Source organism: Phytohabitans sp. LJ34 (genome assembly GCF_052068095.1).
Lineage (GTDB): Bacteria > Actinomycetota > Actinomycetes > Mycobacteriales > Micromonosporaceae > Phytohabitans.
The window spans coordinates 54,730-112,400 of sequence record NZ_JBQHDG010000028.1 but is presented as its reverse complement, the minus strand read 5'-3'; the positions used below and the strand labels follow the sequence as shown (position 1 = coordinate 112,400).

The window sequence follows — 57,671 nt, the reverse complement described above, 5'->3', positions numbered from 1 at the left end:
AGTGGTCGCCGGCACCGTGCCCGCGCCGGACCGGCTCGACATCGAGGCGATGACAGCAGCCTGCGGCGCGCCGGTCGAGGCCGAGCGGTGCTACCGCGCGCTGGCCGAAAGCGGTCTGCTGTACGGGCCGGCGCTCCGCGTCCTCGAACATGTGCGGCCGGGCCAGAGCCGGGTACTGGCGCGCTTCCGGCTCTCCGAGAAGTCCGGCAGCGCCCCGTACGACGTGCATCCGGCGTTGCTGGACGGCGCGTTCCAGGCCCTCGTCGGCTTCAGCCTGGACGGACCGGCGCCCGCACGCGTCCCGTTCGTCATCGAGGAGGTGGCCACCACCGCCACCAGGCTGCCCACTACCGGCTGGATTCTGGCGACCGCGCGCTCCACCGGCGGACAAGCCGACGTGTTCGACCTCGCACTCGCCGACGACAGTGGCACGGTGGCCGTCCGTGTCACCGGACTCGCCGTACGGCCCGTGGCTGCCGGTCAGCCGGACAACCCACGCCACGACACCGTGGTGCTGCGGCCCGTCTGGCGACCTACGCCACTGCCGGACGAGACACCGACCACCATGGACGGTGGGACCGTGCTCGTGTTCGACCACGCGAACCTGGGCGACCAGATCCGCCGGGACCGGCCCGGCATCCACGTCGTGACGGTCCAGCCCGGAGACGGCTGGGAACGGGTGGACGGCGACACGTACCGGATCGACCTTGCCGACCACGGGCACTACCGGCGCCTGCTCGACGAGGCGGCACCGGGCCAGCTGCGCGGCATCGTCCACGCCTGGTCGTACGCCGCACCGGTAGCGGACGCCGCGGCCACCGAGGAGCACATGGCGCTCGGCTTCGGCTCCCTGCTCGCGCTCTGCACCGCCCTGGCAAACCACTCGTCGACCGCGGAGATCCGGCTCGTGTGCGCGCATCCGGCCGGTGTGCCGGCGTACGCGGCGCTGGGCTCCTTCCACCGGGTCGTGGCCACCGAGCACCCCACGTACCGGGTCAGCACCGTGGAGTCGTCCATCGAGGACCGGCCGCGCCGGGTGCTCGCGGAGCTGACCGTCACGGCCGCCGGCGCGGAGCAGGTGCGCTACGACGACGGCGTCCGGGAGGTGCTCGGACTGACCGAGCACACCCTAACGGCCGGCCCGCAGCCGCGCGAAGGCGGCGTGTACCTGGTCACCGGCGCCCTCGGCGGGTTGGGCCGGATCGTCGCCCGCCACCTCGCCGAGCGGCGGCACGCCCGGCTGGTGCTGACCGGCCGCTCAGCCCTGGACGAGGACGGCGCCGCCTTCCTCCAGGATCTGGAGCGCGCTGGCGGCAACGCCGTGTACCTGGCCGCCGACTGCGCCACGGGTGCGGGCGCGCGCTCGCTCGTCGACGAGGCGATGTCCCGTTTCGGCCGGCTCGACGGCGTCGTGCACCTGGCCGGGGTGCTGCGCGACGGGCTGCTGATCGGCAAGCGGCGCGCCGACGCGGCCGCGGTGCTCGCCCCCAAGGTCTGGGGCACGTACCACCTCGACGACGCCACACGTGACCTGCCGCTGGAGTTCTTCGCCCTCTACTCCTCGGCCACGTCGGTCATGGGCGTGACCGGGCAGAGTGACTACGCGTACGCCAACGGTTTCCTGAACTGGTTCGCGGACTGGCGCGAGCAGCGGCGCCAGGCTGGGCAGCGCTCCGGTGCGACTGTGGCGGTGGCCTGGCCGCTGTGGCGCTCCGGCGGGATGGACGTCGACGACGCCAGCAAGACCTGGATCGAGGAGAACCTCGGATGGGTGCCGCTGCCACCCGAGCACGGCACCACGCTGTTCGAGGCGTCGTTGCGTCAGGACACGACCCAGCTGACCGTGTTCCACGGTCACCGCGAGCGGATCCTGCGCGCGGTCGACGCGGCGGCGCCGCCCTCAGCCGAGGCGACCACGCCTCCGCCCGGCGCCGATCTCGACCTCGACACGCCCGCCGGACGGGCGCTGCTCGCGCACCTGCGGCAGATCGTGTCCGAGCAGTTGCAGCTTCCCGTGGACCGGTTGGACCCGCGTGCCCGCTTCGAGCGGCTCGGCCTGGAATCCGTGATGGTCATGAACGTCACCAACCGGCTCAGCGAGGTCTTCGGTGACCTGCCCAAGACGCTGTTCTTCGAGTACCAGACGCTGGCCGACCTCGCCGCACACCTGCTGCACCGGTACCCGGCCGCGGCACAAACCCGGTTCGGTACGGCCGGACCGGTCCGCCCAGACCCTGCCCCGGCGGCTCCCCGCGCGGACGTGCGACCGGTGGGACGGGAGTCCAGCCCGGCCCGCGACACGGACGAGCCCATCGCGGTCGTCGGGCTCAGCGGCCGTTACCCGATGGCCGCCACGCTGGAGGAGTTCTGGGAGAACCTGAGGCGGGGGCGGGACTGCGTCACCGAGGTGCCCTCCGACCGCTGGGACCACGACCGCTTCTTCACGCCGGGTCCTGGCGACGCCGGAAAGGCCTACTCCAAATGGGGTGGTTTCCTCGACGGGGTCGACGAGTTCGACCCGCTGTTCTTCGGCATCTCACCGCGCGAGGCCCGGCTGATGGACCCCCAGGAGCGGCTGTTCCTCCAGACCGCTTGGCACACGCTGGAGGACGCCGGGTACGCCCGCGCGGGCCTGTCCCACAGCCGGGTCGGCGTGTTCGTCGGCGTGATGTACAACCAGTACCAGCTCTACGGCGCCGGTGAGGCGATGCAGGCACGCGGGTTCGTGCCCAGCTCGCTGGCCGCCTCGGTGGCCAACCGGGTCTCGTACGTGCTCGGCCTGACCGGGCCCAGCCTGGCGCTGGACACGATGTGCTCCTCGTCGCTGACCGCGCTGCACCTGGCCTGTGCCAGCATCCGGGCCGGCGACTGCGACCAGGCACTGGCCGGCGGCGTGAACGCGATCCTGCATCCCAACCGGTACCTGCAACTGAGCCAGGCCCGGTTCGCCTCGACCGACGGCCGCTGCCGCAGCTTCGGGCTGGGCGGCGACGGCTACGTGCCCGGCGAGGGCGTCGGCGCGGTGCTGCTGAAGCCGCTGTCGCGTGCCGAGGCCGACGGCGACCACATCTACGGCTTGATCCGCGGCTCAGCGCTCAACCACGGTGGGCGCAGCAACGGCTACACGGTACCCACGCCGGTCGCGCAGGCCCAAGTGGTCGCCGAGGCGCTGGCCCGGTCGGGTGTCCACCCCGACGACCTCGACTACGTCGAGGCGCACGGCACCGGCACCGTTCTGGGCGACCCGATCGAGGTCGACGGTCTCGCCAAGGCGTTCGCGGCGGCCGGGTCGCGCCGCTCGGCGCCGTGCCCGATCGGCTCGGTCAAGTCGAACATCGGGCACCTGGAAAGCGCCGCCGGCATCGCCGGGATCACCAAGGTGCTACTCCAATTCCGGCACGGCGAATTGGTGCCGTCACTGCACGCCGACCGGCTCAACCCGAACATCCAGTTCGCCGACGCCCCGCTGCGGGTACAGCGGGCCGGCCAGTCGTGGCCAGCCCGGACCGCGCAGGGGCGGCCGTTGCCCCGGATCGCCTCGGTCAGCTCATTCGGCGCGGGCGGCGCCAACGCCCACGTCGTCCTGGAGGAGTATCCAGCCGCCACGGCGGCGCCCGGTCCGTCCGGTGCCCGGGAACTCGTCGTGCTGTCCGCACGCACCGCGGAACAGTTGCGCGAGCTGGCGCGCGACCTCGCCGACCGGCTCGACGCACCACCGGCCGCCGGCACGCCATCCACTGTGGACGCCGCGCTGCTGGACCTGGTGCGCGGCGCGGCCGCCCAGATCCTCAACGTGCCGCCGGCCGATATCGACCTCGACGAAGATTTCGAGAGCCTCGGCCTCGACGGCCTGGCACGGCTGGAGCTCGCCGAGCGGGTGCGGCAGGGGCATCAGTCAGCCGACCTGGAAGGCTGCGCCAACCTCCGCGGGATCGCCTCCCGGCTGACGCCGTCCGCGGTGGACGGTGGGACGGGCGGGGCGACCGGCGCGCCGACGCCGTCGCTGCGCGACATCGCGTACACGCTGGCCGTCGGCCGTGAGCCGCAGCGCGAGCGCCTTGGCGTCGTGGCCGGCGACGCCACCGATCTGGCAGCGAGGCTGCGCGCCTTCTGCGCGGGGCAAGCCACCGACGGGGTGTACACCGGGCAGGCGTCCGCGCCGGCCGGCCCGCTCGACACGCTGTTCGACGGCGCCGCGGGGGAGTCGTTCCTGGCCGCCCTGCGCGCCACCGGCGACCTCGACAAGTTGGCCCAGCTCTGGGCCTCCGGCACCGACCGGGCCGCCGCACCCACGGCCGGCGACCGCCCGGCCCGCCGGTTGTCGTTGCCCACCTACCCGTTCGCCCGCGAACGGTACTGGTTGCCCGAACCCGGTGCGGCGGACGAAGCCGCTGTGCCGGCACGGCCGGAGGTGCCACCCGCCCCGGCCGCCGACCGGCCCGCGGAGCGATCCTCCCGGACCGACGAGGTCCCTGTGGAGCGATCCTTCCGGGCCGACGAAGAACTGCCGGCCATGGCGTCGACGCCCCCGCTCGACTGGAACCGCGCGCATCGGGCGGTCGTCGATGCCATGGCCGCGGTGCTGGAGATATCGGCCGAGGAGTTCGAGCTCGACGTCCCGCACACCGACCTCGGTGTCGACTCGGTGCTCGCGGTGTCCATCGTGGACCGGGTCAACGAGGATCTGGGCACCGACCTGAAGCCCACCGACTTCTTCAACTACGCCACCCTGCGCAAGCTCGCCGACCACCTCGCGCAGTCCGTGCCGGCACCGCCCACCGTGCAGCGGCCCGTCTCCCCGCCGGTGCCCGCGCAACCGGTGGTCGGCGCCCAGGACATCGCCGTCATCGGTATGTCCGGCCGGTTTCCCAGGGCACGCAACCTCGACGAGCTCTGGGCAAACCTGCTCGCCGGCACCGACGCGGTAGGGGAGATCCCGGCCGCGCGTTGGGACGTCGCCCGGCATTGGGACCCGGATCCGGCGGCGCCCGGCAAGACGTACAGCAAATGGGGCTCGGTGCTGGAGGACATCGACAAGTTCGACCCGGACTTCTTCGGCATCTCACCGCGCGAGGCCCGGCTGATGGACCCGCAGCAGCGGCTGTATCTGATGGAGGCGTGGCGTGCGCTGGAGGACGCCGGCTACCCAGACCGGGCGCTGGACGGCATCGAGTGCCACGCCTTCGTCGGCACGTCGGCCGGCGACTACCAGCAGCTGCTGCACGCGGCAGGCACACCGGTCGAGGGGTACACATTCATGGGTTCCCACCCGGCGGTGCTGGCCTCCCGGCTCTCGTACCACCTGAACCTGCGCGGCCCCAGCCTCGCCGTGGACACCTCCTGCTCGTCCTCGCTTATGGCCGTTCACCTTGCCTGCGAGGCGCTGCGCGACGGGCGCGCCGACCTCGCGGTGGCCGGGGGAGTGGCCGCACTGAACACACCGGAGCTGCACATCCTCGCCAGCAAGGCGGGCATGCTCTCACCCCGTGGCCGGTGCCAGGCCTTCGACGACGGCGCCGACGGCTTCGTGCCGGGCGAGGGTGTGGGCGCCGTGGTGCTCAAGCGCCTGGCCGACGCGATCCGCGACGGCGACCCCATCCATGGCGTCATCGCCGCGTCCGGCGCCAACCAGGACGGCCGGAGCAACGGCCTCACCGCGCCCAGCGCGCCGTCGCAGGCGGCGTTGCTGCGGTCGGTGTACGGACGGTTCGACATCGACCCGGGGCAGATCGGATACGTCGAGTGCCACGGCACCGGAACCCGGCTCGGCGACCCGATCGAGGTGGAGGCGCTCACCCAGACCTTCCGCCGGTACACCGAACGGCGCGGTTACTGCGCCATCGGATCGATCAAGTCCAACCTCGGCCACACGCTGACCGTCGCGGGCATCGCGGGCCTGCTGAAGACCCTGCTGTGCATCAAGCACGGCATGCTCGTGCCGTCGCTGCACTTCGCCGTGCCCAACCGGCACATCCCGTTCACCGACAGCCCGTTCTACGTCAACACCGAGGCGCGGGCGTGGGAGCCGGACGGTGGCGTGGCGCGGCTGGGTGCGGTCAGCTCGTTCGGGTTCAGCGGCACCAACGTGCACGCGGTCGTGCGTGAGGCGCCGAGTCCGGCCGCCCGGTCCGCGGAGCAATCGGGCCGGGAGCGGCTGTGCCCGGTGTCCGCCAAGACCCCGGCGGCGCTCGCCGAGCGGCTCGACGAGCTGGCCGGGTGGCTGGAAAGGCACGGCCGGCGGCACGAATGGCGGGACGTCGCGCACACATTGGGCGCCGGCCGCTCCCACTTCCCGGTCCGCGCCGCGTTCGTGGCCACCGACGCGGGCGACCTGCGCGACCAGATCCGGGCCTGGCGGGCCGGCGAGACCGGCGGACCGCCGGTGACCGGAGCCGGTGACCTCGGCGACGCGGCCCGCCGGTACGTTTCCGGCGGCGACGTCGGGTGGGAGGCGCTGTACGGCGACGAACCGGCGCGGCGGATCCATCTGCCTACCTACCCGTTCGCCCAGGAGAGCTACTGGATTCCCGGTGCCGCCGCGCCCGCCGCGGATACCGCCGACAGCGAGTGGGTGTTTCCGCACCGCCTGCGGCCCGACCTGCCGCTCGTCCGCGACCACGTCGTGGACCGGCGGCCGCTGCTGCCCGCGGCCGGGCACCTGGAGCTGCTGCACGACGGGCTGCGTGCGGTGCTCGGCGCGGAACCGTTGACGCTCACCCGCCTGGTCTGGCTGCGGCCGGTCTTCGTCACCGACGAGCGCACTGTCGAGGTCGTGATCCGGTCCGCCCAGCCGGGGCGGTACGCGTTCGAGGTGCGTAGCACCGGCCCGGACGGTACCGCGCAGGTGCACAGCCGGGGCGAGGTGCGAACCGGTACGGACCGGAACGAGACGATCGACCTGCCAGCCCTCGGCAACCGCTGTCCCCAGTGGACGGATGCGGATCGGCACTACGCGCGGTTCACCCGGATAGGCGTGCTGTACGGGCCACACTTCACCACGGTCGAGGAGATCCGCCACAGCGAAGCCGAGGCACTGGCCACGCTGGTCCGGCGCGGCACAGGCGGCCCACTACCCGCCGGCGTGCTCGACGGCGCGATCCAGTCGGTCGCGGCCCTGCAACCCGACGCCGACGGGCAACGGCCGTACGTGCCGTTCGCCATGGACGAGATCCACCTCGCACGGCCGATACCCGAGCGGAGCCTCGCGTACGTGCGCCAGGTCAAGCCGGGAGAGTGCGACGTGTCCATCATGGACACCGACGGTCGGGTGTGCGTGGCGATCCGGGGACTGTCCTACCGGGAGCTGAAAGAGCCGGTACGCACCCGTCTGTACACGCCACGGTGGCGGGAGCTCGATCCGCCCGCGCAGGCCGCCATGACCGAGCCGGACAGCGTCCTGGTCGTCGCCCCGGCCAACGACTACGGCCTGGCCGAGCGGCTGGTGGCCCGGCACCGCCCGGGCACCGCCGACATCATCCGGCTGCGCGCCGGCGAGGCACCCGACGCCCTCAGCGGCCGGTTGCGCCAGATACCGCCGCCGGCGCGGGTGTACTTTCTAGGCGGCCTGGACGACGGGTTCGACGGTGCCGGCTGGGACTCGCTCGGCGCGGCCGAGCGCGCGCAAGAGTCCGGCGTGCTGTCGTTGTTCCGCGTGGTGACGTCGATACTCGCCGCCGGCGGGAGTCCGCGGCCGGTCGAGCTGATCTCCGTCACCGCCGACGCGCACAGCCTCGACGGCCGTGGGCCGCGCCGCCCGTTCGGCGCGGCCATCTTCGGCCTGACCCGATCGCTGGCCAAGGAGCAGACCTCGTGGCAGGTCGGCTGTGTCGACGTGGCCACCGGCGACCTCACGGGGGACGGCGCCGGCGCGGTGGCAACCGCGCTCGCCGCCGAACCCGGTCACCCGGACGGCAACGAGGTCGTGCTGCGCGACGGGCGCCGGTGGACGCTGGTGCTGAGCGAGGCCGAGCGGGTGGCGGTGCCCGCCGAGCCACCGTTCCGGCGCGGCGGCACGTACCTGATCCTCGGCGGCGCCGGCGGCATCGGTGCGGAACTCGCCGTGCACCTGGGGCGCCGGGCCGCCGCGAACGTCGCTCTGCTGGGCCGCAGGCCGTTGAACCCGGAGATCCAACGCCAGCTCGACCGGGTCGCCGCCGCGGGCGGCACCCCCGCCTACTTCGCGGTCGACGCGGGCGACGACGCCGGCATGACGGCCGCGGTGGCCGCGGTGCGGGAGCGCTTCGGGCCGGTACACGGCGCGTTCCACTCGGCGCTGGTGCTGCGCGACGCGCGCCTCGACGCCATGGACGAGGCCAATTTTGCGGCGGTGCTGGCGCCGAAGGTGAAGGGCGCGGTCGTGCTCGCGCGGGCACTGCGCGAGGAGCCGCTGGACTTCCTCACGTTCTTCTCCTCGGCACAGTCGTTCAGCGGCAACGCCGGACAAGCCAACTACGCGGCCGCGTGTACCTTCAAGGACGCGTTCGCCGCGCACCTGCGCGGCACCGGAGTGCCGGTGCACGTCGTCAACTGGGGGTACTGGGGCGAGGTCGGCATCGTGGCCAAGGCCGGCTACCGCCAGCGGATGGCGTCGGTCGGCGTGCACTCGATCGACACCGCGGACGGTATGCGGGCGATCGAGGCCGTCCTGGCCAACCGGCTGCCGCAGGTCATGGTGCTCAAGGCCGAACAGCGGGTGCTGGAACGTTTCGGCGTGCAGGACGGCCCGGCGGCGCACCAGGCGCCGGGCGTGCCCGATCCGGACCGCGGCGCCGGATGGGATCCGCTGGCCGGCCGGGCGCCGGGCGCCGCACTCGACGGTGACCGGCTGCTGGCCGCACACCGCCGGCTCGACGACCTGGGCGCCGCGCGGCTGCTCACCGCGCTACAGGAGATGGGCGCGTTCACCAACCCCCAGGAGCGGCGGTCCGCGTCCACCCTTGCGGCCGAACTTGCCGTCGCACCGAAACACGCACGGCTGTTCCTGACACTGCTCGACATCCTCGTCACGGCCGGGTACCTGACCCGCGACGGAGAATGGCTCACCGCGACCGCGGCGGTCGCCGGCCTAGCCGCCAGGGACCTGGCCGCCGAGAGTAGGCGGCTCGGCGGGCGGAGCCCCGAGGTGGCCGCACACGTCGACCTGCTGACCGCCTGCCTCGACAAGTACCCGGACCTGCTGCGCGGCGAGGTGGAGGCCACCACGGTGATGTTCCCGGGCGCGTCGGCGAGCAAGGTGGAGGGCGTCTACCGGGGTGACCCGCTGTCCGACCGGCTCAACGCGCTGGCCGCGCAGGCAGTCCTCGCGTACGTCGACGGCCACGGCGACACCGCCCCGGTGCGGGTCCTGGAGATCGGCGCGGGTACCGGCGGTACCAGCGCGAGCGTGCTCGCCGCGCTCCGAGACCGGGGCGACCGGGTCCGGTACGTGTACACCGATGTATCGCTGGGTTTCTTGCGGCACGGGCGCCGGGAGTTCGGCGCCGACCATCCCTTCATGGAGTTCCGCCGGCTCGACATCGAAAGCGACCCAGCCGACCAAGGGTTCCCGTCCGGCGACTTCGACGTGGTGGTCGCGGCCAACGTGCTGCACGCGACCCGCGACCTGCGCGAGACCCTGGACCACGTCCGGCACCTGCTGAAGGACGGCGGCCGGCTGGTGCTCAGCGAGACGACCGCGTTCAGCCCGTTCGCCACGCTCACCTTCGGACTGCTCGACGGCTGGTGGCGGGCCACCGACGGCGAGGTGCGGGTGCCGGGCTCACCACTGGCCGACGTGCCGACCTGGACCCGGCTGCTGCACGGCGCCGGACTCGGCCGCACCACCGCCCTGGCGCCGGCCGAGGTAACGCACGGCGAGATGGGCCAGCACGTTCTCGTCGCCGAGCGCGAGCCGGCCGCGGCGGTGGAATCGCCGACGAGCCTCGATCTGGCGGAGACCCGGCGGATCGTGTCGTCCACCGTCGCCGAGGTGCTCGGACGGGACAGCGACGACCTCGACGTGGACCGGCCGTTCACCGAGTACGGGGTGGACTCCATCATCCTCGTCGAGCTGGTGAACACGCTCAACGCGCGGCTGGGCACCAACCTCAAGCCGACCGCCCTGTTCGACCACCCGACGCTGGCCGAGCTCACCGAACACGTGTGCGCGGACCGTCCCGGCGCGGACGGCGGGCGTCGCGGCAAGGCCAACGGAAAGAGCAACGGACACGGCCACGGGCCAGCCGAGACGGTACCCGCCGACGTGGAGCTGTTGCAACGGCTCGCCGCCGGTGAGCTGAGTCTCGACGACGCATTGGCGAAGCTGGGGGGCGAGCATGAACGGTGACCTGAAGCGCGTGCTGGAACTCGTGCGGTCAGGGGAGATCTCCCCGACGGAGGGCAAGCGGCGGCTCGCCGCGCTGCGCGCCGGCGATCCCGCGTCCCCGGCGACCGGCCGCCGCGTCGCCGTGGTGGGCATGTCCTGCCGGTTCAGCGGCGGAGCGTCGCCGGAGGAGTTCTGGGAGTCGCTGGTTTCCGGCCGTGATTCGGTGCGCGAGGTGCCACGCGAGCGCTGGGACATCGACCGCTACTACGATCCCGATCCGCACGTGCCGGGCCGGACCAACTCCCGGTGGGGCGGCTTCCTCGACGGCGTGGACGGGTTCGATCCGCTGTTTTTCAACCTCTCCGGCCGCGAGGCGCAGAGCATGGATCCGCAGCAGCGGCTGTTCCTGGAGAGCTGCTGGACGGCGCTGGAGGACGCGGGATACGCCAGCGACGCGGTGTCGGCGACGAGCTGCGGGGTGTTCGCCGGCGCACCCGCCAGCGACTACGCCAGCGAATCCGAGCGGAACGGAGTGGATGCCGACGCCCGCGTCATGATGGGCAACGACACGGCGATCCTGGCCGCCCGCATCTCGTACCTGCTCAACCTGCGCGGGCCGAGCGTCGCGCTGAATACCGCCTGCTCGTCCTCGCTGGTCGCCGTCCACCTGGCCTGCCAAGCCATCGAGTCGGGCCAGTGCGAGATGGCGCTGGCCGGTGGTGTGTGCCTGTTCGTCGGGCCCGGCTTCTACCTCTCGGCGAGCAAGGCGGGCATGCTCTCGCCGACCGGTCGGTGCCGCGCCTTCGACAGCCGCGCGGACGGCTTCGTACCCGGCGAGGGCGTCGGCGTGGTGGTCCTCAAAGACCTCGAGGCGGCGCTGCGCGACGGCGACCGGATCCGCGGCGTGGTGCTCGGCGTGGGTACCAACCAGGACGGCAAGACCAACGGCTTGACCGCGCCGAGCTCCCGGTCGCAGACCGCGCTCCAGCTGTCGGTGTACGACCGGGCCGGCATCAGCCCGGAGACCATCTCGCTCGTCGAGGCGCACGGCACCGGCACCACACTCGGCGACCCCATCGAGGTCGAGGCACTGACCCGGTCGTTCCGCACATACACCGACCGGACCGGGTTCTGCGCCATCGGATCGGTGAAGAGCAACATCGGCCACACCGGCCAGGCAGCCGGTGTGGCCGGCCTCATCAAGTGCCTGCTCGCCCTGGAGCACCGGATGCTCCCGCCGACCCTGCACCTGGAGCAGGAGAACGAGCGGATCGGCTTCGCCACTACCCCGTTCTACCCGGTTACCGAGGCCATCCCGTGGTCGACAGTGGACGGTGCGCCGCGTCGGGCCGCGATCAGCTCCTACGGTTACAGCGGCACCAACGCCCATCTGGTCGTGGAGGAGCCGCCGGAGCGCCCGTTGCCCGCCGCGAACCCCCAGCCGCAGCTCATACTGGTCTCGGCGCGGACCGACGAGGCACTGGCCAGGCGCCTCGACGACCTGGAGTCCTGGTTGGACAGCGACGCCGGGCGGCAGCCGCTGGAGGCGGTGGCCTACACGCTGCACGCCGGGCGGCTGCACTTCGAGAAGCGGGCCGCGTTCGTGGCCGGCGGCGCCGCCGAGCTGAGTGCTGCGATCGCCGCCCGCCGCGCCGGCACGGCCGGCGGTGGCGCCCCCGTGGGCGAGCGGCAGTGGGTGGCCGAGGAGCTGCGCCGCGAGCTCCCGGAAGCGGCGCGGGGAGCCGAGCGGCGAGCGGCGCTCGAGCGGGCCGCGTCGGCCTACGAGCACGGCGTGCCGGTACCCGTGGACGCGCTTCACCCGTCCGGTGGACGGCGGACCGGCCTGCCCACGTACCCGTTCGCCCGCGACCGCTACTGGCACGAGACACGCGACGAACCGGCGCCCCCCGCCGCCGGGCTCGTGTTGGACCGCCTGCCGGACGGCGACGGACCGAGATTCCGTTACCGCCCGGCGGGCACCGACTTCGTGGTCGCCGACCACCTGGTCGGCGGGAAACCGGTGCTCGCCGCGACCGCATCACTCGAACTGGCCAGGGCGGCCGGGCAACTCGCCGGCTTCGAGGTGCGGTCGGTCGAGGACGTCACCTGGCACCGCCGCCTGCCGGCGGTGAGCGAGCAGGGGTTGGAGATCCGCCTCACCCCCGGCGACGGCGGCGTGTCCTTCCAGATCGGCCACGGGACTGGACCGCGGCCGGGTGTCGCCGGCTGGCTCAACCCCGTGGTCGCCGAGAGTGTCGCGCCCACGGTGGATCTGGCGGCGATACGGCGGCAGTGCGGCCGGACGCTGTCCGGCGCCGAGTGCTACCAGCGGTTCCGTGAACTCGGCCTGACCCACGGCTCAGGCTTCCAGGTGGTCCGGGAGGTGCGCACCGATGGCGAACAGGCGCTCGCCGAGCTGAGCCTGCCGCCCGAGCTGAGCGCCGGACTGCCCGGCTTCGGGCTGCATCCCGCGCTGCTGGACGGCGCACTACAGGCGGTGGTCGCACTGGCGCCGGACGCCGGCGCGGGCGGCCTGCGGGTGCCGTACGCGCTGGAGCGCCTGACCATGCACGCGCCGCTGCGCGCCTCCTGCTACGCGCACGTGGTGCCGCGCGGCGAGACGATCCTGGACATCGCGGTGACCGACGAGTCCGGCAAGGTGCTCGTGTCGCTGCACGGCCTGACCGTCGCCGAGGTGGAGGCTCCCGGCGGCCTGGATATCGTGACGCCGTTCGAGGCGGTATGGCGGGAGGCGGCCGTCGCCGGGACCGGGCGTGCGGAAGACGGCGTCATCCTGGTGTGCGACCTCGGCTCCGGACACGTGGATCGGCTGCGTGCCGAGCACCCGGGCCAGACGGTTGTCCACGCCGTGCCCGGCGCCGCCTTCCGCGCGATCGGGGAGCACAGCTTCGAGCTGCGGCCCGACTCGGCCGAGGACTTCGGGCGGCTCGTAGCCGCGTTCGAACCCGACCGGGTACTCGTTCTTTGGTCGCTGCACGACCGGCAGAACCTCGACGGACCACCCGACCTGAGCCTGAGCTTCCACACCACGCTCGCGCTGTGCCAGGCGCTCAGCGGCCGTCCCGGCGGGCCGGTCGCGATCCGCGTGGCCCACCCGCTCGACGGGGACGTGGCGGCGCCGCACCTGGCCGCGCTCGGCGCGCTGGCCCGGACGCTCCGGCTGGAAGACCCCGAGCTGCGGGTGCAGTGCGTGGGCGTGCCGTGCGAGCCGGACGGTTCGGCCCGGCTGGATTTGGCCTGGGACCTGCTGCTGCGCCGCGGCGACCCGGCGGACGAGCCCGAGCTCCAGGTGCGCCCGGACGGCGCGGTGCTCCGGCGCGAGCTGCGCGAACTGCCGCCGCTCGACCGCACCGCACCGTCGCCGGCCGGTAGCGGGGCCACCTGCCTGATCACGGGCGGAGCCGGCTTCATCGGTCGAAACCTGGCGCGGCGACTGGCAAGCGCCGGCGCCAACGTCGTGCTGCTCGGCCGTTCGGCGCTCACCGAGTCCGAAGTGGATGGGCTCGGCGCGGGCGGCGGCCGGGTGGTCTACCGCAGGGCCGACGTCGCGGACGCCAGTGCGATGGCGGCGGTGCTCGACGAGGTGCGGCGCGAGCTCGGGCCGCTCACCGGCGTCATCCACGCCGCCGGTGTGGTGCGCGACAGCCTGTTCGTCCACAAGACACCCGACACGGTACGCGACGTGCTCCGATCCAAAGTAGACGGCGCGCTGGTGCTCGACCGGCTGACCCGCGCCGACCCGCTGGAGTTCATGGTGCTCTTCTCGTCCCTGGTGCCGGCCCTGGGCAACACCGGGCAGACCGACTACGCGTACGCCAACGCGTTCCTGGACGAGTTCGCCGTGGCGCGCGAGCGGCTGCGCGGCGAAGGCAGCCGGCAAGGGCGGACGGTGTCGGTGGCCTGGCCGGCGTGGGCTGGCGGCGGCATGGGCGCCGCCGTCGCGCACGCGATCCCGGACATGCCCACAATGGACGTCGCGGAAGGACTCTCGGCGCTGTCCAGCGTGCTGCGCGCGGCCTCACCGTACGTCGCACTGGTCAAGGGTGACCCGGTCGAGATCCGGACGGCCCTACAGCGCCCGTCCGCCCCGGTTGCGGCGGCCACGCCAAACACCGCGGTCGCTTCGGGCGACCTGCGCGCGGCCGCCGAGTCACTGCTCGCCGAGGTGCTCGCCGACGAACTGCGGGTGCCGGCCGGGCGCATCGATCCGGAGGCGGCGTTCGAGCAGTTCGGCATCGACTCGATCATGGTCATGCGACTGTCCCAGCGCCTGGAAAGCGAGTTCGGGCCGCTGCCCAAGACGTTGTTCTTCCGGTACGGCACGCTGCGCGAGCTCGCCGGGTACTTCGCCGAGCGGCACCGCACGACCATCGAGAGTCGGCTCGCCATCCGACCGGGCGAAGTCCTCGACGCGGTGCGCGAGGCACCCGCGGTCGCCGTGGAGCCGAGCCCGCCCGTGCCCGCCGGCGACATCGCGGTCGTCGGGGTCAGCGGCCGCTACCCGATGGCCGAGCACCTGGACGACTTCTGGAGCAACCTGCTGGCCGGCCGCGACTGCGTCACCGAAATCCCGCCAGAACGCTGGTCGCTGGACGGGTTCTTCGACCCGGCCGGTGGACCTGGCCGCAGCTACGCCAAGTGGGGCGGCTTCCTCACCGACGTCGACAAGTTCGATCCGCTCTTCTTCAACATCTCGCCCAACGAAGCGGCCATGATGGACCCGCAGGAGCGAATCTTCCTGGAGACGGTGTGGCACGTCCTGGAGTCCGCCGGGTACACCAGAGCACAGCTGCGAGAGCGCACCACCGGCGTGTTCGTCGGTGTCATGTATGGCGAGTACGCGCTGCTCGGACAGGCCGCCGATGGCCGGATGGCGGTTTCCTCGCACGCCTCGATCGCCAACCGCGTTTCCTATTTCTTCGACTTCCACGGCCCAAGCCTCGCCCTGGACACCATGTGCTCGTCCTCGCTCACCGCCATCCACCTGGCGTGCGAGAGCCTTCGCCGCGGCGAGTGCGACACCGCGGTCGCCGGCGGCGTCAACCTGAGCCTGCATCCCCACAAGTACCTGCAACTGAGCCTGGGCCGGTTCGCGTCGACCGACGGCCGGTGCCGCAGCTTCGGCGCGGACGGCGACGGGTACGTGCCGGGCGAAGGCGTCGGTGCGCTGTTGCTCAAACCGCTGCCCGCCGCCTTGGCCGACGGAGACACCGTGCACGCGGTGATCCGCGGCACCGCGGTCAACCATGGCGGCAAGACCAACGGGTACACGGTGCCCAACCCGCGGGCCCAGACCGCCGCCGTCGTCACGGCACTGCGCGCGGCCGCGGTGAAGCCGGCCGATGTGGGATATGTCGAAGCGCACGGCACCGGCACGCCCCTCGGTGACCCGATCGAGCTCGCCGCGCTCACCGAGGCGTTCCATGAACTCGGCGCCGCGCCACACGACCCGGTCACCGTCCCCATCGGCTCGGTCAAGTCCGCCATCGGCCACCTCGAATCCGCCGCGGGGGTCGCCGCGGTCACCAAGGTGATTCTCCAGATGCGCCACGGCATGCTCGCACCCTCGCTGCACGCCGACCGGCTTAACCCGAACGCCGACTTCGCCGACTCGCCGTTCCGGGTGCAGCGCGAGGCCGCGGCCTGGCCACCGCGCGGCGACCGGCCGGCCCGCCGGATCGCCGGGGTGAGCTCGTTCGGCGCCGGTGGCGCCAACGCGCACGTGGTACTGGCCGATCACCCCCAGCCGTCGCACGACAGCCGGCCGGACGGACCGCAGGTACTCGTGCTGTCGGCCAAGTCCGCCGACCGCCTGGTCGTGCTCGCGGAAAACCTGGCCGCCTTCCTCGAACGGCGTACCGCCCCGGTGGTGCCGCTGCCCGCCGAGGCGGTCACGGCGGACCTGCTCGACCGGGTACGCGAGCTGCTCGGCCTGCACCAGAACGACCTTGGCACCACCGACCCGCTCAGCGAATGCGGGCTGGACCACGCCGCCCGGGTCCGCCTGGGTACCGTCGTCGCGCAGGCGTACGGGACGGCGTCCGACGAGCTGCCCGCCGCCCTGGACACGGTCGCCGCACTGGCCGAGTACCTGCTGGAAAACGCCGCCTTCCCGGGTCAAGTCCATCCCGCTCTGGCTGGCGGCGACGGGCTGACCCTCGGGGATGTCGCCTACACCCTCCAGGTCGGCCGAGAGGTCATGCCCGAGCGGCTGGCCGTCGTGGCGTCCAACCTGCCGCAGGCGGCCTCCCTGCTCCGGGCGTTCGCCACCGGTGTCCCGTCCGAAGGTGTCTTTTCCGGCCGGCCCCGCGAAGACACCTTGCACGAGTCGGACCGCTCACAGCTCGACCCGGCCACTGTGGCCTGGAGCTGGGTACGCGGAGCGGCGATCGACTGGCGGGCCCTGCACCGGGGGAGGACGCGACGGCGCGTGCCGCTGGTCGGCTACCCGTTCGCCCGCGAACGGCACTGGATAAACGAGATCCCGCGAGCGGCCGTGCCCGCTGCCCGGGAGGAAATGGTGGATCACGTGAACCCAGCGACGGACGCGCCGGCGCCTCAGCCCGATCTCCCGGGGCAGCGCGCCTCGATCGTGCGCGAGCTGATGGCGATGACGGCGGACGTGAGCGGCCTGGACCCGGGCCGCCTCGACGAGACGACCGGCCTCGGCGAGTACGGCCTGGAGTCGGTAGCGCTCAAGCAGCTCGCTGACCGGATCGGCGAACGGTTCGACGCGGCGGTGTCACCGACCCTGTTCTACGAGCGGCGCGGGCTCGGCGGGGTGGCCGACTGGCTGGTCGAGGAGTACGGGCCGCGGCTGGCGGCTCCGGAGAAGACCCGTCCGGCCGTGGCGGAAGTCGCGGCCGTAGAGCCGGTCGCGGCCGCTGGGGGCGCCGAGCCCATCGCCGTCATCGGCATGAGCGGCCGGTTCCCCGGCTCGCCCGACCTCGATCGCTACTGGGACAACCTCGCCGCCGGCCGCGACCTGGTGACCGAGGTGCCCGCCGAACGGTGGGACTGGCGGTCCCTCTGCGACGGCGTGCCCGAGGACCAGCAGGGCCGGTACCGCTGGGGCGGCTTCGTCGACGACGTGGACAAGTTCGACCCGCTCTTCTTCGGCATCTCCCCGGCGGAGGCCGAGATGATGGATCCGCAGCAGCGGGTCCTGCTGGAGACGGTGTGGGGCGCCATCGAAGACTCCGGGTACCGTCCCTCCCACCTCGCCGGCCGGGACGTCGGCCTGTTCGCCGGCGTGCAGTTCAGCGACTACCAGCACCTGCTGCACGAGGCCGGTGTGCTCAACGCACAGGCCGGTCTGGGCAACGAACACTCCATTGTGGTCAATCGCATCTCGTACCTGCTCGACCTGCGCGGACCCAGCGAACCGGTGAACACCGCGTGCTCCAGCTCGCTCGTCGCGGTGCACCGCGCGGTGCGCGCGATCCGCAACGGCGAGGCCAGCATGGCGATCGCCGGCGGGATCGCGCTCAACCTCGCCTCGTACTCCACAGTGGCCGCCGCGATGATGGGGCTGCTCTCGCCGCGGGGCCGCTGCCGTACCCTCGACCGCGGCGCCGACGGGTACGTCAAGGGCGAGGGCGTCGGCGCGGTGGTACTCAAACCACTGAGCCAGGCCGTGGCCGACGGCGACACGATCTACGCCGTCATCCGGGGCACCTCGGTCAACCACGGCGGCCGGGCCGCGTCCATCACGGCGCCAAGCACCGAGGCGCAGGCGGCGCTGCTGCGCGAAGCGGTCGAGGAAGCCGGCGTCGGACCCGAGTCCATCGGGTATCTGGAGCTGCACGGCACCGGCACCGAGCTCGGCGACCCGGTAGAAATCAACGGCATCAAGTCCGCCTTCCGCCAGCTCGCGCGGTCCCGAGGCAGCCAGCTGCCGGGCGAGCCCTACTGCGGCATCGGTTCGGTGAAGACGAACATCGGACACCTCGAGCCGGCGTCCGGTATCGCCGGCCTGATCAAGGTGATCATGTCGATGCGGCACGCGACGCTGCCCGGCCTGGTGCACCTCGACGAGATGAACCCCTACGTCGATCTGCGGGACAGCCCGTTCTATCCGATCCGCGAGACGGTGCCGTGGCAGCGGCTGACCGGTGCCGACGGGCGGCCGTCACCGCTGCGAGCCGGGGTCAGCTCGTTCGGCTTCGGCGGGGTCAACGCGCACGTCTTGGTCGAGGAGTACGCCACGGACGCACCGGCACCGGCAGCACAGCCACGGGACCGGGTGTTCGTCTACTCCGCCAAGACGCCGGCCGCGCTGGACAGCGGGATCGACCGGTTCCTCGACCGGCTGGATCGCTGGGAGAGCGGCACCGAGCCGGCACCGGGTCCCGACGCCGTCGAGTACACCCTGCGCGAAGGCCGGGAGGAGTTCGTCGAGCGGCTCGCGGTCGTGGCGGCCAGCCTGTCCGAGTTGGGTGCACGGCTGCGGGCGGTCCAGCGCGGCGAGGACCAGCCCGGTGTCCACCGTGGACACGCGGGCGCCGCCGGTACGGGTGCGCGGCTCACCGGTACGCCGGATGAGCTCGCCGCGGCTTGGGTGGCGGGGCAACCGGTGGACTGGCCAGGTGTCGCCACCCCGCAGCGGACCTCACTGCCTACCTACGCCTTCAACCGCACCAGGTTCTGGTTTACCGCGCCGGAGGGCCGCGCGGCGCGGCACGACGCGGGTGACGAGGAGACGCTTTCCGGTGAACCGTACATCCGCGCGGTGTTGCGCGACATCCTGCTGGACAAGCTCAAGCTGACCGAGGACGTTTTCGACGAAGACCAGCCGCTACAAGACTTCGGCGTGGACTCGATCCTCGGCGCCCTCATCGTCCAGGTGGTCCAGGAGGAGTTCGACATCCAGATGCCGGTCACCGCGCTGATCGAATACCCGACCCTGCGGGCGCTGTCCGGCTATATCCACACGGAGTTCTTCCAGGGGCGCGAGCCGGCGTCCGGCACCACCGCCCGCCGCAAGGACCGGGGCCGCGGCGACGCCGACCGGCTGCCGCCCGAGCTGATCCCGGTCAACGTGAGCGGCACCCGGCAGCCGTCGTTCTGGGTGCACGGCGCGGCCGGCTACGCGGCCTGGTTCCAGAACCTGTCTCAGGTGCTGGGCCCGGAGTATCCGGTCTACGCGTTCCAGGCCCGAGGCACCGACGGGCACTCGATGCCGCACACCCTGGACGAGATGATCGACTACTACGTGGACTGCATCCGCCGGGTGCAGCCCAACGGTCCATACGTCATCGGCGGGTACTCCTTCGGCGGCATCCCCGCCATGGAGATCGCCCGGCGCTTGCAGGAGCAGGGCGAGACCATCCGCCACCTCATCATGTTCGACACCTACCCCGCGACCCAGGAAGTGTTCGACCGCCACTTCGGCGGCTACGACGACGGATTCCTCCAGTTCTACCTCGCCAACTACTTCCTGAACCTGAACGACAACCCCGAACGTGCCATCCGCCAGGACGACGTGGCGCACCTGCCACCCAACCTACGGCTCGCCGAGCTGGCCCGGCTGGCCAAGGAGCGCAGCGGCAAGCTGCTCGACGTCGACGACATCTACCACTACCTGCGTGGCGGGATGGAGTGCTCCGCGCACGCCGAAGGCATCTACCAGACCTACAAGATGCGCCCGTACGACGCCTCGAACGTGCTGTTCTTCCGGGCGCTGGACGGCTTCACCGGCCGCTCCAGCGCAATGTACTGGCGGGCCCAGAACATCCTCGACGGCTACGACTACGTGCGCCCGTGGCGGGACGTCGTCGAGGGCGAGGTGCGGGTCGTGGAGCTGGACAACGACCACCTCAGCCTCCTGGACGAGCCCACCCTGAGCATCGCGGCCAAGCAGATCGAGTCGGTGCTGCGCGACCCGCCGCCGCTGGACCGCGACCGGTACCTCGACTTCATCACCTCGTTCGACGCGCTCACCGAGTTCGGCGGGCGGCTGCTCGCCGACCGGTTCCGCGGCGCCGGCGTGCTGCCGGTGGACGAGACGCCGGTGCCGGTCGCGCAGGCGCGCACCCAGCTAGCCGTGCAGGACGGGTACGACCGGCTTTTCCGCGCCTCGCTCGACATCCTGGAGCGGGGCGGATACCTGCGCCGGGTGGACGGCGAGCTCGCCGCCACCGACAAGCTCCTCGCCTCCGGCTTCGCCGGCGGGGCGGACGAGATCGAGCGGCACGCCGCCGAGATGGTCGCCGCACACCCGGACGTCCGCGACTACGTACCGCTACTCCTGGCCTGCCAGGCCGCGGTGCTGGAGGTGGCGCGCGGCGACCGGGAGGCCACCGACGTCATCTTCCCGGGCGGCTCCATGGAGCTCGTCGCGGAGCTGTACAAGGGCAACATCCAGACCGAGTACTACAACCGGCTGGTGGCCGAGCGGGTGGGGGAGCACGTGCGCCACTTCACCCGGCGGTTCCCGCTCTCCACCGCGCAGGTCTTCGAGGTCGGTGCGGGCACCGGCGGCACGAGCGCCTACGTGCTGGAGGCGGTCGCCGCGCACGCGAACCGGGTCCGGTACTTCTACACCGACATCGGCGCGGTCTTCGTGCAGGCAGCCAAACCACAGTTCGCGGAGCGGTACCCGTTCACCGAATTCACCGCCTACGACGTCGAGCGGGCGCCCGCGGGGCAGGGGTTCGAACCGCACTCGATGGACGTGGTCGTGGCCAGCAACGTGCTGCACACCACCCGCCGCATGGACGTGACCCTCGACCAGTGCCGGGCGTTGCTCAAGCCGGGCGGGGTCATCGTCGTCAACGAACTCACCCAGCGGCTCGACTACAACACGCTCACGTTCGGCCTCACCCCTGGGTGGTGGCTGTACGAGGACGAGGACGTCCGGATCAGCGGCTCCCCGCTGCTCAGTACCCGGCAGTGGCGGACCTCGTTGCACGCGGCCGGATTCGACGACGCCGAGCTCCACGGCCTCGCCGGGATCCCGGACGACGAGCACGCGCAGTGCGTCATCGTGGCGCGCGCGGTGTGACAGCCCCTATTTCCAAGGGGACCTACGGGTTACCGCGCCGAACCTAGGGGGTGATAGGGGAAAGCCCCGACCGCGCCGGCGGCTATCGTTCCACGCAGGACAGCGTGCCTTTTGGGGGGAACGATGCTTGAGGGATTGGGGCTGGATTCTCAGACGGAGGCCGTGTACCTGGCGATGCTCAAGGCACCAGCCGCCATGCCACATGACATAGCCTTGAGCCTCCGACTGGCGGAGCGTCAGGTGCACGACGCCTTGGGCGAGCTGGCGCGGATGTCGCTACTACAACCGTCCACAAGAGAGCCGCAGAGCTTGCGGCCGGTGCATCCCGAAGCGGCGTTACAGGCGCTCGTGGCCCGCAGGCAGGCCGAGTTCGCCCGTATGCAGCAGGAGCTCGAAGAGGGCAAGGCCGCGGTGGCGATGCTGTTGGCGGAGCATGCCGAGTTGAACCCTCCGGTTCAGGCGCCCGACGTGGAGTACGTGGAGGGTGCGGACGAGGTCGAGGCCCGGCTCCGTGACCTGACCAACGCCTCGCGTTGGGAGGTCTGCGCGTTCGTCCCGGCGCAGTCACAGCTGCCGCTGTCCAGCGAGTCCGGAGAGATGCTGCAAGCGCACGCGATCGAACGCGGAGTGCGATACCGCACCGTCTTCCTGGACAGCATCCGCAACAATCAGCCCGCGCTGGAGCACGCGCAATGGCTGATGGCGCTGGGCACCGAGGTGCGCACGGCGCCGCTGCTGCCGCTCCAACTGTTCATCATCGACCGGGCGCACGCGCTGGTGCCGGCCGACCCCGGTGGCGCCTCGGAGGCGGCGGCGATGGTGTCCAGCGCCGGCATGGTTACCGCGCTGCTCGCCCTCTTCCAGTCCACATGGAACGGTGCGGCACCGCTGGGCGGGCCGCGGCGGCGGGACGGCGACGGCCTGTGCCCGCAACGTAAGCAGGTGCTGCGGTTGCTCGCGTCGGGGTGCACGGACGACGTCATCGCCCGCCGCCTCGGCGTTTCCATCCGCACCGCCCGGCGGGTGGCGTCCGATCTGCTGAGCCGGCTCAACGCACGCAGCCGCTTCCAGGCTGGTGCCCGGGCGGTGGCCTGCGGCTGGCTGGACGTGGACGACCTCGACATGTGCTGACCGCGCGCGGTCAGCGCACGACGATCGCGGTGAGGAGCACGTCACGGCTGAGCAGCCACCGGCCCGAGAAGGTGTCGATCTTCTCGCCGGCCACCTCGGGCCCGGGTACGAGCAGGTTGGCGACAAAGGTGCCGGTCCACTCGCGCGGGTGCAGACGCACCAGGGTCGCGTCGAAGTCGAGCCACGCGCCGGTGAGCGTGAACCAGCTCTTGTACACGGCCTCCTTGGCGGAGAACAGTAGCCGGTCCCAGCACACGCCCGAATACCTACGCGTCAGCAGGTCCACATCGGACCGCTCCTCGGCGTGGCTGATGGTCGCCAGGAGGGTACCCGGCAGCGGCTCGTTCGGCTCGGCGTCGATGCCGATGGAGGTGGCCTGGGACGCCTCACCCACCACCGCGCCCCGGTACCCGGAGCAGTGGGTGATGCTGCCGACGATGCCCGCCGGCCAACGCGGTTCGCCGTGCGCGCCCGGCAGCAGCGGCACCGCCGGCCGGCCCAGCTGACGCAGCGCGCGGCGCGCGCAGATCCGACCTGTGGTGAACTCCCGCCGGCGCTTCTCCACGGCGTGCTCGACGACCTTGGCTTCTTCTGGAAAGAGCGACTCGTCGTTGGCATCGTCGAACGACTCCGCGTACGTCAGGTACGGAGGAAGGATTCGTTTTATCATGGCCCACCCTCAGATCGGCTGGTTTCCGTGTTTGCGCCCGGTCGCCGTAGAGGGCTTGGCGCGCAACAGCTCCAAAGCCCGGATGACCTTCATCCGGGTGTGGCGGGGGTCGATGACGTCGTCCACGAGGCCCCGCTCGGCCGCGTAGTAGGGGTGCATAAGTGTGCGGCGGTACTCCTCGACCCGGCGGGCACGTTGACCGTCGGGGTCCACGGCCGCGGCGATCTCCTTGCGAAACACCACGTTAGCCGCCGCCTCGGCACCCATCACGGCAACTTCGTTGGTGGGCCAGGCGAATGACAGGTCGCATCCGATCGACCGCGAGTCCATGACGATGTACGCACCGCCGTACGCCTTGCGCAGGATGACCTGGATCCGCGGCACAGTCGCCGCGCAGTACGCGTACAGCAGCTTCGCGCCATGCCGGATGATGCCGCCGTGTTCCTGGTCGACGCCCGGCATGAACCCGGGCACGTCCACGAGCGTGAGGATCGGGATGTTGAAGGCGTCGCACATCTGCACGAAGCGCGCGGCCTTCTCCGACGCCTTGATGTCCAGCGCACCCGCCAAGCGTCTCGGCTGGTTCGCGACGATGCCGGTCAGCTGACCGCCGAACGCGGCGAGCCCACAGATCACATTGCGGGCCCAGCCAGCGAAGAACTCGAAGAACGCCCCGCCATCCGCGATCTCGCGGATGACCGCCAACATGTCGTACGCCTTGCGGGGATCCGCGGGTACCAGATCCAGCAGCGCTTCGTTGGTCCGGTCGCGACGGTCCGTGCAGGGCAGCGGCGGCGGCAGTTCTCGGTTGTTCGCCGGCAGCAGGGAAAGCAGGTGACGGACGTCGGACAGGCAGGTCGTCTCGTCGGGGCGGACGAACCCCGCCACGCCGGACAGCGAGCCGTGCGCGTGGGCGCCGCCCAGCTCCTCGTGGCTGACGTCGGCTCCGGTAGCGGCGCGCACCACATCGGGGCCCGTGATGAACATCTGCGCGGTGCCGCGCACCATGAAGACGAAGTCGGTCAATGCCGGTGAGTACGCCGCACCGCCTGCGCACGGACCGAGCATCACGCTGATCTGTGGTATGACGCCTGAGAAGCGCACGTTGCGCTGGAAGATGCCACCGTACCCGGCGAGCGCGGTCACGCCTTCCTGGATCCGCGCGCCGGCACCGTCGTTCAGGCTGACGAGCGGAACGCCCGCGGAGTACGCCAGATCCATCACCTTGTGAATCTTCTCGGCGTGTGCTTCGCCGAGAGCGCCGCCGAAGATCCGGAAGTCATGGGCGTACACCATGACGTCGCGCCCGAAGACCTGCCCCCAGCCGGCCACCACACCATCGGTGTGTGGACGACGCGCGTCGAGGCCGAAGCCGCTGGCACGGTGCCGGCGAAAGAGCTCGACCTCGTGGAACGAGCCGGTGTCGAGCAGGGTGTCCAGCCGTTCGCGGACGGTCAGCTTGCCCTTGGCGCGCTGCCTCGCCGTCGCTTCGGCGTCGCCCGTGTGGGCGCTTTCGACGCACAGTTCGAGCTCGGTCAACCGGTCCCGCATCGTCTCTGGCGGAAGCTGGGTCACGGATGTCGGGACAGACTGTGCTTTTTCCTGCATACGCTCGTCGCCCCCGCCGCCAGCGTGGCTTCACCACGACCGTTCTGAAGAAACACGACGCTAGTCAGCGCGCGCGACCACCGAGAACCCCTACAGGCCCCTAACCTGCGCGGCCTTGACGGCTCATTCCCGCATCGCCACATAGGCTGTGTACGAGTTGGGGGAAAGCAACACTTCCACCTGGTGCGAGCGTGTCTCGTCCAGCACGCGGAAGGTGACCGCCACCTCGGGGTAGGCCGTGGTAAACCCGAGAAACGTGAAGTAGTGGTCGCTGTTGAGCGTCAGGCGGTAGGTGTGCCGATCAGACGTCGGCTGGTACCAATCCCTGACGCAGCCTTGACGATCGGTCTCGGCCTGCGCCAGGGGTATCCAAACTCCATCACCGACGCGTTCCAAGCGGACACGCACGCCGGCCGCCGGCTGGCCGTGCACGGCGTCCTGGGCTCTTACGGAAATGCTCACGTGGGACCCCACCGTCCGTCGGAATCCGCTGGCGACACCCGGGCTCATGGCATTCCGGGCGAAGGATGCGGATACGCTATCCGACAGCTCTATCGATCTGACATCGATCTACCGCTGGTGGATCGCACCGCCCGCTGAGTCGATGCGGTCATCGGCACCGCGCGGGCGTGCCCGCAGCCGGTCTCTCAGACGAGACCGCATCGGGTCCACGAGGCTGGCGTCGACCGCGGCGGCCAACGCGAAGGCATGCAGGAACGCCTCACGCGCGGAGGTCTTGTCACCGTCGGCCAGATGCGCCTCACCCAGCAACAGCAGCGTTCGAGCCTCGTGCAGCGGCATGCCCAACTCCCGCACCACGGCGTGGGCCTTCCGGAGCAGGTCGGTCGCGCGAGCCGGCTCGCGGCGCGCGAGTGCCAGGTCGCCGAGCCCCTTCAGGGCCAGCACCCGGATGAACCGCTGATCGCTCAGCTCGGCCAGCGTCAGCGCGGCGCTCAGCACATTGTCGGCCTCTTCCGGCTTGCCCAGCCCCAGGTGCGTGACGCCGAGTCCGTACAGCGCGGCCGCCTCCAGCAGCGGGTTGCCGATCTCCCGCGCGAGTTGCAGGGCGCGACGGAACTCGCTTAGGGCGGCGGTGTGTTTCCCGGTCATCAAGTAGGTGTGGCCCAGCCGGTGGGCGATCCTCGCCTCGGCGTAGCGCGAGTCGCCGTCACGGTTGAGCCGTTGCGCCTCGCCAAGCAGACGCATCGCCTCATCGGGCTGGTCTCGCTCGATGCAGAGCGCGGCCAGGTCGTGCAGCACGTGCGCCGCACCCGCGTTGTCGTGGATCCGGCGCAGCGTCGACAGGGCTTGGTCGCAGTGGCTCGCCGCGCCCTCCAGATGGCCGCACAGCCGGTCGATGTGGCCGATCTGGCTCAGCGCCCACGCACCGCCGCGGTCGTCGCTCAACTCGCGAAACAGGTGCAGCGACTCGATGAGTTCCTTCCGGGCTTCGGTGAACCGCTGGGTGGCCATGCTCAGCGCGCCCAGTGAGCAGAGGATCGCCGCCTGGCCCCGCCGGTCGCCGACCTGCCGCGCGGCGGCGAGCGCGACCTCGTGCGTCTCCCGCCAGTCACCGAAGTAGGACCGGGACTGGAAGAAGCCGGCGGTGCTGATCGCCAGGCCCCAACAGAGGTCGACGAGGCCCGCGCGGGCGGCCTGCGCGGTCGCGGCTACCAGCGTCCGGCGCTCCTGCTCGAACCACAGGCGGGGCGACTCGACGAGCTGCTCGACGAGCTCAGCAGGCACGTCATACGCGCCGTCGGGTACCAGTCCCGACGAGACGCCGTACACGCGGCGGTCGGCGGTGGCCGCGACGACCAGGAGGGTACGCAGGACGCGCGCGAGGACCTCGACGCGTTCGGTGTAGGAGTCTTCCACGGCGAGGCGTTCGCGAGCGAACACCCGCACCAGGTCGTGCATCCGGTATCGGCTCAGCGCGCGTCGGCCCGTGTCGACGGTCTCCACCAAGTGCGCGTCGGTCAGCTGGTCGAGCAGGTCGTACGCCTCCGCGAAGGGGCGGTCCAGAATCGCCGCCGCCATCCAGGCCGAGAAGCTGGGACGGTCGAGGATGGCCAGCTGGCGAAACAGCCGGCGGGCCGGCTCGCCGATGTTACGGTAGCTGAGCGACAGGCTCGCTCGTACCCCCATCTCGCCGTGGTTGAGCTCGTCGAGCCTGCGGGTGTCGCTCTCCAGGCGCTCCACGAGCAGCCCGATGCTCCAGTTGGGACGCGCCGACAGGCGGGCGCCGGCGATGCGCAGGGCCAGCGGCAGCCCGCCGCAGAGCTCCACGAGCTTTTCGGCCCCCGCCTGCTCCTTGGACACCCGTTCGGCACCGAGGATCCGGGTCAGCAGCTCGACCGAGGCGCGCGGGTCGAAGACGTCGAGCTCGACGCGCATAGCACCGGGGAGCGCGGCGAGGCGGCTGCCGCTGGTGACGACGACCGCGCACCCGGGATTTCCGGGCAGCAGCGGCAGCACCTGCCCCTCGCTGGCCGCGTTGTCCAGGACGAGGAGCACGCGCCGGGTGGCCAGCAGCGCGCGGAAGACCTCGGCCCGCTCCTCCTGTCCCTCCGGCAGCATTGTGCCGGGCACGCCGAGTACCCGCAGGAAACGCTCCAACACGGCGGACGGCGGCACCGGCGCCGAGTCGGTGCCGTGCAGGTCGGCGAACAGCTGGCCGTCGGGGAAGTGCTCGGCGATCCGGTGCCCGAGGTGGACGGCGAGCGCCGTCTTACCCACGCCGGACTTTCCCGACACGACCACGACCGGCACCGCGAAGTGGGTGGGCTGTGCCTCGCCGACCTGAAGGTGCCTCTCGATCGCCCCGATCGTCGCTGCCTGGTCGGTGAAGTCGGCGATATCGGTGGGCAGCATGCGTGGCGAGGCGATCGCCGGCGCGGCAGGCGCGGCGGCCGCCGTTCCGGCCCCCGCGGGCACGGCGAGGTCGTGGTCGCCGGTGAGGATCGCGTGCTCCAGCTGCTGCAACCGCTTCGGCGGCTCGATGCCGAGCTCCTCGATCAGGATGCGCCGGCCGTCCCGGTAGACCTGAAGCGCCTCCGCGTCGCGCCCGCACCGGTAAAGCGCGGTCATGAGCTGGCCGCGCAACCGCTCCCGCAACGGATGCGCCGCCACGAGCTCGGTGAGCTCGCCGATCAGCTCGCGGTGGCGCCCGAGATCCAGCTCGAGCTGTATGCAGTCCTCATTGGACATGACGCGGCACTCGGCGATCCGGCCGGCCGCGATGCGCACCGGCCGGCTTTCGATGCCGCTGAAAGCCTCTCCGCGCCACAGCGACAATGCCTTGCGGTAGAGGTTGACCGCCTCGTCCGCGCGGCCCTCGGTACGCGCGTGCCGTGCGGCCAGCACCAGATCCTCGAAGTGCTGGAAGTCGAGGGACTGTGCGGGCACGTTGATCGCGTATCCCTGCTGGTAGGTCGCGATGACGTCGAGCAAGCCGCGTGTGGCGAACGCCCGCCTCAGCGTCGACGTGCTGATCTGCACCTGGGCGCGGGCGGTGGCCGGTCGGTCGTCACCGTAGGCCGCGTCGACCAGTCGCTCGACGGATACGGTGCGGTTTGCGGAAAGCAGCAGCATCGCCAGCACCGTCTGCTGGCGCGCACCTCCGATGGGCACCGGCTGCTCGTTGACGCGGACCTCTAGCGGTCCCAGTATGCGGAACTCCACGTCACTCTTACCGCCGTTCCCCGGCTGCTGCGTCCCTTTTCGATTGTGAGGATTGCTCTTATCTCCGTGAATGACCGGCATCAAAAGGCCCCCGTGCCGTAAGACCGCCGTGATCAAAGGATTATGGACGCATCGTAGTACGCGCATCGCTCTATCTGGAACGGCGTGGTCGGCACTGTGTCCGCCGGTAGCGCTGCCATGACTTACCGTGCCGGGAGTACCGGCAGGATGTACGGACTTCTCGGCCCGAACGGTGAACGGCACTAATTAATGACAATCCGCATTCTGTCGGATCCGGGTGGTCCGGATGATGGGACATTTACGTTTCCTTGACGCGGCCGGGCCTTGACGCGTTCGATGTCCCTGGTTCCCACATTAGTTGACCGCTCGTGGCCAGCCCAGTGGCGTGTCCGGTAGTGGCCAATTCCAGCCACGGTGGTGTGTCGATGCCCGGGCAGCCTCATGCCCGGTCCGGGCCGGCGACTTTCCTTCGCCCCGACGCTAGAAATGACGACAACGGTGGATCGCGAGGGTCGCCGCCATGGTGTCCGTAGGGGGGCGGTCGTGACGAGCCGAGTCGCAGGCGGATCGGGCGGGATGGTGACTGAAGAGTCAGCCGGCCACGTCCAGCGCTGGCGCGAGGAGCACGGCCCCTCGACGATGCCGTCCTGGACCGAGTCCGGCATCCCGGTGGCCGCGCTGTACGGCCCCGAAGACGCCGCCGCTGACTACGGAACCCACCTGGGCGTTCCGGGCAGCCCACCGTACACACGCGGGGTCTACCCGACGATGTACTCCGGACGCGCGTGGTCGATCCGTCCGCTCGCCGGGTTCGGAACGGTCGAGGACACCAACCGCCGCCTGCGCCTGCTGCTGGACGAGGGCGCGACCGCCATCAACACGGTCTTCGACTACCCGACCAACCGGGGGTACGACAGCGACGACGAATGGGCCCGCGCCGACGCCGGGCTCGGCGGCGTCGCGGTGGACAGCATCGACGACATGGTCGACTTGTACGCGGGCGTGCCACTGGACGAGGTGAGCGTCTCCCTCGTGCTGTCCCACCCGGTCGCGGCGGGGGCGATCCTCGCCATGTACCTGGCCGCCGCGAAGCGCCGCGGGATCGACCCGGCCACACTGTCGGGCACGCTACAGAACGACTTCATGATGGAGACGGTCGTCCTGACCGCGCCGAGCGTCCTCGAACCCGAGTTCGCCTTCCGGCTGTCCATGGACGTCACCGAGTACTGCACCCGGCACCTGCCGCGCTGGCACCCGGTGAGCTTCACCGGATACAACTACCGCGAGGCCGGTGCCGACGCCGTACTCGAGGTGGCACTGGTGGTCGCGAACGCGGTCGCGACGATCGAGGAGATGCGGGCGCGGGGCCTGCCGGTCGACCCGGTGGCCCGCCGGCTCTCGGCCTTCTTCACCTCCGGCAGCGATCTGTTCGAGGAGGTGGCCAAATACCGCGCGGCGCGGCGGGTCTACCACGATGTGCTGACCGACCGGTTCCATCCGAGCGACGAGCGCAGCACCCGGCTCCGCTTTCACGTGCAGACCTCGGGTTCGGCGCTCACCGCCGCGCAGCCACTCAACAACGTCGCCCGAGCCGCCCTGCACGGTCTTGCCGCGGTCCTCGGCGGCGCACAGTCGCTGCACATCAGCGCGTTCGACGAGGCACTGTGCGTACCGTCGGAGACCGCCGCCCTGACCGCCCTGCGTACCCAGCAGATCCTGCTCGCCGAAACCGGAGTCACCCGGTCCATCGATCCACTCGCCGGCTCGTACCTCGTCGAACACCTGACCGACCAGGTCGACAGCCGGGTGCGCGAGACCCTGGCGACCGTCGACGAGATGGGCGGCCTGGTGCAGGCGGTGAACACGGGCTGGGTACACGCCCGGATCCTGGACACCGCGTGCCAGGCGACCGCCGACATCGACGAAGGCCGCCGCCCGGTGGTGGGTGTCAACGTCTCGGCGCACCAGGCACCCACCACTGTGGAGACCTTTGACGTGCCGGAGACCCTGCCCCGGCAACGCGAGCGGTTGGCCCGGGTGCGCTCCCACCGCGACAGCGACGCTGTTTCTGACGCGCTGCGCCACCTGGATCAGTGTGTGGTCAACGGTTCCAACACGATGCCGGCGCTGATCGCGGCGGCGGAGGTCGGCGCCACGCTCGGCCAGTGCTGCGACGTTTTCCGCCACCGCCACGGGGGCTGGCGCCAACCCTTGCGATGAGGTGAGACCGATGCCAATCCGAGTTGCCATCTTCAAGCCCGGCCTCGACTCGCACTACCGGGGTGCCATGACGGTCACCCGGCACCTGGCCTCTCGCGGGATGGAGGTGGTGTACCTCGGAAACCAGCTCCCGGCAGGTGCGGCCCGGGCCGCGCTGCAAGAGGACGTCGACGTGCTCGGCATCTCCAGCCTCTCCGGTAACCATCGCGAGACCGTGCCGGCCGTGATCGCCGAGCTGCGCGCGCAGGGCGGCGAGGACATCGTCGTCGTGCTCGGCGGGATCATCCCCGACATCGACCGGCCGCTGATGTTCGACGCCGGCGTACAGCGCATCTTCGGCCCCGGCACGCCGCTGGCGCATATCGCCGAGGAAATCGCGCTGCTGGTCGGGGAGCGCGACGCGGCCGAGGCGTCGGTGCCGATCGGGTCGCCGTCGTGACCTCCACGATCGCCGGACCACCGGCGACACGTACCCGCCCATTGGCTGAGCACGCGGTCGACGACAGGTTCCTGGTTTCCGAGGGACGCATTTTCCTCACCGGCGTGCAGGCGCTCGCCCGCGTCGTGCTCGACCAGATGCGTGCCGACCGCCGGGCCGGGCTGCGTACGGCCGCGCTGGTGTCCGGCTACCAGGGATCGCCGATCGCCGGGTTCGGGCAGCAGATCGACGCCGCTACGCGGCTGGAACCCGGCCTGCCGGTGGTGCACCAGCCGGGCCAGAACGAGGAGCTGGGCGCCACGGCGGTATGGGGCAGCCAGCTCGTCGGCCAACTGCCCCGGCCGCGCTACCAGGGCGTGCTGGGCGTCTGGTACGGCAAGGCACCCGGCCTTGACCGCGCCGCCGACGCGCTGCGCCACGGCAACGCGTGCGGCGCCGACCCCACCGGCGGCCTGCTGGCGCTGTGCGGTGACGACCCGCAGTGCAAGTCCTCGACACTGCCGTCGGCGAGCGAGAGCATGCTGGCCACGCTGGGCATGCCCGTGCTGTACCCGGCGAACGTCCAGGAAATCCTCGACTTCGGCCTGCACGCCATTGCCGAGTCGCGCGCCAGCGGACTGTGGGTGGCGCTGAAGCTCGTCGCCAACGTCGCCGACTCCAACGGCACCGCCGACGTCGCGCCGCACCGGATCCGGCCGGTGCTTCCGGTCGTCGAGTACGGCGGCCGGCCGTACCGGCACACTCCGTCGGGCGTCCTGCTCGCCCCGAAGTCGCTGGAGATCGAGGCGACGATGCGCGGTCCGCGCCTGGCCGCGGCTAAGGCGTACAGCCGTGAAAACCACCTCGACCAGGTGAGCGGAGCCACCACCGACGCGTGGATCGGCATCGCCGCCGCCGGCCCGGTGTACTTCGACGTCCTGGAAGCGTTGCGCCGCTTGGGCTTGCCCGAGTCCGAACTGGAGCGACGCGGGATTCGGCTGGTCAAGCTGGCCCAGATCTGGCCGCTCGACGACGAGGTCGTCACCCGGTTCGCCCGCGGGCTGGAGGAGATACTGGTCGTCGAGGAAAAGGCCGAGTTCGTCGAGACGGGCATCAAGAACGCGCTCTACGCGCAGGCCCGGCACCCACTGGTGACCGGCAAGCGCGACGAGCGGGGCGAGCCGCTCGTCCCCCACGCCGGGACGCTCGACGTCGACCTGATCGCCACCGCGCTCGCCAGGCGGCTGCACCGCCTCGGCGTCCAGGCCGCCCGGCCGCGGCCCACCCCGCTGACGCTGTTGCCCGCCGGTCCGCGCCGCACCGCCGCGTACTGCTCGGGCTGCCCGCACAGCCAGTCGACCGCCGCACCGGACGGCGCCGTCGTCGGTGTCGGCATCGGTTGCCACACCATGGTGATCCTCAACCCGGCCGGTCGCGGTGAGCTCGCCGGGCTCACCCAGATGGGCGGCGAGGGCGCGCAGTGGATCGGCCAGGCACCGTTCACCGACACCCCGCACATCTTCCAGAACCTCGGCGACGGCACATATGTCCACTCCGGATCCTTGGCCATCCGCGCAGCCATTGCCGCCGGTGTCAACATCACGTTCAAGCTGCTGTTCAACGGCGCCGTCGCGATGACCGGTGGGCAGAGCCTACAGCCGGCGCTGGGAATCGCGGGGCTGACGCGGCAGCTGGAGGCCGAAGGCGTGCGCCGGGTCATCGTCACCACCGACGAGCCCGGCAGGTACGACCGGACGCCGCTGTCCCCGATCGCCACGGTCCGCGATCGCTCCGAACTGCTCGCCGCACAGAAGGAGCTGGCCACGGTGCCCGGCGTCACGGTCCTGGTGCACGACCAGCAGTGCGCGGCCGAACGACATCGCATGCGCAAACGCGGCCGGTTGCCTACCCCGGCGCGGCGGGTGGTCATCAATCAGCGGGTATGCGAGGGCTGCGGCGACTGTGGCCGAAAGTCCGGCTGCCTGTCGGTGCGACCGGTCGAGACCGAGTACGGCCGCAAGACGGCCATCCATCAATCGTCGTGCAACCACGACCACACCTGCGTCGACGGTGACTGTCCGTCGTTCGTGTCGGTGTGGCCCGATCCCCGGCGCCGGACGACCGCGACCCCGCCGCCGAGCGACCTGCCCGCCCCGGCGACGCGAGTCGGCGAGGACGTCACGGTCCGCCTTATCGGCGTCGGCGGCACCGGACTCGTGACCGTATCCCAGATTCTCGGCGTCGCGGCATTCCTCGACGGGAAGCACGTGCGCGGCCTCGACCAGACCGGCCTCGCCCAGAAGGGCGGTCCGGTCGTGTCCGACGTACGCGTCTTCGGCCAGCGGCCGGCACACGCCAACCGCGCGGCCAGCTCGACCGCCGACGTATACCTGGGACTCGACCTGCTCGGCGCCGCCAACCCGCAGAACCTGGCCACCGCCCGGCCGGGTGAGACGGTCGCGGTCGTGTCGACCAGCCAGATCCCCACCGCCTCGATGGTGCTCGACCCGGCGCAGCGGTTCGGCGGCGTCGCCGAGTACCGCACCTTCATCGACTCACACACCAGGCGCGAGCACAACGTGTACCTGGACGCACAGGACATCGCCGAACGGCTGTGCGGCGACGCGATCGCCGCCAACACCGTCATGCTCGGCGCGGCCTGGCAACACGGAGCACTCCCCATCTCGCTGCCCGCCATGGAGCAGGCGATCCGGATGAACGGCGTCGAGGTGGAGCGCACCCTGGCCGCCTTCCGGTGGGGCAGATGCGCCGTCGCCTCACCGGAACTGCTGGACCGGCGCGGTCGAGGCGAGCCCGATACGCCACCGTCCGCGGACGCCGCGATGGCGGTCGCTCGCGCGTTCGGTTCCCGCCTGGCGGCCGGCGGCGAGCTCCACCGGTTGCTCACGGCACGTGCCAGCGATCTCGTCGCATACCAGAACGCCCGGTACGCGCAGGAGTACGTGGCTTTCGTCGCCCGCGCGTACGATCGCGAACATGCGACCGTGCCGGGCGCCACCGACGTGACCACCGCCGTGGCACGCAACCTGTACAAGCTCATGGCCTACAAGGACGAGTACGAAGTCGCGCGGCTCAGCGTCGATCCGGCCTTCGTCGAGCGGGTGCGTGGCGAGTTCGGCCGCCGTGCCCGTGTTGCCTACCACCTGCACCCGCCGATCCTTCGCGCGCTCGGGCTGCGCGGGAAACTCACCCTTGGACCCTGGTTCCGTCCGGTCCTGCGGGTCTTGGCGGCGATGCGCAGGCTGCGCGGCACCGCGCTCGACCCGTTCGGGCGTACGGAGGTGCGGCGCCTCGAGCGGCAGCTCGTAGTCGGGTACCGCGAGTGCCTGCTGTACGCGCTGGATCGCCTGCGCCCTGACAACCATTCGCTGGTGGTCGAGCTTGCGGACGCGCCCGATGAGGTCCGCGGATACGAACAGCTCAAGCTGGCCAGCGCCGCCGGGTACCGCGACCGGGTCCAGCGCCTGTTGGCGAGGCTGGAGCGTTCCACCGCCGAGTAGCTGGCCATCACCCCGTCGCCGACTAGTGAGGAGAAAACGTGCCCGTTGCCCCGATCCCCGCGAACGAGCTGCTCATCTTCCTGCTTCAGGTCGGCCTGCTCCTGCTGCTCGCCTCGTCGTTCGGGCGGCTGGCCACCCGGCTCGGCCTGCCCGCCGTCGTCGGAGAGCTCTCCGTCGGCGTACTTCTCGGGCCATCGGTCCTCGCCCACCTCGCGCCGTCCCTGTCGAGCTGGCTGTTTCCCGCGCGCGTCGAGCAGTTCCACCTGCTCGACGCGGTCGGCCAGATCGGCGTGCTACTGCTCGTCGGCATCACCGGCATACACATGGACATGGGTATGGTCCGCCGGCGAGGTGCGGCCGCGGCCGGGATCAGCATCGGCGGTCTGGTCGTACCGCTCGGCTTCGGCATCGCCGTCGGCCTCGCGCTCAGCGGGTCGCTGATGCCCGCGGACACCGATCCGGTGGTGTTCGCCTTGTTCATGGGCGTCGCGATGTGCGTCAGCGCGATCCCGGTGATCGCCAAGATCCTGATGGACATGCGGATGCTGCACCGCAACATCGGCCAGCTCGTACTGACGGCCGGAATGGTGGACGACGCCTTCGGCTGGGTGATGCTCTCGATCGTGTCGGCCCTGGCCACCACCGGCCTGCAAACCGGCAACGTGGTCACCTCGGTCGCGAGCATGTTCGCCGTGGTCCTGGCCGCGTTCACTGTCGGCCGGCCGCTGGCCCGCGCCGGTTTCCGATTCGCCGCCCGCACGGCGGATTCCGGACCTACGGTCGCGATCGCCGCGACGATGATCCTGCTGGGTGGCGTCGGCACCCACGCCCTTGGTCTGGAGGCGGTGTTCGGGGCGTTCGTCTGTGGCATCCTGATCGGGTCGGCGATCGGTCCCGGCCGCCCCCACCTGGCGCCGCTGCGGACCGTGGTCGTATCGGTGCTCGCGCCGATCTTCTTCGCCACCGCCGGGCTGCGGATGGATCTGACGTCGCTGGGCGAGCCGGATGTGCTTGTGGCGGGGCTGCTTCTCGTGGTGGTCGCGATCCTGGGCAAGTTCGCCGGCGCCTACCTGGGCGCCCGGATCAGCCGCCTCAACCATTGGGAGGGGTTGGCGCTCGGCGCCGGCCTCAACGCCCGGGGTGTCATCGGCGTGGTTGTGGCCATGGTCGGCCTACAACTGGGCATCCTTTCGGTGCAGGCGTACACGATCGTGGTCCTGGTCGCTATCGTCACCTCGCTGATGGCACCGCCGATTCTGCGTCTGACGATGGCCCGCATCGAGCAGACCGCGGAGGAGGAGCTGCGAGAGAACAGCTATCTCCAGGACGCCGCCCCCGCGCGTGTGGCCGATTCACCGACGCAGGTCTGACCCGTGACCGCTTTCCGAGCGCGGGACGTCGCACCCCGCGCGACCTTTGCCGGCATCGAACGCCAAGCGCTGTGCGACCTCCTGGACGAGGTGGGGCCGGCGGTGCCCACCCTGTGCACCGGGTGGAACGCCGCCGACCTCACCGCCCACCTGGTGTTGAGGGAGCGGCGTCCGGAGGCTTCTATCGGCATCCTGGCAAAGCGGTTCGGTGGGTACACCGAGCGGGTGCGCCAGCGCATCCTGGCACGGCACGAGTACTCCCGTCTTGTCGACCTGGTGCGCACCGCGCCGCCGCGGTGGGCGCCGCACCGGTTCGTCCCGCGGCTGGACGCGGCGATGAACACGGTGGAGTTCTTCGTCCACAGCGAGGACGTGCGCCGGGCGCAGCGGGGCTGGCGGGCCCGTCCGATCAGCCATGAGTACGAGGCGGAGCTGTGGAGGAGGCTGTCCGGGGGAGCCCGGTTTCTGCTGCGGTCCGCCCCGGTGACCGTCGTCCTGGCCAGCCCGGCCGGGCGGCTACGCGGCGGGTCGGTCCGTGCCGGCACCACCGTCACCGTGCACGGGCCGCCGTCGGAGCTGCTGCTGTTCGCATGCGGTCGGCAGAGCCACGCCGACGTCGAGTTCGAGGGCCCGGAGTGGGCTGCCGCCGCCGTGCGGGACGCCCGGTTCGGCATCTGAACGCCGCGCCGGCTTCAAGCCAGTGCTTTCAGGCCGGCGGGCAGGTCGGACCGGCGGGTCACGTCGAGCTTGCGGTATGCCCGCGTCAGGTGCTGTTCCACGGTGCTCACCGTGATCCACAACTTCTCGGCGATCTCGCGGTTGCTGTAGCCCAGCGCCGCGAGAACGGCCACGCGGCGCTCGGCGTCGCTGAGCGTGGCAGCGTGTCGCGCCACGTCGGCATCGTGGGTGGCGGGCGGCGTGGGAAGTGGCGTGATCACCTGTGCCTCGGCCGATTCCGGCGTCACCACCCGGGCGCGACGGGCGATAGTCGCCGCGCGGCGGTACTCGCCGAGCGCACGGTACGCCTGGGCGAGGTCGTGTAGGGCCTGGGCCATCTCGTACCGATCGCCACCGGCTTGCGACAGGTCGGTGGCGCGGTGCAAGAGGACGGGACGCTGATGCGGTTCGCGGGTCGCGGCCAGCAGGCGAAGGGTACGGCCCTCCGCACGCGGCGACGCCGGACCGCAGCGCGTCAGCTGGGCCTCGAGAAGCGGGCGCGCATCCTCCGGCCTACCCATCCGCAGGTACGCCTCGGCGGCATCGGCCCGCCACGGCACGAACGCCGGCATGTCCATCCGCCACTGGCCCATCAGCTCGCCGCAGAGCCGGAAGTCACGCAGCGCCAGCGGCCCGTTGCCGGTCGCCAGGCTGTGCCGGCCTCGGGCGTGCAGGTACTGAAGGCCGAACCTGGTCTCGAACATGGCCTCCGGTACCGGCAGCCCAAGCTGGTCGGCGGCGGCCTCGTGCTGTCCTGTCGCGGTGTAGGCAACGATCAGCGTGCTGAGCGGTTCGGCGATCGCGACGCCCCACCCGGCCGGGGGGACCAAGGCCAGCGCGGTCCGGGCCTGGCGCTCGGCGGTAGCCATGTCGCCGCGGCGCACGGCGATCTCGCTACGGATCCCGGCCAGCCGGGCGCTCCAGTTGGGCGCGCGCTCCGCGTCGACCATGGCGGTGACGGCCTCCCACCAGGCCTGGGCCTGTTCCAGGCGGTCGCCGTAGGTGAGCGAATGCAGCGTCCACACGATCGCGTCGAAGGAGATGACGTCCGGGCGGCAGCCGCGCAGGATCTGGTCAGCGCGTGCGGTGAGGTCACTCCGGTCACCGCCGGTCAGGACGTCTGCGAGCAGCTTCGCCGCGTCCAGCCGCCGTAGGGCCGCGACCGATGTGGTCGCCCGGTTGTCCTGGCCGGCCGGCAGCTCGTGCAGCCTGGGGGAGACCTCGAGCGGGTGGGTGCAGCGCATCCAGTCGCGCAGCACGACGACCTCGTGCGCCGTGCACTCGTGCTCGACCTCCGACCGGAGGACCGTGTCGAGCACCTTGCGGGCCTGGTCCGACTGGCCGTGCCAGAGCAGCGCGCGCACGAGGGCGACGGCGTATCCACCGGTCATGACGCCGCGTCGGGCCGCCTCGGCGAGCTCGTCGAGGCGGTCGACGGCGACGGCAGGGTTCAGACACCATTCCGCCCGTACCAGCTTGATGGTGATCTCGTTGCGGCGCCGGTCGTCGGCACAGCCGGAGAGCGCCTGGCGCAGGTACGCGATCGCCCGGTCGGCCCGGCCCTCGCACAGCGCGTGAGCGGCGGCGTCCTCCAGCACCGTCATGCCCCATCCGGGGGTTTCCCGGCCGGCGTGCGTCAGGTGCTCGGCGACGACGCCGGTCGACATGCCCCGCCGGTGCGTGACCTCGGCGGCGGCTCGGTGCAGGTCCCCGCACTCTTCGGCGCTCATGTCCCCTAGCACGGCACCGCGCGCGGCCTCGGCGCGAAAGGTCCCGCCGGCGGTGACGCCCGCGGCCGCCAGGGCGTGCAGGCTGCGGGCCAGTTGGTCGCCACGAAGATCGACCAGGTCGCCGAGCCCGTCCTCGCCGCCCAGGACTGCCAGACCGCGGGCCACCTTGATCACCTGCTCGCCGCCGCGATGCACGCAGGAGAGGACGGCCTGCCCGTACCTGGCGGCGGCGATCGCCACCGCGGCGGCCGACCGGTCATCGTCCGTAGCCCGAAGGCGGTCCCGGTGATCCTCGGCCAGTGCGGCGACGAGCAGCGGATTGCCGCCGCTGAGCCGCAACCAGGGCAGGTGCAGCCGTTCGCCGGCCTCGCGCCCAGCGAGGTCGCACGCCAGGTCACGCACGCCCTTTTTCGACAGCGGCGCGAGGTGCACGGTGTGGCAGTCCGACTGCCGGGCCAGGTCGGCGGCGACGCCGTGCTCGGCATACCCGCCCCGGTCCGTGTGGCTGACGACTAGGGCGATACGAGCGAAATGGACCCGACGCGCCAGAAACAGCAACGCGCGGCGGGACTCCGCATCGGTGTGCTCGACGTCGTCGACGCTGATCAGCAGGGGCTGGTCGGCGGACAACTCCAGCAGCGCGGTACACATCGCGTCGAGCGCCGGTAGGTCGACCCGCACCGCGGACCGCGAGACGGGCCGAAGGTCGGCAGCGCCGCCAGGCACGGCCAGCGCCAGCGAGGCGACCGATGCCCGTTCGTCACGTCCGACAGCGACGGCCCGGACCAGCTGGGAGAGTACGCCCGAGGGCAACTCCCGCTCGGCGGGTGCGGCGGTCGCGGAGACCACGACGGCACCCAGTTCCTCCCCGCGTCGGTGGAACGCGTGCAGCAACGCGCTCTTGCCGAGGGCGGTCGCGCCCTTCACCACAATGACGCCGCCCTGCCCCGACGATGCCCCCCGCATCACTTGGTCGAACAGCCGTAGTGCATCTTGTCGATCGATGAGGTTCACAATCAGCCTCCCCGGTGGCTGAAGGTGTGGTAGACCGTGCCGACCCTATGACTGTCATCATTCGAGGCGCTATTCGTCGCTTATCCGCTGACCGTGCGGCGCCGTCCGTAGGACCCCGTCGCCGGTCGTGACCAGGGAAATACGCCCTGTTGTAAATTTGGCGTGTCGGATTCGCGTGTTTGGCTCATGTCTCGTAAGGCGTGGCCCTCAGAATATAATGGATCTTTCCGGCTACAACCGGCGAGCCGGGCAGAGTCGGACAAAGAGTGCGCGACCGATGGGCACGCGGATCTTCCGATCTTGCTGGTGTCGAGGCCGGACCTTAGGGGACAAAGGGTCCTCATCAGAGAAGAACATGGTTTGACGGTTCAATTCCGGGCCCGTGCGATGCGTATTGCTTTGGGACGTCGAGCCTATCGTGCAGATTACCCGAGCCGGATGCATCTCAGCCCGTCGGGTCAGTTGGCTCGACCGGATCAAGACACCGTCGCCACTGGCATGAAGAGACCACTTCCGAGCAGCGAAGAAGCGCGCAAAAAATAGCTACCAACGGCGGCTGTTGCTCATCCCCGGCAGGATGCAAACCGCCGCGCGGATATGTCTCTAATACTTTCGAGGAAATAGTCGCATTTCGCCGAAAGCTCCACCGGCGTCTTGAGCCCTTAATCGAGTTGCTTACCCGGATCCGATCCCCGGTCCGAGCCCGCCGCGGACCGCAATGCCGATCCGCATCATGCGTGCCCACGCTCGCGCCGAGCGTGCGGCCGATCGATCGCTCTTGAAGTAGGGAGGTGACCTCGATGAAGAAGCTTTCCGTCCGCCGGCTCGAGCCGGTGAAGACCAGTGCCGCTGCGGCTTGCCCCGCGGAGGCGTAACAGGTCGACCGAAGGTCTGCGGGGGTCGGGGATTTCGCCCGGCCCCCGCACGATCGCCGCCACGGGGGCACGAAGAAGGAAATGGCGCAGGGGGAGAGAAGATGGCCGGGTATACACCTGACTCGCTCGTGACCGTTCGTCCGTTCAACCATCGGACCGAAGGCGACACGGTCATCCTCGGGGACGTCGATCGTCACGTGTTCGTGGCCATCCCGGCCGAGGGACTGGACATCGTCGAAGCGCTGGCCGACGGCAAGACGGTCGGCCAGGCGGCTCGCCTGTACGAAGAGAAGTACCACGAGACCGCCGACATCGAGGACTTCCTCGACGCCCTCGAAAAGGAAGGCTTCATCGGCGAAGCGTCGGCCGTGGCGGCCGGCAAGACCCCGGAGGTCCGGCAGGCCCACTGGCGCTGGCGGTTCGAATGGCTCTCCCCACGGGCCGCGCAGCGGCTGGTGAGCTGGCCGGTGCTGGTAGCGAGCGGCCTGCTCGTCGCGGTGAGCGTAGCCATGGTCGTCGACGACCCGAGCGTGCTCCCCAAGGCCGGCAACGCGCTGCTCTTTCCGCAGCATTTCGCGGCGCTGACCTGGGCCTGGATCTTCTTCGCCATGCTCGGCCTGTTTCTGCACGAACTGGGCCACCTGGTCGCCGCCCGGGCATCCGGTGTACCCGCGGGCATCGGCGTCGGCAACCAACTCTGGGTGCTGGTGGCGCAGACCGACATGACCGCCATCTGGATGAAGCCGAGGCGCCAGCGCTATCTGGCCTTCGCGATCGGCATGGGAGTGGACGCTGTCCTGGCCGCCCTTCTGGTGGTCTTCATCTGGTCCGCCCATCGCGGCTGGATCAGCGCGCCCGAGTGGGCGGTCCTCCTGGCGACCGCTGTACTCCTCACCCCACTGGCGCGCATCATCTGGCAGTTCTTCTTCTTCCTGCGCACCGACATCTACTACATCATCGCCACGGCCTTCCACTGCAAGAACCTGATGGGCGACACCGACGACTACCTGCGCAACCGGTGGGCCCGGCTGCGCGGGTCCGGGCACCAGGTCGACCAGTCCGGGATCCCCGCCCGCGAGATGCGGATCATCCGGCGGTACGCGCTGCTCTGGTTCTTCGGACGGGTCGTGTCGATCGCGTCCTACGTGCTCATCCTGCTGCCCGTCATGTGGGGCTACGCCTACCAGTTCATCCTGTTGCTGACCGGCAAAGAGACGCAGTTCAGCTCCTTCGACTTCGCCACGGTCGGCATCCTCGTCCTGCTCATCAACGGCGGCGGTCTGATGATGTGGCTGCGCGGCATGTACCGCGGCGGGCGAGCGCGGCACCGCCAGGACCGCGCGCGGCGCGCCGACGAGGCGACGCAGGCCCCCGAGCCGGCAGGCGTCGCCTAGCGATCCGCCACCGCCACGTACGCACGTGCGAGCGCGCCGTCGCCCCTCGGCCGGCCAGACCGGAACGAGGATCGCGACGGCGCGCCGCGCTTGGCATGAACTGGCCACTTACGCGCTGGACAGCAATCGGGAGATCGTAGTTCAACCCCATGATTGAGTAGAGGGCCAAACGTGACCGATGACCGGTGGTCCGGCAAGGGAAACGATCGCGTCGCCGTGGTGGGTATCGGCTGCCGGCTTCCTGGCGCGCGCGACCACCACGAGTTCTACGCCAACCTGCGGCAGGGCGTCTGCTCCGTCCGCGAGATCACCGCGGACCGGTGGGATGTCGATGAGTTCTACTCGCCGGACATCACGGTGCCCAACCGCAGCATTAGCAAGTGGTGTGGCCTGATCGACTCTCCCTACGCGTTCGACCACGCGTTCTTCCACATCTCGCCGCGTGAGGCGGAGCTGATGGATCCACAGCAACGACTGTTGCTGGAGCAGGGCTGGCGGTGCGTCGAGGACTCCGGCACCCGGATGGCAGACCTGCGCCGCGCGCGTACTTCCGTGTTCGTCGGAGTGATGGGCCGCGACCACCTCCAAGCCGTCTCGGACCCCACCGCGCCGGTGGAGAGCCATTCTGCGGTAGGCGCCTACGACAGCATGCTGGCGAACCGCGTCTCTCATGCCCTCGGCCTACGCGGGGCGAGCCTGTCCGTCGACGCCGCCTGTGCCTCCTCGCTGGTAGCCATCCATCTCGGTGTGCGGGCCCTGCTCGACGACGAGGCGGACTACGTGCTGGCCGGTGGTGTCAGCCTGAATCTGCACCCCTGGAAGTACATCTCCTTCTCCAAGGCCCGCATGCTCAGTCCCCGCGGTCTATGCCGGACCTTCGACCGGACCGCGGACGGCTACGTTCCAGGCGACGGGGCAGCCATGGTGCTGCTTCGCCGGCTCGGCGACGCCGAACGCGACGGCGACCACATCTACGGCCTTGTCGCGGGGTCCGCCGTCAACCACGGCGGGCGGCGGCCCACCATCACCGCGCCCACAGTGGAGTCTCAGCGCGAGGCCGTCCAGACGGCGCTGGCTCGGGCCGCATTCGATCCGTCGAGCGTCAGCTACGTGGAAGCACACGGCACCGGCACGTCGCTCGGCGATCCCGTCGAGGTACAGGCGTTACGGCAGGTGTTCGAGTCACCCTCGTTCGGCGGCCCCTGGTGCACGCTCGGTTCGGTGAAGCCGAACATAGGCCATCTCGAGGCCGCCGCGGGCATCGCCGGTCTCGTCAAGGTGTTGATGATGCTACAGGGACGCCGGATCCCGCCGAGCATCCACGTCGACGCACCGAACCCGCTCATCGACCTGTCCACGGGCCCGTTCCGGCTCGCGACATCGGAACAGCCGTGGGTGACCCACCGCGGATCCGGCCCGTTGCGCGGCGGCGTCAGCTCGTTCGGCATGGGCGGGGTCAACGCCCATGTCTGCGTGGAGGAGTACCGGCCGCCCGGCACGCGCGGCGGACCCGCCTCGCCCTCAAGCCGCTACCCTTTGCTGCTGTCCGCCCGGACGCCACAGGCACTCGACCGGCTGATCGAGCGGTGGCGCGAGCCTTCGCAGCGGTCGCGGACCGCGGACCCCGCGGACATCTGCGGCACGCTGGCGCGCGGCCGGGAACACTTCGCCGTCCGTGTGGGCGCCCTCGTCAAAAGCCGGGACGACATCGCCGCGGTGCTGGCCGACGTCCGCGCCGAGGCCGCCAACGAGCCGACTACGGCGTGGTGGATACGCGTCGGCCCATCGCCCGTCGAGCCACCCACGCGGCGGTGGAACGAGTTGCTCGACGGCGGCCCCTTGGCCGACGTCACACGATCTACTGTGGACGAGTCGCCCGCGCTCGCGCCAATCCTGCACCGGCTCGCGCACGGCCAGTGGGGAGCCGGCGAGGCATGCCTGTTCACCTACTTCGTCCTGCGGTTCTTCCTGCGGATGGGGCTGCGCCCGCAGGCCCTGACCGCGACCGGTCCCGGACTGTGGCCCGCGCTGGCCGCCGCGGGCGCGCTCGCCCCGCGTGCAGCGGTCGACCTGGCGACCGGCTCGGCCGCGCCGCTCGAGCTCCAGGCCCCCGCCCTCGTATTTCGCGGCCCGAGCCCGGAGCAGGCCATCCGACCATCCACGATGGACGAGGCGTACCTCGGCGACCTTCTCGGCGACGCGCGGGTGACGCCGGCAGAGTTCGCGACTTTGCGGGATCGGGCTGCGGCGCTGGTGGAGCAGCACACGTATCGCGCCAATCTCCAAGAATGGCACCAGGCGTGGGAAGCGCGCGGCCTTGGCCGCCTTCGGCTGCCGCTGGACGGGCGGGCGCTGGCCGCGGTGTCCACCGGTCAGGCACTGGACACCCTGATCCGGGTGCTGGCCATGCACCACGCGCTGGACCGGCTCAACCGCAAGTGGTCGCTGCCGCGACTCCTGCTGGTCGGCGATCCGCGCGTACGCGAACTGCTCGATCTGCTTCTGGACGGCCTCTGCCTTCCCGAGGAGCTCCTCGCCTTCGCCTACGGCGGCACGGACGAACAACGATCCGCGGCCGGGTCCGCACAGCGCCGTGCCGACAAGATGAGCGTGGATCTGCACCGGTACCCGATCCTCGCGCGGCACTCCGGCGACCGCGCCGGGTCCAGCGCGACGGCGGCCTGGGTCGACCGCCTTCGGGACCCGGAAGCCGTCCTGCCGGCGCCCCCCGACGGCATGGGCGTGCTCGACATCGCGGGCGCGCGTGCCGCACCGTCCACACGGCGGGCCATCACGGTCACCACCGCGTCGGTCACGACCGATCGAGCCGCCCAGCCACTGCTCGATCTGTGGCTGGCCGGTGTCGACATCGACTGGGACATGTACTGGTCCGACCGCCCGGTCAGCAAACTGTCCTTGCCGGCGTATGAGTTCGACCGCATCGAACACCGCACGCCACGAAGGTTGCCGCGCGCCACGGCCGCAGGCGCCGAACCGGTCGAAGTGACCGCTCGCTGGACGCGTGTCGACGAGCACGGCCTCGATCATGTCGCCGATCCGGCGGCACCGGTCCTGGTCGTCACCCCCGCCGGCGGCGCCGGAGTCGAGCAGGCGGCCGCGCTCGGGTTGGGCACAGAGCCGATCCTCATGACAGTCGACGCCCTGGCCGATGTGGACCGGCCGCCACACCGGATCGTGCTGCTCGCGCCTGAAGTGTCGACCGGCGACGATGAGGCAGACGAGGATGGAATGGCGTCCACCATCCTGCTGATGCGGACGCTGCTGAGGCTGGCAGACGAGGCGCCGATACGCGTGCTGCTCGCCCAACCACGCGGCGCCCGGCAACCACGGCCGGAGTGGACGTCCTTCACCGGTCTGGCGGCGTGTCTGGCGCATGAGACCAGCCGTTTGCGACTCACCTGCGTCCTTGCCGACAGCGCCGCGGACGACCCAGCGATGTGGTCTGCCTTGCGGACGGAGTTTGGTCAGACCGACACCCCCTTCCTCGTGCGCTACGAAAGCGGCCGGCGACAGATACGTGAGTACCAGCCGGCGCCGACCGGCACGGCGCCGCGATCCGAGCTGGCGCATACCGGCGTCCGTCGCGACGGCGTGTACCTGATCACCGGTGGCGCGGGCGGGCTGGGCCGCAAGCTGGCCGCACACCTGCTCGCCGTGCCGGGCGTGCGGGTGGCGCTCGCCGGCCGGTCGCCAGCACCACCCGATCTGGTGCCCACCGTCGCCGCTGAAGCCGGCACCGACGCGCAACGGCTGCTCTACCACCAGACTGACGTCACCCTTCAAGATCAGGTCGAGGAACTTCTCCGCACTGTCTGGGCGGCGTTCGGACCACTCAACGGGGTGTTCCACGCCGCGGGCGCCTTGCGCGACCGGTTGCTGAAGGACAAGAGCCCGCAGGACGTGCATACCGTCCTCGCGCCCAAAGTGCGGGGCACACGCAACCTCGACCATGCCACCCGTCACGAGCCGCTCGACTTCTTCGCCCTCTTCTCGTCCGTGGTGTCCGTCATCGGCAATGCGGGGCAGGCAGACTACGCGGTCGCCAATGCCTTCCTCGGCGAGTTCGCCGAACAGCGGGAGTCGTGGCGGGCCGCCGGGCGGCGCACCGGGACGACCGTGGCGGTGGACTGGCCGCTGTGGGACGGCGGCGGAATGCGCGTGCCAGAGATCGGGGCGAGCGTGTTCCGTCCGGTCACCGGGCTGTCCGCCATGCCGGTCGACGTCGGGCTGCGCCTGCTCGACGACGCGCTTCGCGGCGGAGGCCGGCGCACCTACCTGTTCGGCGACCGGGAACGCGCCGTGCGCCTGCTCGCCGGCCAGGTGCGGCCGTCCGCGTCCGCGGAAGCGGGTGCCGCCCCGGCCACCACGCGCGAGCAGGCCCTGGCCTTCTTGCGGTCGCTGTTCGCCGAGCTCCTGCACGTCCCGCCCGACGATCTCGACAGCGACCTGCCGTTCGACCAGTACGGCGTCGACTCGATCTTCGTGGCCCAGGCCAACACCCGGCTGGAACGGGACTGGGGACCGGTGCCCCACACGCTGCTGTTCGAGTGCCGCACGCTCGACCAGGTGGCGGATCGCCTCGCCCGGCCGCGCTCCAGCCGATCGGCGGATCCACCGGTGAGGCCCGGTCGCCCCGCGGCCGGTATCCCGGCGGCCGACCAGCCCACCGGCAGTGCGGTCGCCGTCATCGGAATGGCCGGGCGCTACCCGATGGCGCCGGACGTGGCGGCCTTCTGGCGCCAGCTGTCCGCCGGACAGGACTGCGTCTCCGAGATCCCTCCCGCCCGTTGGGACCGGTGGCGACACGGCCTCGCCGTACCGGCGGACCCAGCCGACAACGGCATCCACCGCCTGCGTGGCGGATTCCTGGATGACGTCGACAGCTTCGATCCGCTGTTCTTCAACATCTCGCCCCGGGAAGCGGAGGTGATGGACCCGCAGGAGAGGCTGTTTCTGGAGACCGCCTGGCACACGTTCGAGGACGCCGGATGGCCGCCGCATCGGCTCGGCAACCCGAACCGGCACGGCGACCGCGCGGTAGGCGTCTTCGTCGGAGTCACCACGCAGAGCTACCTGCTGTGGGGGCCGGACCAGAGCCGCGCCGGACATGCCGCGATCCCCACGTCGACTCCGTGGTCCATCGCCAACCGGGTGTCCCACTGCTTCGACCTGCACGGGCCGAGCATGCCGGTCGACGCCGCCTGCGCGTCGTCGCTCAGTGCGGTCCACCTCGCGTGCGAGAGCCTCGCCCGGGGCGAGTGCCGCATGGCCCTCGCCGGCGGCGTCAACCTCTACCTGCACCCCGTCAAGTACGAGCGGCTGCGCCAGCGACAGATGCTCGCACCGCAGGGACGCCGCCACGCCTTCGGTGACCAGACCAACGGGTTCGTGCCGGGAGAGGGCGTCGGCGCCGTCCTCCTCAAGCCACTGCACGCGGCGCTGGCTGACGGCGACAAGATCCTGGGCGTCATCCGCGGCACCGCCGTCAATCACGGCGGCCGGACCAACAGCTCTGCCGCGCCCGGCCCTTCCGCACAGGCCGAGCTGATGCGGTCGGCGCTGCGTCGTGCCGGCATCGCGCCTGGCGGCGTCACCTATGTCGAGGCCCACGGCACCGGGACGGCGCTGGGCGACCCGATCGAGATCGCCGGCCTGGCCCAGGCGTACGGTGCCGCTCCGGAGGGCGCACCGGCGGCGGACGGCGCGGTCGGGGAGTGCGCCATCGGCTCGGTGACGACCAACATCGGCCACCTCGAATCGGCTGCCGGGATCGCGGGACTCACCAAGGTGCTATTGCAGTTGCGCCATCGCGCGCTCGCGCCGTCTCTACATGCGGAGGGGCCGAACCCGCGCATCGACCTCACCGCCTCGCGCCTACGACTCCAACGGACGCTGGCGGCGTGGCCGGCTTCCGCCGCCGCGGGCAGCGACGGTGAACGCCTGCCGCGCCGAGCCGGCATCAGCTCGTTCGGCGCCGGTGGTGTCAACGCCCACGCGATCGTCGAGGAGTTTTCGACCACCGAGCCGCCACCGCATGACGTCCCTGGCGAGCACCTCGTGACCGTCTCCGCGCACGACGCGGAGCGGCTACGTGCACACTGTGCCGGCCTCGCGGCGTCGCTTCGCGGCCGGTCCGACGTCACCCTGGCCGAGGCCGCCCACCAACTCCAGGTGCGGCGGGAGCCGCTACGCGAACGCTGCGCGGTCCTCGTCACCAGCCTGGCGAAGCTGGTCGAAATCTTGGACGCCATCGCCGCGGGCCAGCCGCCAGGGGACCACTGTTGGCGTACCGACCCGGCATCTCGACGGCGTCGTAACGCCGAGAACTACGACCAACAGGTGGCGCGGGCTCTGGCCGAGCGCGACCTGGCCGTTCTAGCCGCTTTCTGGGTCGCCGGTGCCGCCGTCACGTGGGAGGCCTTGTACCCGGCGCCGTTGCGCCACGTCGACTTGCCGGGGTATCCCTTCGGGGCGGAGCGCTACTGGCTGCCGCCGGCGGCCGCGTAGCCGCGCATGGGTTAGTCGCCCTCGGCGGCCGGTTCGACGGACATTTGGGGTGCGAAGGAAACGGTGGGGCCAGGCCCGAGCTGGAGGCGGTAGCCCATGCCCGGCTCGGTGAGCAGGTGCTGAGGGTGGGCGGGATCGGCTTCGAGTTTTCGGCGCAGCTGAGCCATGTACTGGCGCAGATACTGGGTTTCGTTCACGAACTTGGGTCCCCACACCTGTTCCAGTAACTGGCGCTGGCCGACCAGCGCGCCAGGCTGCCGGGCGAGGATCTCCAGCAGGTGCCACTCGGTGGGGGTTAGCCGAACCTGAGTGCCGTCAGCGCCCCGGACGAGCCGAGCGGCCAGGTCGACCGTATACGAGTCGAGCTGAAGGGTCGGCGATGCCGCGGATGTGCTGGTGCGGCGGCTGGCCGCGCGAATGCGGGCGAGCAGCTCGTCCAGGCCGAAGGGTTTGGTGACGTAGTCGTCGGCGCCGGCATCGAGGGCGTCGACCTTGTCGGCACTGCCGCTGCGTCCCGACAGCACGATGATCGGCGCGTTGTTCCATCCACGCAGGTCGCGGACGACCTCGACGCCGTCGCGGTCGGGCAGGCCGAGGTCGAGCACGATCAGGTCGGGCCTGCCGGCGGCGGCCGCATGGAGGGCGGCGTCGGCGTCGGCGACAGTGTCGACGTCGTAGCCGCGGGCCCGCAGGTTGATCCGGAGTGTTCGCAGGATCTGCGGGTCGTCGTCGACGACCAGGATGCGGCTCACACCTGCTCCGTCCCGGTACGGCTGGGGTGGTGTTGGCGTCCGACGATAGTCCGGTCGGCCAATGCCGTGGGGTGCGTTGCGCGCGCGGCCGACGGCGGCCGCGCGGCGGGCAGAGTGAGCACCATGGTAAGGCCGCCTCCCGGGGTGGTTTCCGGTGTGAGCGAGCCGCCCATCGCTTCGGCGAGGCCGCGGGACAGGGCTAGTCCGAGGCCGACACCGGTGCCGTTGGAACGGTCGCCGAGTCGTTGGAACGGCTGGAACACCCGGTCCCGGTGTTCTTCGGGGATGCCTGGGCCGTGGTCGATGACCCGCAGCTCGACCTGGCCGTCGCGGTCGCTGCCGGTGATGATCGGAAGCTTTCCAGGCGAACTGAACCGCAGTGCGTTGCCTATGACGTTGACCAAGATGCGTTGCAACAGGCCGGGATCGGCGGTGACCGTGGCAAGGTCGTCCGGGATACGCACACGGACGAGCCGGCCAGGTTCGCCGATCTCGTCCAGCGCCGTGGGAACAGCGTCCTCCAGCCCTACCGCGGTGGCGAAGACGCCCAGGGCGCCAGCCTGTAGACGGCTCATGTCGAGCAGGTTCTCGATCAGTCGGCGCAGGCGTTCGTGCGACTCGGCGGCAGTGGCCAGCAGTTCCTTCTGGTCCTCAGTGGAGAATTCGACGTCGCGGCTGCGCAGGCTCGCCACCGCGGCCATCGCGGAGGCCAGCGGGGTCCGCAGGTCGTGGCTCACGGCGGCGAGCAGCGCGGTGCGCATCTTGTCGGCCTCTTCCAGCGGACGGGCTTTGGCGGCCTCGGCGGCCAGGCGTTCCTGGCGTAGGGCAAGAGCGGCCTGAGCGGCGAACGCCTCGACGATGCGGCGGTCGCTAGCCGGCAGTGCCCGCCCGCACAGCACCAGGGCGAGGTCGTCGTCGACCGGTACGGTGGCGTCGCCCTGCCCCGGTGCCTGGCAGGGTGGGCCGCCCACGGTGGCAGCGATCCGCCACGCGTCGCGGGCCTGCTGGTCCGGCGCGTCCGACCAACCGGGCACGCGCTCGAGAACGGTTACCGAGGCCAGGCCGAAGGTTTCCCGGAGCCGTTCCAGTAGGGCGGTCAGGGGCCGCGTGCCGCGTAGCACGCTGCCGGCGACGGCGGCCAGCGTCGAGGCGTCAGCCGAGGCTGCGGCGGCCTCCCGGGTGCGTCGGGCGGCGACGTCGACCACCGTGGCCACCGCGACGGCGACGACGAGAAAGACGAGCAGAGCCAGCAGGTGTTCGCTGTTGGCGATGTCGAAGGCGTCGAACGGCTCGGTGAAGTAGAAGTTCAGCAGCAGGAAGCCGATCACGGCGGCGGCCACCGCCGGCCACCGGCCACCCACGAGCGCCACGGCGACCACAGTGGCCAGCACGAGCAGCACATTGCTGGACAGCGAGAGGTCGTCCCGCAGCGGATACAGGACGGCGGTAAGCATCGGCAGCCCCAGCACGGTGAGCGCGAAGCCGGCGAGCTGGCGTGACCGCGACACGGGGCTACGGGCTGCCAGACGCAGTCGGCCCCGTCCGACCTGTTCGTGGATGACAAGATGCACGTCGATCGGCCCGGACAGGTTGGTGGTGGTGACACCGACGCCGGGGGAGAGAATCTGCGCCAGCCGGCCGCGCCGAGACGCGCCGAGCACGAGCTGGGTGGCGTCGACGCCGCGGGCGAAGTCGATCAGTGCGGCGGGTACGCGATCGCCGGTGACCTGGTGGTAAGTGCCGCCGAGGCTCTCGACCAGCACCCGCTGCCGGGCTAGCGAAGCGGGGTCGGCGCCGGTCAGGCCGTCGGCGCGGGCCACGTGGACGGCCATCACCTCTGCGCCCTTCGTGCGGGCGGCGATGCGGGCAGCCCGGCGGATGAGTGCCTCCCCCTCGGGACCGCCGGTAAGAGCGACGACGAGCCGTTCGCGGGCTCCCCAGGCGCCGCCCACGCCACGTGCTGCTCGGTACGCGTCCAGTTGCTCGTCGACCTGGTCGGCCAGCCACAGAAGCGCCAGCTCGCGCAGCGCTGTGAGGTTGTCGACCCGGAAGTAGCCGCCCAACGCGGCATCAACCTGGTCCGGTGGCAACACGTTGCCGAGCGCGATCCGGCGGCGCAGAACCTCCGGGGTCACGTCGACGAGCTCGACCTGGTCGGCCAACCGGACGAACTTGTCGGGCACGGTCTCCTGCGGGCTAACGTTGGCGATCTGCCACACCGCGTCGTTGAGCGACTCCAGGTGCTGGATATTCACAGTGGATAGCACCGTGATGCCGGCATCCAGCAGCTGCTGGATGTCCTGCCACCGCTTGGTGTTGCGCGAGCCAGGAGCATTGGTGTGTGCCAGCTCGTCAACGACCACCACCTGCGGGCTGCGGCCGACAACGGCGTCCACGTCCATCTCGGCAAAGTTGGTCTCTTGACCACACAGGGTCTTGGGAGGGACCACCTCCAGGCCGCCGACGAGCCGTGCGGTGTCCTCGCGGCCGTACGTCTCCACGAACCCGACCACCACGTCAGTGCCCTGCTCCTTGCACCGGTGAGCCTCACTGAACATGGCGAAGGTCTTCCCGACGCCGGGGGCCGCACCGAGATAGATCCGCAACCGGCCACGCGCCATGGCTCGATTTTGCCGCGCCTGGCAAGCCCGTCGCCGTCCCGTCGATGGCTCGGCGATACAGACAATGCGGAAGTCCCTGCTCGGGGCGCGAGAAACGCGAGAATACGCGTTTCTCGCCAACCACCCCGGCGCTCTTGCGGACGAGACATGACGAGATGTCTGGAGAACCGGCTATCTCGGCTTTGTCACCGGATCCCGCGTGGGGCGTCTCTGGGCTTTCCAGCGGTCGATGAGTGCGGGTAGCTCACGGAACATGAAGGCGTAGAAGTCCCGCATCTCGGTGAGGCGGTGGGCGGCCGGGCTGTCCGGGCCCGCGGCTTGGATGCCGCGGTCGGCGGCCTCGAACATGGCTTGGACCATGCCGTTCTGTGTGGACATCAACGTGGCCCAGGCGCCGTCGCGCAGGCGGTAGTGCTCGCGGCGGCTACCCGGCGCCGGTACCCGCTCGATCAGTCCGACGGTGGAGAGCATCTTGATTGCCCCGGAGACCGAGCCGGAGCTGATCGTCAGCTGCTCGGCGATCTGCGGTGCGGTGAGGCTGGCGGTGTCGGCGAACAGGAACGCGGCCAGTACCCGGGCGGTGGCCTTCTGTAGCCCGCCTTGGGTGAGGGTCAACGCCATCCGCTCCGCGGCGTCGGTGGTGTCCGCCAAAGCTTGCCCCTTATGTTCGAGATCTTGACGACATCCTAACGCCTCCAAGTCTTCAGAGATTTCTGAAGACTTTGATAGATTCATGGCATGGGTGCGATCGAGCTCAACGAGCTCACCAAGACGTACGGCACGCGACGCGGGCTGGCCGGCCTGACGCTGACCGTTGACACCGGCGAGGTGTTCGGCTTCCTCGGCCCCAACGGCGCCGGCAAGACCACCACGATCCGGCTGCTGCTGGATCTGATCCGCCCGACCTCCGGCACAGCCCGCGTGTTCGGCTTGGCGCCCCGCGCGGACGCGATCGAGGTGCACCGGCGGGTCGGCTACCTGCCCGGCGACTTCGTCGTCGACGGCCGGCAACGGGCCGGTGAATGCCTGGCTTTCCTCGCCGCGCTACGCGGTGGCGTACCAGCCGCCCGGATCGCGGCATTGGCCAGTCGGCTCGGCCTGGATCTGCGGGCGCCGGTGAAGAGTCTGTCGAAGGGCAACCGGCAGAAGGTCGGCCTGGTCCAGGCGTTCATGCACGACCCGGAGCTGCTGATCCTGGACGAGCCCACGACCGGCCTCGACCCGCTGGTCCAGCAAACCTTCCTCGACCTGGTGGTCGAGGCCAAGCAGGCGGGGCGGACGGTGTTCATGTCCAGTCACGTCATGAACGAGGTCGAAGCGGTCGCCGACCGGGTAGCGATCATCCGCGAGGGTCGCCTGGTCGCCCTGGACACGGTCACTGACCTGCGCGCCCGCTCCTTCCTGCGGATGTCGATCACGTTCGCCGGCGCATCGCCGGCCGCGGAGTTCGCCGCCCTACCGTGTGTCACCGACCTGGCGGTGGACGGCGCCACACTGTCGTTCCGGATCGACGGCAGCCCGGACCCCGTGGTCAAGGCGGCCGCTCGGCATACCGTCATCGGCCTGCGCGCGAATACCCAGAACCTGGAAGACCTTTTCCACACCATCTACACCGGCGGACAATCCGCCCCCACTTCGACCGCCGTTGCTGGCGGCTGACGAACGGCAGGACGATGACGACCTCGACCACCTCGCGCACGAGCCGGGCCCCGGGCGTCACCGGCATTGGCGGCGCCGTCAACGGCTCGATGTTCACCCGCACGCTGTGGGACAACCGGCGGATCTTCCCGGTCTGGGCCCTCGCCATCGGGCTGCTGGCGATGGCCTACGCGAGCTTCTACCCGCAGGTCACCGCCGACACGATGGCCACCGTGCCGGAGGCGATGCGCGGCTTCGGGTTCGAGGACGCAACCACCCCGGCCGGTTACCTGCGCGGCGCCGTGTTCGGGCTCCTCGTCCCCCTGCTGGTCACCTTCTACGGCGCTGCCACGGGCGCCCGCATGATCTCCGCCGACGAGGAGTCCGGCTACCTCGATCTGCTGCTGGCACACCCGATCAGCCGCACCCGACTGCTCCTACACCGCTTCGCCGCCCTCGCGGTCGGCGCCCTGCTCATCGCGGCCGCGGTCTTCGCCGCGATGCTCGCCGTACGCGACAGCGCCGACCTGGACGCGATCAGCGTCGGCCAGTTCGCCGCACAGGCCCTCAACGTTGCCCTGCTCGGCCTGCTCTTCGGCGCCCTCGCCACCACCATCGGCGCTGCCACCGGCCGCTCCCGAGGCGCCGTTTTCGGCGCCACCAGCGGCCTAGGTGTGCTTGCCTACGCGCTGCACGGGCTGGCCCCGCAAATCGGCGCCGACTGGCTGCGCCACCTCACCCCGTACCACTACTACATCGACCACCAACCACTCACCAACGGCATGCACACCGGCGACACCGCGGTGCTCGCTGGCACCACCCTCGCACTGATCACGGCCGGAGCCTGGCGGCTGAACCACCGAGACCTCGCCCGCTGACAAACCGCTCCCTACGCGGCCGGCGGGGTTGCCGCGGCGACGTCCGCGGGGCGGGCCTACATCCATCCCTCGGCGGTACTAAGGTCCGTGTCTGTGCGCGCAAGATCCCCGTCGGTCCGCCGTGCCGTGCAGCACCCGGCCCGGATAGTGCCGATCGCGTTCCTGTGCGCGATCGCCGTGGGCACCTTGCTGCTGGCCTTGCCGGTGTCCCGGCAGGGGCCGGACGGTGCCCCGCTGATCACCGCGCTGTTCACCGCGACCTCGGCGGTGTGCGTGACCGGCCTGGTGGGAGTGGACACCCCGACGTACTGGTCCGACTTCGGCCACGGGGTGATCCTGGCGTTGATCCAGGTTGGCGGGTTCGGGATCATGACGATGGCGACGCTGCTGTCCGTGCTGGTGTCCCGGCGGCTGGGGCTACGCGGCCGGCTGATCGCGCAGGCCGAGACCCGTACCCTCGCCCTCGGCGACGTCCGCGCGGTGCTGGGCCGGATCGCGGTCGCGATCCTGGCCTGCGAGACCGCCGTCGCGGTGCTGCTGGCGGCGCGGTTCTGGATTGGCTACGACTACCCGCTCGGCCGGGCACTCTGGTACGGGCTGTTCCACGCGGTGTCGGCGTTCAACAACGCCGGCTTCGCCCTCTACACCGACAACCTGATCGGCTTCGTCGGCGACGCCTGGATCTGCTTACCGATCGCCGCTGCGGTGATCGTCGGCGGGATCGGCTTTCCGGTACTGATGGAGTTGCGCCGCGAATGGCGCCAGCCCGCCGCCTGGTCGGTGCATACCCGGATTACTGTGTGGGGCACGCTGGTCCTGCTGGTGGCCGGGTTCGGGGTGATGCTGGGATTCGAGTGGGGCAATCCGGGCACGTACGGGCCGCTCGGCGTCGCCGAGAAGATCCTCGCCGCGTTCTTCCAGGGCACCATGCCTCGCACGGCAGGTTTCAACAACGCCGACTACGGCGCGATGAGCCTGGAGACCATCACGGCCACGAACGTGCTGATGTTCATCGGTGGCGGCTCGGCCGGCACCGCCGGCGGCATCAAGGTGACCACCTTCTTTCTGCTCGCCTACGTGATCTGGTCCGAGGTTAAGGGCGAATCCGATGTGGTCGTTGGCCGCCGGCGGATCACCGACGAGGCGCAACGCCAGGCGTTGACGGTGGCGTTGCTCGGCGTCGGTGTCATCACCGCTGGCACCATGGCGTTGATCTACTTCACCGATCACCTGCGTTACGACCAGGCCCTGTTCGAAAGCATCTCCGCGTTCGCCACGGTCGGGCTGTCCATGAACATCACCCACACCCTGCCCGAGCCGGCCCAACTGGTGCTGGTCGCGCTGATGTTCGTGGGCCGGGTCGGCACTATCACCGTGGCCTCCGCGCTGGCCCTGCGCGGCCGACCTAGGCTGTACCGATACCCGAAGGAGCGACCCATCGTTGGCTAACACTGGCAAAACCCGCGCCGGCGACAACGGCGTCGTCGTCATCGGCCTGGGCCGCTTCGGCGGCCAGGTCGCCGCCTCCCTGGTCCGGCTCGGTCACGAGGTGCTCGGCATCGACGAAGACCAGCGCATCGTGCAGTCCTGGTCCGAGCGGCTCACCCACGTGGTGCAGGCCGACTCGACCGACGAGGAGGCCCTGCGCCAGATCGGTGTGCCCGACTTCACCCGCGCCGTGGTCGGGATCGGCACCGACATCGAAGCCAGCGTGCTGACCGTCCTGGCCTTGGCGGAGATCGGCATCACTGAGATTTGGGCCAAGGCGATCACCGCCAAACACGGCAAGATCCTGTCTGCGGTCGGCGCCAACCACGTCATCTATCCCGAGGCGACCATGGGCGACCGGGTCGCCCACCTGATCACCAGCAGGATGATCGACTTCATCGAGTTCGATGACGGGTTCGCCATCGTCAAGACCCGCGCCCCGGCCGACAGCGTCGGGCGCACCCTCGCCGACTCGGCCCTGCGCACCCGGTACGGCGTCACCGTCGTCGGCGTCAAACAGTCCGGGCAGGACTTCACCTACGCGCGACCGGAGACTGTCGTCCCGCCAAACGCCATCCTCATCGTGGCTGGCACCCTCACCCAGGTCGAACGCTTCGCCGCGGCCACCTGACCGGTGCGGTCTCATGCCAGGGCGAAGTAGCGCAGCCACAGGTAGGGCACCGCGAGCGCTACCGTGACGACGGTGACGACCAGGCCGTACTTCGTGAACTGCCAGAAGGTGATGGGTCTGCCGGCGCGTTCGGCGATGCCCAGCACGACGACGTTTGCGGAGGCGCCGACGGCGGTGGCGTTGCCGCCCAGGTCCGCGCCAAGGGCGAGGGCCCACCACAGCACCTGGGACTGGCTGGTGTTGCCGTTGCTGTTGACCATTTCGGCGACGACGGGGCTCATGGTGGCCACGTAGGGAATGTTGTCGACGATCGCCGAGAGGAACGCCGATCCCCACAGCAGCACCATGGAGGCGAGGAACAGCCGGCCTTCGGTGGCGTCGGTGGCGGCCCGCGAGATTTCTTCGATGACGCCAGTGTTGACCAGGGCGCCGACCGTGACGAACAGGCCGAGCGGCTCGCGGGGCATCCGTGTCCGGCTACTAGTGTGCAAACATTGCGTTGTGGCAAATTCCGCGGTGCGCGGCCGGCGCACATCGGCCGAAACGGCCGCTCTCGTCGACGGTTTTCTCGGTGCCAGCCGGGCGCTGGTCGCGCTGTCGGCGCGTTCGCTGGCGCAGGTGGATGCCGAGGTGACGCTCGTGCAGTATCGGACGCTGGTCGTGCTCGCCGCCCGCGGCCCGCAGCGGACGACTGACCTGGCCGCCGAACTGGAGGTGGCCGCGTCCACCGCCACACGGATGTCCGACCGCCTGGTGCGCAAAGGGCTGGCCGAGCGGTTCCGGCGCGGTGAGGACCGGCGTGCGGCCTGGGTCTTGCTGACCCCGGCCGGCCGCGATTTGGTCGGGGCCGTCATGCGGCACCGCCGGCGGGCGATCGCCAAGCTGGTGCGCGGCCTCCAGGTCGAGGACCCGCAAGGGCTCGCCGGCGCGCTGGAGGAGTTCGTGGCGGCCGCGGGGGAGGCTTCCGAGCCGCTGTGGTGGCGGCAGTGGCGCGCGTCAACGACGCGGCCGGCGGATACCGTGCCGGCCTGACCGGCGCCGGTAACGGTCACACGGTGAGCACGTTCCGTCCGACGGCTTGGCTGCTGGACAGGTAGCCGATGGCCTGTGCCGCCGCACCGAGGTCGAACGTGCGGGCGAGGACCGGGGCCAGCTGCCCTGCTTCGAGGTATGCGCGCAGCGCGGCCATCGCATCCTGCTTGCTCTGTCGCGCGGGGCCGGGCCGGCGCAGCTGGGGCACGAACAGCGACAGCGCGCCGAGCCGCGCGAACCGGGGCAGGCTGCCCAGCCAGCCGCGTCCGGCGCGGCCGAAGTGGTCGTGTCCGATGAGGACGTACCTGCCGTCGGGGGTCAGCGCCCGCCGGTACGCGGCGAAGGGCCGGTCGCCCGGGATGTCGACGACTAGGTCGTACCGTTGCCCGGTGCGGGTGACG

At 70.8% G+C, this 57,671-nt stretch carries 24 protein-coding genes and 1 pseudogene (2 of these 25 only partly in view); 15 read left to right on the top strand and 10 right to left on the bottom strand.

The features are described 5' to 3' along the window. The 3 genes from ACTMTJ_RS38590 to ACTMTJ_RS38580 all read left to right on the top strand — a co-directional run. Window positions 1-10,324, top strand: partial view of an SDR family NAD(P)-dependent oxidoreductase gene (locus ACTMTJ_RS38590; RefSeq protein WP_441223697.1) — the 3' portion only. The gene continues 2,564 nt to the left of window position 1, outside the view; only the last 10,324 of its 12,888 coding nucleotides appear in the window; its start codon lies beyond the left edge, outside the window; its stop codon occupies window positions 10,322-10,324. Beyond that, the gene (locus tag ACTMTJ_RS38585) at window positions 10,314-21,329 is read left to right on the top strand and encodes an SDR family NAD(P)-dependent oxidoreductase (protein ID WP_441223696.1); all 11,016 of its coding nucleotides are present in this window, start codon (window positions 10,314-10,316) and stop codon (window positions 21,327-21,329) included. Before ACTMTJ_RS38590 ends, ACTMTJ_RS38585 begins: the two co-directional genes overlap by 11 nt. 240 nt (window positions 21,330-21,569) lie before the next feature. Further along, window positions 21,570-22,460, top strand: a complete 891-nt coding sequence (locus tag ACTMTJ_RS38580) for a LuxR C-terminal-related transcriptional regulator (protein WP_441223695.1) — start codon at window positions 21,570-21,572, stop codon at window positions 22,458-22,460. Between the two features lie 10 nt (window positions 22,461-22,470). On the opposite strand, the gene ACTMTJ_RS38575 is transcribed toward ACTMTJ_RS38580, so the two are convergent. The 4 genes from ACTMTJ_RS38575 to ACTMTJ_RS38560 form a co-directional block, all read right to left on the bottom strand. Beyond that, the gene (locus ACTMTJ_RS38575) at window positions 22,471-23,130 is read right to left on the bottom strand and encodes a 4'-phosphopantetheinyl transferase family protein (RefSeq protein ID WP_441223694.1); all 660 of its coding nucleotides are present in this window, start codon (window positions 23,128-23,130) and stop codon (window positions 22,471-22,473) included. 9 nt (window positions 23,131-23,139) lie between these two features. Further along, window positions 23,140-24,681 carry an acyl-CoA carboxylase subunit beta gene (locus tag ACTMTJ_RS38570; RefSeq protein WP_441223693.1) on the bottom strand — a complete coding sequence of 514 codons (1,542 nt, stop codon included), beginning with the start codon at window positions 24,679-24,681 and terminating at the stop codon, window positions 23,140-23,142. Window positions 24,682-24,861: 180 nt separating this feature from the next. Further along, entirely contained in the window at window positions 24,862-25,200 is a 339-nt protein-coding gene (locus ACTMTJ_RS38565) for a hydroxyisourate hydrolase (protein WP_441223692.1), read from the bottom strand. Between the two features lie 108 nt (window positions 25,201-25,308). Next, window positions 25,309-28,371, bottom strand: coding sequence for an AfsR/SARP family transcriptional regulator (locus tag ACTMTJ_RS38560; protein ID WP_441223691.1), 3,063 nt, complete (start codon window positions 28,369-28,371; stop codon window positions 25,309-25,311). Window positions 28,372-29,022: 651 nt separating this feature from the next. Between ACTMTJ_RS38560 and ACTMTJ_RS38555 the strand changes: the two genes are divergently transcribed. Genes ACTMTJ_RS38555 through ACTMTJ_RS38535 form a run of 5 tightly spaced genes read left to right on the top strand, consistent with a single transcriptional unit; the run spans window position 29,023 to window position 36,650 of the window. Further along, window positions 29,023-30,663: an acyl-CoA mutase large subunit family protein gene (locus ACTMTJ_RS38555; RefSeq protein ID WP_441223690.1), complete on the top strand. Its 1,641-nt coding sequence runs from the start codon at window positions 29,023-29,025 to the stop codon at window positions 30,661-30,663. Window positions 30,664-30,673: 10 nt separating this feature from the next. Beyond that, the gene (locus ACTMTJ_RS38550) at window positions 30,674-31,102 is read left to right on the top strand and encodes a cobalamin B12-binding domain-containing protein (protein ID WP_441223689.1); all 429 of its coding nucleotides are present in this window, start codon (window positions 30,674-30,676) and stop codon (window positions 31,100-31,102) included. Continuing rightward, the gene (locus tag ACTMTJ_RS38545; protein WP_441223688.1) at window positions 31,099-34,602 is read left to right on the top strand and encodes an indolepyruvate ferredoxin oxidoreductase family protein; all 3,504 of its coding nucleotides are present in this window, start codon (window positions 31,099-31,101) and stop codon (window positions 34,600-34,602) included. Before ACTMTJ_RS38550 ends, ACTMTJ_RS38545 begins: the two co-directional genes overlap by 4 nt. 38 nt (window positions 34,603-34,640) lie before the next feature. Beyond that, window positions 34,641-35,972: a cation:proton antiporter gene (locus tag ACTMTJ_RS38540; protein ID WP_441223687.1), complete on the top strand. Its 1,332-nt coding sequence runs from the start codon at window positions 34,641-34,643 to the stop codon at window positions 35,970-35,972. A 3-nt stretch (window positions 35,973-35,975) separates the two neighbouring features. Beyond that, on the top strand, window positions 35,976-36,650 hold the full coding sequence (locus tag ACTMTJ_RS38535; protein WP_441223686.1) for a TIGR03085 family metal-binding protein: 675 nt from the start codon (window positions 35,976-35,978) through the stop codon (window positions 36,648-36,650). Window positions 36,651-36,664: 14 nt separating this feature from the next. Here ACTMTJ_RS38535 and ACTMTJ_RS38530 read toward each other — a convergent pair whose 3' ends face one another. Further along, entirely contained in the window at window positions 36,665-39,433 is a 2,769-nt protein-coding gene (locus ACTMTJ_RS38530) for an AAA family ATPase (RefSeq protein ID WP_441223685.1), read from the bottom strand. A gap of 1,003 nt (window positions 39,434-40,436) precedes the next feature. Between ACTMTJ_RS38530 and ACTMTJ_RS38525 the strand changes: the two genes are divergently transcribed. Further along, window positions 40,437-41,702 carry a hypothetical protein gene (locus ACTMTJ_RS38525; protein ID WP_441223684.1) on the top strand — a complete coding sequence of 422 codons (1,266 nt, stop codon included), beginning with the start codon at window positions 40,437-40,439 and terminating at the stop codon, window positions 41,700-41,702. A gap of 171 nt (window positions 41,703-41,873) precedes the next feature. Then, window positions 41,874-48,230, top strand: a complete 6,357-nt coding sequence (locus ACTMTJ_RS38520; protein ID WP_441223683.1) for an SDR family NAD(P)-dependent oxidoreductase — start codon at window positions 41,874-41,876, stop codon at window positions 48,228-48,230. 11 nt (window positions 48,231-48,241) lie between these two features. Here ACTMTJ_RS38520 and ACTMTJ_RS38515 read toward each other — a convergent pair whose 3' ends face one another. From ACTMTJ_RS38515 to ACTMTJ_RS38505, 3 genes are all read right to left on the bottom strand, one after another. Beyond that, on the bottom strand, window positions 48,242-48,982 hold the full coding sequence (locus tag ACTMTJ_RS38515) for a response regulator (protein WP_441223682.1): 741 nt from the start codon (window positions 48,980-48,982) through the stop codon (window positions 48,242-48,244). Beyond that, window positions 48,979-51,603, bottom strand: coding sequence for an ATP-binding protein (locus ACTMTJ_RS38510; RefSeq protein WP_441223681.1), 2,625 nt, complete (start codon window positions 51,601-51,603; stop codon window positions 48,979-48,981). Before ACTMTJ_RS38510 ends, ACTMTJ_RS38515 begins: the two co-directional genes overlap by 4 nt. 171 nt (window positions 51,604-51,774) lie before the next feature. Beyond that, window positions 51,775-52,254, bottom strand: a complete 480-nt coding sequence (locus tag ACTMTJ_RS38505) for a GbsR/MarR family transcriptional regulator (protein ID WP_441223680.1) — start codon at window positions 52,252-52,254, stop codon at window positions 51,775-51,777. An 87-nt stretch (window positions 52,255-52,341) separates the two neighbouring features. Between ACTMTJ_RS38505 and ACTMTJ_RS38500 the strand changes: the two genes are divergently transcribed. The 4 genes from ACTMTJ_RS38500 to ACTMTJ_RS38485 all read left to right on the top strand — a co-directional run bounded on the left by ACTMTJ_RS38500 (window position 52,342) and on the right by ACTMTJ_RS38485 (window position 56,238). Next, window positions 52,342-53,262, top strand: coding sequence for an ABC transporter ATP-binding protein (locus tag ACTMTJ_RS38500; RefSeq protein ID WP_441223679.1), 921 nt, complete (start codon window positions 52,342-52,344; stop codon window positions 53,260-53,262). Window positions 53,263-53,276: 14 nt separating this feature from the next. Further along, window positions 53,277-54,119, top strand: coding sequence for an ABC transporter permease subunit (locus tag ACTMTJ_RS38495; RefSeq protein ID WP_441223678.1), 843 nt, complete (start codon window positions 53,277-53,279; stop codon window positions 54,117-54,119). A gap of 93 nt (window positions 54,120-54,212) precedes the next feature. Continuing rightward, a complete protein-coding gene (locus ACTMTJ_RS38490; RefSeq protein ID WP_441223677.1) occupies window positions 54,213-55,568 on the top strand; it encodes a TrkH family potassium uptake protein in 1,356 nt (451 codons plus the stop codon). Continuing rightward, the gene (locus ACTMTJ_RS38485) at window positions 55,561-56,238 is read left to right on the top strand and encodes a potassium channel family protein (protein WP_441223676.1); all 678 of its coding nucleotides are present in this window, start codon (window positions 55,561-55,563) and stop codon (window positions 56,236-56,238) included. Before ACTMTJ_RS38490 ends, ACTMTJ_RS38485 begins: the two co-directional genes overlap by 8 nt. Window positions 56,239-56,249: 11 nt before the next feature. Here ACTMTJ_RS38485 and ACTMTJ_RS38480 read toward each other — a convergent pair whose 3' ends face one another. Continuing rightward, entirely contained in the window at window positions 56,250-56,705 is a 456-nt protein-coding gene (locus ACTMTJ_RS38480; protein WP_441223675.1) for an SLC13 family permease, read from the bottom strand. Window positions 56,706-56,739: 34 nt separating this feature from the next. On the opposite strand from ACTMTJ_RS38480, the gene ACTMTJ_RS38475 reads away from it, so the two are divergent. After that, window positions 56,740-57,270 (top strand): MarR family winged helix-turn-helix transcriptional regulator, encoded by a 531-nt coding sequence (locus ACTMTJ_RS38475; protein WP_441223674.1) that lies wholly within the window; start codon window positions 56,740-56,742, stop codon window positions 57,268-57,270. Between the two features lie 16 nt (window positions 57,271-57,286). Here ACTMTJ_RS38475 and ACTMTJ_RS38470 read toward each other — a convergent pair. Further along, a pseudogene (locus ACTMTJ_RS38470) lies at window positions 57,287-57,671 on the bottom strand (zinc-binding dehydrogenase); its annotated part runs 5 nt beyond the window's last position; the annotation flags it as partial.

Excerpts from the sequence above, each read along its gene's own strand:
- ACTMTJ_RS38480 (WP_441223675.1), bottom strand. The coding sequence starts at position 56,705 with ATGCCCCGCGAGCCGCTCGGCCTGTTCGTCACGGTCGGCGCCCTGGTC.
- ACTMTJ_RS38495 (WP_441223678.1), top strand. The coding sequence starts at position 53,277 with ATGACGACCTCGACCACCTCGCGCACGAGCCGGGCCCCGGGCGTCACC.
- ACTMTJ_RS38550 (WP_441223689.1), top strand. The coding sequence starts at position 30,674 with ATGCCAATCCGAGTTGCCATCTTCAAGCCCGGCCTCGACTCGCACTAC.
- ACTMTJ_RS38575 (WP_441223694.1), bottom strand. The coding sequence starts at position 23,130 with ATGATAAAACGAATCCTTCCTCCGTACCTGACGTACGCGGAGTCGTTC.
- ACTMTJ_RS38585 (WP_441223696.1), top strand. The coding sequence starts at position 10,314 with ATGAACGGTGACCTGAAGCGCGTGCTGGAACTCGTGCGGTCAGGGGAG.
- ACTMTJ_RS38510 (WP_441223681.1), bottom strand. The coding sequence starts at position 51,603 with ATGGCGCGTGGCCGGTTGCGGATCTATCTCGGTGCGGCCCCCGGCGTC.
- ACTMTJ_RS38500 (WP_441223679.1), top strand. The coding sequence starts at position 52,342 with ATGGGTGCGATCGAGCTCAACGAGCTCACCAAGACGTACGGCACGCGA.
- ACTMTJ_RS38570 (WP_441223693.1), bottom strand. The coding sequence starts at position 24,681 with ATGCGGGACCGGTTGACCGAGCTCGAACTGTGCGTCGAAAGCGCCCAC.